We start from the raw sequence: 57,671 nt of genomic DNA on the forward strand, positions 1-57,671 counted from the left end.
GCTTTGCTTAAATACAGCGGTGGTGGCGATTGGTATGCAAATCCGACTTCGTTACCCAATCTGATTAGTTTTTGCAACGCCAATATTAATACTCGCATTAAAAACAAACCTTCAACCGTAGAACCAAGCAATCCAGATTTACTTTCGTATCCCTTTGTACACATGACCGGTCACGGAAATGTTGTTTTTAGCGATGCTGATGTAACTAACTTAAGAAATTATCTAACCGCGGGTGGTTTTCTGCATATTGATGATAATTACGGAATGGATCAATTTATTAGAAAAGAAATCAAAAAGATATTTCCGAATAATAATTTAGTTGAAATTCCTGCTAATCATCCTATTTTTCAGAAGCCTTTTCCTTTCCCGAACGGATTACCGAAAATTCACGAACACGACGGAACACGTCCGCAGGCTTTCGGAATTTTTATAGACAATAAACTCGTTTTACTTTATACTTACGAATGTGATTTGGGAGACGGTTGGGAAGATCCTGAAGTTCATAACGATCCTGCAAACGTAAGAGACAAAGCGCTAAAAATGGGCGCCAATATCATCAATTATATTTTTACCAATTAATCCATAAGTAATTAGTAATTAGCCATTCAATCAATTAAAAAAGTAACATCAACTCTTAACACTTTTCACTAATCACTATTCACTAATCACTTTTTAACGACTAAAAATGCAGCTGACTCACGAAGAAAATCAATTTGAGAGAAAAACATTTCCCATTACTTTAGTGTGCGATCATATTTACTTTCAACAAAATATTGGTTCTTTATTTAGAATTTCTGAAGCTTTCGGAGTTGAAAATATTATATTTTTCGGAAAAGATATTCCACTGACACCTCGTAAAATCAATAAAACTTCACGAAGCACACATCTTCATGTCCAGCATTCTGTAATTGAAGAATATACAGAACTTAGATCGTTTCTTCTCGATAATAACTTTGAAATTATTGCTTTAGAGATAACTTCAGATAGTAAACCTTTAAGAGAAGTTGTTGTACCAGGAAATAAAAAAATCGCCCTATTAATCGGAAGCGAGATTAACGGAATCTCAGAAGAACTTTTAAAACTTTCTCATCAAATCGTGCATATTAATATGTTTGGCAAAAACAGCAGTATGAATGTTGTTCAAGCCGCCAGTATTGCGCTTTATGAAATTACTTCTTTGTAAAAAAACTTTCAAAATCTTTTCTTCTTTACTTTTATTACAAATACACTGAAATTAGCAGCATCAAAATAAATCGATAAACTGCAAATAATCAAGACGTAATGCGTTAAAAAACAACAAAAGAAAGAAAAAACGTATTAATATTTTTAATTCGTTTTTTGTAGGAATCAATGTTTGTAAGGGATTGTAAAAATTCTCACAAAATTTTCGTTCTAATATTTTGCCTGAAAGCTATTTTGTTATAAAATTGCTGAATTATTCAACTAATCAACATTTTTATAACAAAAAACCCAAACTATTATGAAAAAAGTCATTATTACCACATTTGCCGCATTAATGCTGTTTGCTTGTCAAAATGAACAATCTGATGCTGCTAATGCAGATGCAACTGTTGCCACTAGAAGAGGATGCGCAACTCAAGAAGTTTTAGAAGAACAATTAAAAGCTGATCCTACATTAGCAATTAGAATGAATGAAATCGAAACTTTTACTGCACAGCATGCAGGAACTAATTTTACAGGCCGTTTGGTAAATGGTAAAATCGAAATTCCAGTTGTAGTAAATGTATTGTACAGAACCGCTGCTGAAAACATTTCAGACACACAAATTCAATCACAAATTGATGTCTTAAACAAAGATTTTAACGCTTTAAACTCTGATTACAATAATGTACCAGCATTATTTTCTGGCGTAAAAGCAAATATCGGAATTACATTTGTACTAGATCAGGTGATTAGAAAATCTACTAATAAAACTTCTTGGGGTACAAAAGATGCCATGAAAAAATCAAATCAAGGCGGAATTGCTCCTACTTCTCCAACTACAAAATTAAATATGTGGTCTTGTAACATTGGAGGCGGAATTTTAGGTTATGCACAATTCCCTGGAGGTTCTTCTGCAACGGATGGAGTTGTAATCGATTCTCGTTATTTCGGATTATCTGGTGCTGCAAACGCTCCATTTAATTTAGGAAGAACGGCTACACACGAAGTAGGTCACTGGATGAATTTACGTCACATTTGGGGAGATGCAACTTGCGGAAGCGATCTTGTTGCTGATACACCTACGCATAATACGGCAAACTATGGAGTTCCTGCTTATCCACATTACAGCACTTGTTCCGGAACACCTGTAGAAATGACTATGAACTACATGGATTATGTTGATGATGCAGCAATGTATATGTTTTCAACAGGTCAAAAAAGTAGAATCTCTGCTATCTTTACAACTGGAGGTGCCAGAGCTTCATTTGCACAATAATAAAGAAAAAAATCAGTCAAAGCGAGATGTTTTTCATCTCGCTTTTTTTTTGTTTACAACAATTTTAGATTGCTTTTTCCTATATTTATAGTCTAAAACTGAAATTAATGGTAACATCAAAAATTATTGCAAACGGAATTTTACGCGCACTAGCTGTCATATTAATTGTAGCAGGTGTTCTCTATTTCTTATATGAAGTTCAGACTGTAATCGTCTATTTATGCATCTCATTGATTTTATGCTTAATCGCTAACCCTTTAGTTTTATTTTTAAAAAACAAATTGAAATTCAACAATTCGTTGGCCGCTTCAACAACTATAATCTTTTTTATTTTTCTGATTGTTGGCTTTATTCTCTTGTTTGTTCCACTAATTATTTCTCAAGCCAATAATTTGGCTCTTCTAGACACCGCGCACCTACAGTCTAAATTTATAGAGACAGAAACAGATCTTGAAAAATATTTTAATGTTCAGCATATTGACTTAAACAAAATAATAAAAGATTCTAAACTCACATCACTGTTAGATTTTAGCTATTTTACAGGATTTATCAATACGATCATTAATTTTATGGCCGATATGGGAATGGGCTTAGTGTCCGTATTTTTTATCACTTTCTTTTTTATCAAAGATCAAGATATCTTTAAAGACCAAGCCAGAAGAGTGCTTCCTGATTCAAATGAAGATAAAATCCTGAATTCTATTACAAAAATAAACCACTTATTGACCCGCTATTTTATCGGTTTGCTATTGCAATTGATTGTGGTTTTTGTACTGTATTTAATTGTATTGCTCATTTTCGGAAATCAAAATGCTTTTGTAATTGCTTTTTTATGCGCAATTCTAAACATTATTCCTTATTTAGGACCAATAATCGGAACGACTTTAGCGGCAATTTTAACCATGATCAGTATGATTGGTCAAGATTTTCAATCTGAAATAGTACCAAGAACCATCTATGTTGTTATAGGTTTTTTGCTAGTGCAAGCGATTGACAACAATATTAGTCAGCCCATAATTTCATCAAAAAGCGTAAATTCGCACCCGTTAGAAATATTCTTGGTAATCTTGATCAGCGGTATCACATTTGGAATAGTAGGTATGATAATCGCAATTCCAGCATTTACGATGATAAAAGTGATTTTAAAAGAATTTTTTCCTGACAATAAAGTTGTGTCCGTATTAACAGAAAAAATTTAGCCTTGAATACTTCCATTTTGCATCCAGAAATACAGGAATTTATAATCCGAAATACTGGTGCAGATCTAACAAAATTGGCACTGCAGAAAAATCCATTTCCCGAAGTGGATTGGATTTTGATTTTGAACCAAATCGAAGCGCGAACCAAAGCCAAAGAAAAACTTCCGACTTGGTTTACTTCGGAAAATATACTTTATCCAAGTAAAATTTCAGTAGAACAAACCTCTTCAGAAAGGACTGCGGCTTACAAAGCTTCTTTAATTTCTGGAAAATCTTTAATTGATTTGACCGGCGGTTTTGGTGTTGATGATTATTATTTTTCAAAGAAATTTGAATCGATTACACATTGCGAAATTAATGAAGAATTATCCGCCATTGTATCTTACAATTTTAAGCAGTTAAAAGTTGAAAACTGTACTTTTTATGCTGGAGATTCTTCTTATTTATTAGAAGAAACCAATCAAAAATTCGATTGGATTTACATCGATCCTTCCCGAAGAAATGACAGCAAAGGCAAAGTTTTTATGCTGAAAGACTGTTTGCCAAATGTTCCCGAATTGCTTGATTTTTATTTCGAAAAATCAGACGCTATTTTAATCAAAACCGCTCCATTATTAGATATTTCAGCCGGTTTGTCAGAACTGAAAAATGTCAAATACATTCATGTGATAGCGCTCGAAAATGAAGTTAAAGAACTGCTTTTTGAGATTCACAAAGACTATTCAGATCGAATAACTTTAAAAACGGCAAACATTTTAAAAGAGAAAACAGAAACTTTTGAATTTGTTTTAGGCGAAGAAATGGCATATCCGCTTTACGATTTTCCGAAGAAATATCTTTACGAACCCAATGCTGCGATTATGAAATCTGGTGGTTTTGACGAAGTAAGCATCACTTTTCAAATTGATAAATTGCATAAACATTCCCACCTTTATACTTCTGATGATTTAATTGATTTTCCAGGAAGAAAATTTGAAATTCAAAAAGTCATTTCGTACAGCAAAAATGATATGAAAAATGAACTTGCGAATCAGCAAGCCAATATCACAACACGTAATTTTCCAGAAACAGTAGAAAACATTAGAAAAAAGTGGAAAATAAAAAATGGAGGTAATTTGTATTGTTTTTTTACAACTGATGTAAAAGATAACAAAATAGTTTTAATTTGCACCAAAATAAACTAATACAATGAAACAACTAATTACACTAACTCTCTTTTTATTGACTTTTACCGCATTTGCCCAAAAACCTTGTGAATATAGTGTCAATGTAAATGACTCAATTGGAAGCTATAAAGTAACAAATGAATACTTAATGAGCGAGAAATATTTTGGAGGAAACTTTAATTACATCTTCTTTTCATTAGCCCAAACCGACGGATTACCTACTTTAAATCTGCAAGCTATTCAAAAAAGCAAAGATTTTATTAAGGCAAATTGTTTTGATAAGAATTCAAAAATCTTTTTACAGTTAGAAAACGGAAAAATTGTAACCTTGATGCATATCGATCAAGAAAATTGCGGGACCTTAATTCGTGATGACAAAGGATTCAATAATCGCATAAACACCGGAATTTTTATGTTCATGAAAGATAATTACGAAGAACTGAAAAAGTCACCTATCTCCATTATGCGAGTTAAATACCTAACCAATACAGAAGATTACATCGTGAAAAGAGAACTTAATTCTGAATTATCAGGAAAAGTTACACATCCTAACACGTATTTCATGGAAAACATTAGATGCGTTGAGTAATTATTCGCATTTCCACTTCTGATTGGAAACTTTATCCTTTAAGCCTGTTTTTAAATTATAATGCCACCACTCGGAATCAAATGAATTAAAGCCATTTTTAATCATTGTCTTTTTTAAATAAGCCCTTTGCGAAAGAACCTCTTTTGAAAGCTGTTTAAAGTTATGGCTGGCCATAATTCCGAAAAAGTCAAAAGAAGTACCCATATCCACTTCTTTTCCTGTTATATCAACCAAAGAAATATCTACGGCTCCTCCTCGATTATGGATGGAGCCTTTTTTTGGATCTGCAACATAGATTGGATTCGACACAATTTCCCACATTTTTTTCTGAATACCTAAAGGTCTATAGCAGTCAAATATTTTAATTCTATATCCTTTCTTCAAAAAATCATTATTGGCCGCAATTAATGCTTTTACAGTCTTTAAACGAAGCATGCATTCTGCGCAATCGTAAACTTTGGTTTTTAAAAAATTATCTTCGGTTGCATATTTCATATCATAAACAAAATCATTGCTATAATCTCGAAGCTTTACGAAAGTCGTATCCGAAATTTTAGTCGCTTCAGTTGAAGTGTACACTTCATTTTGAGCTTGTAAAAAGCCTATGCCAAAAATAAAAAAAAGGAAAGTTTTTATAGAGTGATTCATTGTCCAATGATTTTAAAAATGGAAGTTAAAGAAAAAAACTTAAAAAACGATTCTTATTGCCTTTCCTTTAGAGGTGAAATTTTATGTTTTGAGTATACAATCGATCATAAATTACTTTCAAAACAAATAATATTTTTAATATCTTTATGAAAGATAGCACATTACGACTTTGTAAATGAAATTATTAATTCTAAATAACAGTTATATATGAATTGCAAAGCCATATATATTTCCGCCACCATTTTGAGTAGTTTTATCTTTTTTTCATGCAAAAAAGAAATTATAAAAAGCGTTCCTAAAACAGACTCTACTTCTATAAAAACAGAAGCCTTAAAAGCAGACAGCACTGTTTTGAATCCAAATGATTCTTTATATGGCTTGGTTGACAAAAGTGTTATTGGCACACAATTTTTAACCAAAAGCAGTCTAGCGCCAAGATTAAAAAAACTATTAGGAGCCGATTATGATCAAATGATCGCAAATTGGAATACAGAAACTCCATTTGAGAAACAAGACAACATATTACATGCTTGGGGATGCAAACAGCATGATTGCAATACGTATTCATATGATTTATATATTGATGTCAAAAACAATAAAATTAATGTCTACAAATTTGCTAAATCAGAACTAACAATCTTAAAAGAAGATAATTTTGAGATTGAACTTAAAGATAACTTTTTAAAAGACTTAAACATTAAAAAGCAAAATATAGAAACCAAAAAATAAGTTGATCAAAAAAAAAGCGGTTTTAAAAAACCGCTTTTTTTTTGATACTTTTTAGGACTATATCTCTCCAGTTACTAAAATATTCTCTTTTACTCCTTTGTTTTTCAGCATTCTAAAATGAGAGCGAATAGCATGATGAAATGGATACGAGGTATAAGGCAAACCATATTCTTCTGCATAACGTTTTATAATTGGCGTAATATAAGGATAATAGGTAGATCCTACCGCTGGGAAAAGATGATGCGCCACATGATGTGTAAATCCGCCGTAAAGGAAATTAGCCAATTTGCTTTCTGTACTAAAATCTTTGGTTACAATCATTTGATGCATAACCCAAGTATCAGAAAGATTTCCGTCTTCATCAGTACCTGGAAAATGAGCATCTTCATCAACGTGAGTTGAAACTAATGCTACAACACCAATTGCGCTACCACATAAATGCAACGATAGCCACGCAAGAAGGACCATATACCACGGCTGATTTAAAAGCATCATTGGTATAAAAAGCAGGTAAATTAAATTAATAATCTTAGCCGCAAAAAGTCTGTATACTTCTTGTCTCGGGATCTTATCTACAACCTTTTTCACATAATTATCTTTTGTGCCAAAAAAGTCTTTAAAATCTCTTATATAGAGCCAATTCAGACTATAAAGAGGATAAATAAACCACATATAAATGTGCTGATACTTGTGATAATCAAACAACGGACTGTTTGGGAATATTCTAATAATATCACTTTGTTTGATATCTACATCCCAATCTGGCACGTTTGGGTACGCATGATGCAGGCTAATGTGACGTCGCATCCAAAGCCAATGATTACTTCCGAAAAGTTCTAAAACATATAAAAACCATTCATTGTGCTTTGGCTTTTTGAATAAAGCTCCGTGTGCAGCATCATGAAAAGCATTTATAAATAAAACGATCATGGTAATACCAGACAGAATGTAAAAAAGAAATAGTAGCGGGGTCTGGTTCCCGAAAATTAAAATACAGGCGTAGAATAAAAAAAATACTGCCAGAAGTCCGAGAGACTTCACAACATTTAATACATACAAGGACGAGTTTTTTAAGACCGTTTCATTCACTTCTAAACGCATCTTTTTAAAAAAATCATCTGCTCCTGGTTTAACATAAACCGGTCGTTTTAATTTTTCCATATTTGGTTACTGCTAGAAATTGTTAACCAAATTTAATAAAAAAAAACTTAAACTCTTAGCGTTGATCCAATTAAAAATCAAGTACAGTGGAACAAAAAACCACTCCGTCAAGAGTGGTTAAATTAATGCTTGTAAAATTAAAATTGTTAGATTTTTTTTGGAAAATTCTTATTATTCCTCAAACTTTTTATCTGCCAAGCGAAGTCTAATAGTATGAATACGTCCTTCTATTTCTTCTAGATCATTCAAAATAGTCTGTCTCTCATAAACTGCTCCGGCTTCCTTAACCATATTTTGCTCATCGGGAGCAAAAAGATCATTTAAATCTACATCTGGAAAATTTTTACTCAAGCTAAGAATAAATTCAGAACCTATATTAGCTGTTCCGTGTAAATATCTTCCAATCATTGCTGGGCTAAATCCTAAAATTGCTCCAACTTCCTTCTGCTTTAATCCTTTATCTTTAAAGAATTTACTTAGTTTCTCGTGATACATCATCATAAAAATTCAAACAAAATATAGTCAAAATATATTTTTTAACATTAAAAAGAATAATAAATATAATATTATTCTTACATTTACATAAACCAACAACCAGTCGTTAATAATTAACAAATATATGTCAAAATTAATCAATAATAGCAATTTTAAAGAAGATAATTCTCACAATAAAAAAGCTTATGAATTTATAGATAAGCATTTACCTGTAACCTATGTTGATTTAACAATTGCTTGCATCATCAAGAAAGGACAGGCGGCTCCTAGCAAAGCCTTAATTCGAAACGTTAGAAATAAAACAATATTGAGAAATGATATTTTATTAGCGTTAGTGGAAGTAGCGAATGACAACAAACAAGCAATTGAAAAAATAAAACTTTTAACGTCTCAATAATTTAATTAGCGCTTATCAACCTTATAATTTCAAATCAATATGACTTCTAAAAACAGTAAAAATAAAAAGCCCTTACATCCAAAAAACGATAGTACAAAACAGGAATATGATTCTTCTGTTTATCAATTATACGGGATGACTTTAGATCAATACCTTCAAGGTCTAACTATCCATTCACAATGTTTTGATCAGTTAAAAAAAATTACTAAGTAATTTTATAAATACTTAAAAGATACCCATTCCTTCTGGCTTTATTGTGAAACCTATGCGGACCATATTGGTATGTTCTTGATAATCTATTAAACTTTCTGTATAGCCAATAAACCATTGCAGCGTTACATAATAATTTTCATTTTTATAAGGTCGCCAATTAAGCTGTGTCTGTAGAGACCCATAATTTATAAGTCCGCTTCCTTTTCGAAAAAGAACATCTGCGCTCCAACGTCCGGGTTTTATTTGATAAGTTGCACTAGCTTCTCCATAACCAACATATTGGGTTAATCCTGGATTATCATCTTTATCAACAATAGGAATCCAGCCTCTTATTCCAACAACCCATCTAGGCGAAACTTGAGATTTTAAAGAAAAAGCAATCATGTTCCATGTTCGCGAATAAATAGAATCTCTTCCATTTGATTCGTGTTCAAACGATATCGATCCATATGTTAATCTGCCTCCTTTTAAATAAAAAGGACGAACAAGTGCAACTCCTGGATTAAAATTAATTTCTGAGAAAGGTTTAGAACTTGCATAAATATCCCAAAAAGCTTTTTGAGTATACATTAAATAGGGAAAAAATCCACCCAACAAAGGTTTAGAATTTAATCTAAGCTTGAAACTGACTTGATATTTTACGTCAGCGGAGTTTCTTGTTATAGGCTCATCTAGAGGAATTCCTGTCAAAAAGTAATTATCTTTATGGACCGAAAAACTATTTTCTTTTAATAAAGAATCTGCTGCTCGAAAATTCTTCTTTTCTTCAACAATTTGAGAATTTGATTGGAACGATATTAAGATCAGGAATATTGATAAATATTTAAAATGCATTAAACGTGTAAATTTGAGGTTATTTTGATGTCATTTACACTAAGTTAAGCTATTTTGATAATTAAAAAAACAATAAAATACTCCCCTACTACAATTTTTTATATGTTTTATTTTTTCCAATGCTTTGCAAACAAGTCGTATAATTTTGCTGCATCAATATCGATTTCTGAAGCAGAATACATTAAATTCAATTTAGAATTTTGTTCGTCATAAGCCATTTTCCACATCATCTTAGAAAGACGTCCGTTATATTTATCCGCATTATCGACAGTTACAACAACCAACGTATCACCACCCAGTTTTTGCAATTCAATATCAGTCACATCTACCCATTCTACTCTTCCAAAAGCTTTAGACAATGGCGTTGTCTTTCCTGAAAAGCCATTTGAATCCATGTGAATTAGCGGAGATTTGTCTCTTACGCTCGCTAAACTTTTAAATGTAAGGAAAAGCATAATTAAAAGAATAGCACCCGAAATAACAGCTGGTTTTGTTTTAAAAATACCGTCAAAAGTTCCTATGCTGTACAAAAATAGCATTGCCAATACAATGCTGATTGTGCTAGCGTATAAAATTAAATTTCTGGTTTTCTTGGCGTTTCGGTATAAATTTATTTCTTCATTCATGGGAAGCAGTAAAAATTTTTATTTGTTATTAGAATTAAAAATGAAGAAGCAATTTACTGCAAAATATCTAAAAAACGCAAGAAACGCCCGTAAACATTGGCTTTACCAAAACATACAAAAAAAATAAAGTAAAATTTATCTAGAAGAAAACACAGTATTAATCTATTACAAATCAATTTTTTAACCAAATGGAAATTGTATAACTTCTGTCAGAAATTCAATACTTCAATAGGCCTCACTCATTTGTACCTTTATTATTATAAAATAATATTCATAATAAAAATATAGGTTATGGCAGAAATAAAAATTGAGAAAAAGAAGCCAATTTGGCCCTGGATTGTAGCAGTCCTATTAATCTCAGCACTTGTTTACTATGTCTTTTTGAGAGATGATGAAGTGCAAAACGAAAACAGAATGGAAATTGAAAACAATTCTAGTGTTGACAGCACAGCAAACTATTAAGAAACTATGGAAAATAAAGATAGAAATTTATACAGATTAGACGAGCTTTCTGACTACAAAGTCGCCTCTAACTATTCTGATGTAAGAGGTTGGAAAATCGTAGACGCAGACAACCGAACAATAGGAAAAATTGATAACCTTTGGGTAAATAAAGATATGCAGCGCGTTGTTTATCTTGACGTTAATCTAGACAAAGGATTAATTGAAGACAGTCGCAATGAAGTACATGATGCAATTGCAAATGAAAATGGAAAGGAGTTTATTTACAAAGATGGAGACAGCCACATTATTATTCCAATTGGCTCTGTCAGCATAAATAAAGACACTAAAATTGTCATGGCAAACAACATTGGTTATGATACCTTTAGAAAAACAAGCAGATACAACTGGCAAAATGATTTTGATAGGGAATACGAAAGAAGAGTATTGAATTCTTATTATCCTACCGAAGAATCGCGCCTTGCTTCTGAAAGTAATGACGATACTTTTTACAAACGAAGAGAATTTGACAATTATTAATACTTTTTATTGGTATTAAGCATAAACCTCATACAAGAAAAAAGATCAAACACTTAAGATGTTTGGTCTTTTTTTATTTGAATAGGTTTCTACAAAAGGAATAAAAAAAAACTCAATTTCGATGGCTTCTTGGCATCCCAGAAGGATTAGAACCTTCGACCGTCCCGATTGGAAATCGGGATGCGCTATCCAGCTGAGCTATTTTGTATCAGCTTTTCAATTCTTAATCTACTCTTCCACTTTTTAACTTCCAATTCTCTTAAATAAGCTTTTGATTTAGAATCAAACTTTTCAGAATAAACCACAGACCAGTCTTTTGCTTTTGAAGTAAATCCCGAATGATTTGATAAATGCTTTCGCAGTCTCTCTTCTAAACTTTCTGAAGTATGTCCAATATAATATTGATTTAATGATTTTGAATATAAAATATAAAAATAGCTCATAACGATCATATTTAACATAAAACACAAAAGCCACTCAAATTGAGTGGCTTTTTTTTTGTGATCCCAGAAGGATTCGAACCTTCGACCTACGCATTAGAAGTGCGTTGCTCTATCCAGCTGAGCTATGGAACCATTAGTTTAGAATTTCTAAGAATAGAAATCGAAACCATTTACATAAAAACAAAAAAACCACTCTAATTAGAATGGTTTTCTGTGATCGCAGAAGGATTCGAACCTTCGACCGTCCCGATTGGAAATCGGGATGCGCTATCCAGCTGAGCTATTTTGTATCAGCTTTTCAATTCTTAATCTACTCTTCCACTTTTTAACTTCCAATTCTCTTAAATAAGCTTTTGATTTAGAATCAAACTTTTCAGAATAAACCACAGACCAGTCTTTTGCTTTTGAAGTAAATCCCGAATGATTTGATAAATGCTTTCGCAGTCTCTCTTCTAAACTTTCTGAAGTATGTCCAATATAATATTGATTTAATGATTTTGAATATAAAATATAAAAATAGCTCATAACGATCATATTTAACATAAAACACAAAAGCCACTCAAATTGAGTGGCTTTTTTTTTGTGATCCCAGAAGGATTCGAACCTTCGACCTACGCATTAGAAGTGCGTTGCTCTATCCAGCTGAGCTATGGAACCATTAGTTTAGAATTTCTAAGAATAGAAATCGAAACCATTTACATAAAAACAAAAAAACCATTCTAATTAGAATGGTTTTCTGTGATCGCAGAAGGATTCGAACCTTCGACCGCCTGCTTAGAAGGCAGGTGCTCTATCCAGCTGAGCTATGCGACCATTATTTCAATTGTAGTCGGGGTGGCAGGATTCGAACCTGCGGCCTCCTGCTCCCAAAGCAGGCGCGATAACCGGGCTACGCTACACCCCGAGGCAAAATTTAAGCGGAGAGACAGGGACTCGAACCCTGGCGACGGTTACCCGTCGACAGATTAGCAATCTGCTCCATTACCGCTCTGGCACCTCTCCTTGCTCAAGGAATTGCTTCCGTTTTGCGAGTGCAAATGTATAACAACATTCCATATCTCACAAGCTTTTTTTTGAGTTTTTTTAGTTTTTTTTTATCTTTTTTCAAAACCACTTCACAATCAAACAAATAGAATTAACAAAAATTTCACCCTAAATTTAAATTCACCTCGATCAAATACAAAATTTGAAATTATTCAAATAAACAGTAAATTTGCTTACTAACTATTATTAAACAGAAAATGAACAAAAGAGTTGTTATCGTTTCTGCCGTTAGAACACCTATCGGAAGTTTCATGGGCGGGTTATCTACTGTACCTGCACCAAAATTAGGCGCTGCTGCTATAAAAGGAGCCCTTTCAAAAATTAATCTTGACCCAAAATTAGTCGATGAAGTTTTCATGGGAAATGTAATTCAGGCAGGTGTCGGACAAGCTCCAGCACGTCAGGCTGCATTATTTGCCGGATTATCAGAAGAAGTTGCTGCTACAACAGTTAACAAAGTATGTGCATCCGGAATGAAAGCCGTAATGTTTGCTGCACAAGCAATCGCATGCGGAGACGCTGAAATTGTTGTTGCGGGCGGAATGGAAAGCATGAGCTTAATTCCTCACTATGTACAAATGCGTGCTGGAAACAAATTTGGTCCAGCAACTATGTTGGACGGAATGCAGAAAGATGGTTTGACAGATGCTTACGATAACAACGCAATGGGAGTTTGCGCTGATTTATGTGCAACTGAATACAACATCAGCCGTGAAGAACAAGATGCATTTGCTATTCAATCTTACGAAAGAAGTGCAAAAGCTTGGGACGCCGGAAAATTCGACAACGAAGTTGTTCCTGTTGAAGTGCCACAAAGACGTGGAGAACCGATTATATTTTCTAAAGACGAAGAATACACTAATGTAAAATTAGATAAAATTCCTTCCTTAAGTGCCGTTTTCACTAAAGACGGAACGGTGACTGCTGCAAACGCTTCCACTATTAATGACGGAGCGGCTGCTTTAGTTTTAATGTCTGAAGAAAAAGCAAATGCATTAGGATTAAAACCTTTAGCTTACATAAAAGGATACGCAGATGCTGCTCAAGAACCAAAATGGTTTACTACAAGTCCAGCAAAAGCATTACCAAAAGCTTTACACAAAGCAGGAATCTCAATCTCAGATGTTGATTTCTTCGAATTTAACGAAGCTTTCTCTGTAGTTGGATTAGCCAATGCAAAAATATTAAATCTTGATAATGATAAAGTAAACGTAAACGGTGGCGCTGTTTCTTTAGGGCATCCTCTTGGAGCTTCAGGAGCACGTATCATTGTAACTTTACTGAATGTTTTAGAACAAAACAATGCAAAAACCGGAGCTGCTGCAATTTGCAACGGCGGTGGTGGAGCATCGGCAATTGTTATCGAAAGAGCTTAAAACAATATCACAAAAAATCAGGAGTTATAATGGTAACTCCTGATTTTTCAACTTATAAATTTCCTTAAATGTTTGGAATTTGCAATTTAGCCATAGTACCCGTTCGAGCTGAAGCCAGCGACAGAAGTGAAATTGTCACACAGCTTTTGTTTGGAGAACATATCGAAATTTTAGAACGTAAAAATCAATGGGCACGAATTAGGATTCAGTTTGATGACTATGAAGGCTGGGTAGATTCTAAGCAATATCAGGAAATTACCAAAGAGCAATTTGATCTTTTGAGTAAAGAGTCGATTATTCTAAATGCTGACTTAATTGACTACATCACGGCTCCAAATAATCTATTACTCCCTATTCCGCTCGGAGCTTCCTTATCTTTTTTAAATAATAACGAAATTAATACTTCAAACTTTGATTTTGAAGGAACCAAAACTAGCGGTATCAAACCTAAAAGCGCTTTAATCAAAACTGCTTTTATGTATTTGAATGCTCCGTATTTATGGGGCGGAAAAACTCCTTTCGGTATTGACTGTTCTGGTTTTACCCAAATGGTCTATAAATTAAACGGCTATAAAATTCATCGCGATGCTTCTCAGCAGGCACTTGAAGGAGATCCATTAAGTTTTATTGAAGAATGCGAACCAGGCGATTTGGCTTTTTTTGATAATGATGAAGGAAACATTACGCATGTCGGCATCATTATGGAGAATAATTACATCATTCACGCAAGTGGAAAAGTCCGTATTGACCGTTTAGACCATACCGGAATTTATAATCCGGAAGTAAACAAACACACCCACAAACTTCGCGTAATTAAAAAGATTATCTGATTTATTCAAAACTATAATAACTTTTTTTGTCTTGCTACTAACAAGAAACAGCAATATTGTTGTATATTTACAGTAAATTTGTTGCGTCATGAAAAATAGCACTCAAAAAATACAACCCTTCAATACAAAAAGAAGCATTCAGAATGCTTCAGGAAAAGTCATATCTATTAGAAAATCGACTCTATATTCTGGTGGAAAAGAATACAGTTGGAGCACTAAAATGGAACGCGTAGGAGTTATCAGATCTGGAATTCCATACGAATCTATTGAAGAAATTAGCAGAAGACTAAACAATCCTGTAAAATCAGTTTTAGCTATTGTTGGAATCCCACAAACAACTTATAACAAAAAGAAAAGCGAACATCTTTTACTTGACAGCAGAGATAGTGAATTAGTCATTCTAATTAATGAATTAATCGATTACGGCTTAGAGGTTTTTAATAATGAAGAAGAAAAATTCCAAAGATGGCTAAAAAAACCTAACCTTTCGATTGGAGGAAATATTCCTGAAAATATGTTAGATACCATTACTGGAATTAATGAAGTAAAATTTAGCTTAAACCGATTAGAATTTGGAAATTTAGCATAGATGATTGTATTTAGAATTGAAAGAGAAAAATATTTAAATACCACATTAACAGGAATTGGAGCATCAATGACTGAAGGCTACAGATGGAACAGCCTTAACACCCGAATTGTTTATACCGCAGATAGCCGGGCACTTGCAACCCTTGAAGTTTCAGTACATTTAGATTTAAGCGAAGATTTACCAACAGATCGCTTGTATGTAGAAATCGACATACCAGACGAAATAACAATACAAGAAGTTCTTCTAAAAGATTTACCTCCTGAATGGAATTCGAAACCACCAACGTTAATTACTCAAACAATTGGCGACGATTTTGTCTATTATAATGATGTTGCAGTTTTAAAAGTGCCAAGTGCAGTTGTTCCTGAAGAATTTAATTACTTAATTAATCCAAATCATCAGGATGCTTCAAAAATTAAAATTATTAGTCACAAAAAAATGATTTTTGATTCCAGATTAAAGCAATAATTCTTAAGCGCTCAATCGAATCGTCTTTCTAAACTCAGAAGGACTATTTCCCTTTTGTTTCTTAAAGAATTTATTAAAATGGCTTTCATCTGTAAAACCAAACTCATACGCAATTTCATTAATACGCTTATCGCTAAATTGCAAACGATGTTCAATCAGTTTCGTTTTGTAATTACTGATATATTGTTGCATCGTTTCGCTGGCATGTTTTTTAAAATAACGACCTAAATACGTATTCGAAATTCCGAAATAATCGCTGATTGATTCCGCTTTAATCTTTTCAGGATAGTAAATATTGTTCTGAATATATTGCAGAATATCCATTGCTTTGGCTTCCGTATTTATCGTCACTTGCTCAGGCAGATATTTCGCAATATTTCTTGCCACAATAATAATCAAGGTATTAACTAATTGCTGAATCAATTCCTGATTGTAAACATCTTTATCCTGATGTTCACGGCAAATAGCTTCAATCATCACTTTCACCAAACATTTGTCAGGATCATTTTTAAGAATACAACCCGGCTGATGATTGGCATTTTGAAGAATATATTCCAAACGCTGAATATTCTCATTCTGCAAACTCGAATTTTTCAAATAAATATCATTAAATCTCAAAAAGAAAAATTTCGTTTCGGTTTCAATCGTAAAATTATGACAATCTTCAGGCGTCAATAAAAACAAATGCCCAGGATCGTACTCAAAAATATTCTTATTAATACATTGTCTTCCTGTCCCTTCCAGAATATAAACCAATTCGAAAAAATTATGGCGATCTCCCACATCCGGATATTCATTCAGCGTTTCAAAAGAAACCGTAAAAGGCTCATATAAGTTTTCTTTTTTCATAATCACATTTATTTGAAGATGCAAATGTACCTAAAAAAGACAAATATATACCAAATAAGAATCATAAAAACAGTATAATTTTGCCTCATCAATTTTAAACGAAAAAAATCAACATCATGGAATATAGAAAATTAGGCAACTCAGAATTGGAATTATCAACTATCACGTACGGCGCTTTTGCCATTGGGGGAACCATGTGGGGCGGAACAGAAAAGAAAGATTCAATTGACTCGATTCACGCATCAATCGACCACGGCGTGACGACAATTGACACTGCTCCTTTTTACGGATTTGGTTTAAGCGAAGAAATGATCGGAGAAGCAATTAAAAGTCAAGATCGTTCTAAAGTTCAGTTATTGACTAAATTTGGTTTAGTTTGGGACGGAAGCAATAACGGAAAAGGCGATTATTTTTTTGACGCCGATGACAATGGTAAAAAAGTTCCGATTTATAAATATTCATCAAAAGCAAACGTAATAAAAGAAGTTGAAGAAAGCTTAAAACGTCTTCAAACGGATTATATCGATTTATTGCAAATTCACTGGCCAGACATTACAACACCAATTTCTGAAACTATGGAAGCGGTTGAAACGCTAATTCAGCAAGGAAAAATCCGAGCTTTTGGAGTAAGCAATTACAATGTAGCACAAATTCAGGAAGCGCAAAAAAAAGTTCAAATAGCCTCAAATCAAGTAGCTTACAGCATGCTGAATCGTTCAATAGAAACAGATTTAATTCCGTATACCGTAAAAGAAAACATCGGAATTATTGCTTACAGTCCGATGGAAAGAGGTTTATTGACTGGAAAATATTTCACAGACAGCAAATTAAAAGAAAACGACCACAGAAATGGTTATTTCGGAAAATTCGATTTGCAACAAGTTAAAACCTTAATCGAAGAATTGAGTTCATTAGCACATTCAAAACACGTTTCTATTTCACAATTGGTTCTTCGCTGGACCACTTTACAAAAAGGAATTGCAATTGTTTTAGCTGGAGCCAGAAACGCAGAGCAAGCGATTTCAAATGCCAAAACTATGGATTTCGATTTATCAGCTTCAGAATTAGAGTTTATTAATCAGGCGATTGCTAAAATAAAATAGATATTTAAACACATAGAAACATAGTTTTTCGTTGTCGTTAAAGGCATTTTACTTGCATAATCTACACAATCTTATCATTTCGACGAAGGAGAAATCACACTAGTAATTCTACATAGATTGGCGACAAACGTTATGGAGACCCGCGTGTGATTTCTCCTTCGTCGAAATGACAAACCCTGAGAATCTATGTGTTAGAAACTAGTTTCTTTCAACTTCCTTCTCAAAAAGAAAAATCTATGTTTATATGTGTTAAAACAAAATCTTAAAAAGTATAATAATTTGGGTGTGTTCGCCGCGGCGAACCGGGCTATCCGTTGCAATCTTTTATGTCTCGTTAAGAAACGAGACACAAAAGGATTTCCACTCCTATCCCTCACACATCCGTTTTCATAAGAACAATTAAAAATGAAAAAGATATTTATAATAAACGGCGGACAAAAATTCGCACATTCAGGAGGACAATTCAATAAAACCGTTCAGGATTGGACCGTTGAATTTCTTTCAAAAAACAACGATTACGAAATCAAAACAACTCATGTAGAAGACGAAATCGATCTTCAAAAAGAAGTAGAAAAATTCGTTTGGGCAGATTTAATTATCTATCACACACCAGTTTGGTGGTTTCAAATTCCGAATCTTTTCAAAAAATATATCGATGATGTTTTCACACAAGGACACAACAACGGAATTTACAAAAGCGACGGAAGAAGCCGTGTAAATCCAGACATCAATTACGGAACTGGCGGACTTTTGCACGGACGTAAATACATGCTTACTACAAGCTGGAATGCACCTGCGACCGCTTTTACACTTCCAGGAGAATTCTTCGAAGAAACTTCTGTTGATGATGGACCAATGTTTGGTTTCCACAAAATGAACAAATTCACCGGAATGGAACGTGTAAACGGATTTCATTTCCATGATGTAGAAAAAGGTGCTACACCAGAAAATATAGTTATCTTTAAAGAGAATTACACGAAACATTTAGAGCAAACTTTTAAAAACTTATAATTATGATCTCAATTACCGCAATTTTAAAAAGCAAACCAGAGCATTTAATTGAAGTTCAAAACATGCTGACACATCTAGTAACCGAAACTAGAAAAGAAGCTGCTTGTATTCGTTATGATTTACACACTTCAGAAAATGTTTTTATTCTTTGGGAAGAATGGAAAGATCAAGTTGGTTTAGATTTACACAACAGCCAATCTTATCTTCAAGATTTCATCAAAAAAACTGAAACATTGGTTGCAACTCCAATTCAGGTTTACAAGACAGCTCAAGTATTATAATCTCTTCCTGCAAGGTTTTCAAAACCTTGTAGGTATAACTTTAAACCTTCTTCAAAAAACCTATAAGGTTTTGAAAACCTTGCAGGATCGAAATTGTTACAGATATAACTTAATTATTCAAAATAATTATTCAGAAAAAAGCTAAATTGCCTCTCATTCAGAAACATAAAATCTTATGAGTCAATATCATCTTGCCGAAATTAATATTGCCAAAATGAAAGGAGTCGACATCAACGACCCCATAATGAAAGAATTTGTGGACAATATAGCTACCGTAAACACTTTAGCTGAAGAAAGCGAAGGTTTTGTCTGGCGATTAAAAGACGAAACTGACAGTTACAATGCCACAAGCCTGAATCCGTATAATGATGAGCAGATTATCATAAACGTTTCCGTTTGGGAAAGTATCGAAACCCTCGAACATTATATGTACAAAACTTTTCACAGCGAATTTTTGAGACGCCGAAAAGAATGGTTTCAAAAATTCGGAAAAGCACATACCGCAATGTGGTGGATTCCAAAAGGACAAATTCCAACCATGGAAGAAGCAGTAGCAAAATTAGACTACCTTCAAAAAAACGGACCTTCAGAATTAGTTTTCGACCTTCGAAACAAATATCCGATGCCTGTTAATATATAGTTTTCATAGCCACGAATTCACAAATTAATTCAATGCTTTACGCATAGATTATAAAAAATAAAATTCGTGAATTCGTGGCTATATAAAAACTACTTAATTCCGCCAAAAGCTCCGAAACACATGTTTTTATGCAAGATTTCGACTTTTGAGAAACCCACTTTTTTCATCAAATCCAATTGGTAATTCATAGACCTTGGAGAATCTTCTTTTTCGATATAATCTAAAACTTTCTGGCGGTACTCACTCCCTCCTATTCCTTCCAAATAATCTCCATAACGTTGCCACGTATATTCATTCAACAAATCAGTGTCTTGTGTAATTAAGTCCGAAATCATGAAACAACCTCCAGGTTTTAATAATTTGAATAATTTGGTGAAAGTCGTTTCCCAATCCTTATCGTCACGCAAATGATGCAAAACCGCACCCGCCAAAATAATATCAAAACTTTCTTCCTCTAAAGCTACTTCACGAATATCACCTTGTTTTATTTCCACTTTCCCGCTTGTTGCTGCCGAAACTCTTTCAAAAGCACGATCCAACATGGGCAAACTCAAATCGACCAAAGTGCAATTTAAATTCGGCACCTTAGACAACATCATTAAAGTATAATTTCCAGCTCCACAACCCACATCCAAAACATTTGTTGCATTTGGTACAATTCGTTTTGAAGCTTCCGTTATTAATTCTAAAGAAATAGTAGCATCTATTGTGGCCACCTGCCCCGTTTCTAAGTTTGAAAATCGTTCGACATCATTGTCAAATCGTTCTTTGATTTCTTCAATAGTTGATTTTTTCATGGTCTTTGTTTTTTGATTTTTTAATCTCTCGCAGATCAAGCAGATTGAGCGAATCTTTTTGCTATTATATGATCGGTTATTACTATGATTAAGATGATTTATCTAAAATTAATAATCTGCCTTATCTGCAAAATCTGCGAGAGAAATATTTTTACCAAAACTATCTCTTTCATAAATACTTTAAAAATACTATTTTTATCAATTAACAATACTTTAAAAGTATCATGGAATTACGTCACCTAAAATATTTTTTAGCTGTAGCCGAAGAACTGAATTTCACCAAAGCCTCTGAAAAACTCTTTATATCCCAACCTCCATTAAGCCGACAAATAGCAGAATTGGAGGAAGAACTTCAGGCAAAACTTTTTATTCGAAACAATAAAAAAGTTGAATTGACCGAAGCTGGAAAATATTTTAAAGAAGAAGTAACGGCAATTTTCCAGAATCTGGAACACATTTCTGTCAAAACAAAAAAAATAGCTGAAAATGTTTCGGGCGAATTCAGAATCGCTTACATCAGTTCAATTTATTCGGCTGTTATTTCCGATTTAATAAAACATCTGAAGACACAGTTTCCGTATGTGAATTTTAAACTTTTTGAAATTTCAACCACCAAACAAATCGATGCTTTAGAACAAGGAAAAATCGAAATGGGAATTATTAGATCGCCTATTCATTCGCCCAAAATAAAATCGCATTTATGGTTTAAAGATGGATTTTCATTGGTTTATAATAAAAATGCATTTCACATAGAATCAGAAAATGATATTTTAAAACTGAAAGACGAAACCTTTGTTTTCTTTAATAAGGATTACGCACCGCATTACCATGAAGTTTTATTAGAACTTTGTGCTTTTTATGGCTTTACGCCGAAGATTATTCATGAAGCCAATAACATCAACTCAATCGTACAATTAGTCAAAAACGGATTGGGAATTTCGATTGTTCCATCCAATATTGCAAAGAATAATCAGGATTCAGAAATTGGTTTTATCGAATTGAAAAAGGTTAATTTATATACGAATGTTTCCTTGATTACTTCAAAAGACGATCATTCTGAAATCACGCAATCAGCTGTTGCCTTTTTGTTGCCACAAAGGCGCTAAGGCACCAAGTTTTTATTTTTTAATCTCGCAAAGTCGCTGAGACGCAAAGTTTATTTTGCCACAGATTTAAAGATTTAAAGGATTTGTTTCACGCAGATTTTATTAGATTTAAGCAGATCAGGCAGATTATTTAAAATAAAAATCTGTAAAATCTGCAAAAATCAGCAAAATCTGCGTGAAACAAAAAAATCATCTTTAATCTCTTAATCTGTGGCCATAACAAAAAAACGTTACAATTTAGTACAGAAATCCACATTAGAAAAAGAGAACTTTTAAATACCTTAGCAAACTATAATTTCATTCCACAAAAAATCAATAAAAATGGCTGAACAATCTTCAATTCAGTGTCCAAACTGCGGAACTCCTATCGATGTCAATGATGTTTTGAAACATCAATTGGAAGATAGCATCCGTAAAGAATTTCAACAAAAAGCAAACATTCAAAACCGTGAATTAGAGCTTAAAAACGAGCAATTGGAAAAAGCCAAATCCGAGTTTGAAGCAAAGAAAAAACAGGAAAACGAACTTTTTGCTGAACGTTTGGAGCGCGAAAAAAAGACAGCTGAGAAAGAAATTTCAGAAAAGCTGAAAGCAAAACTGGAAGAAGAAAACAAAGATCGTTTGTTATTAATGGAAAAAGAACTCTCTGAAAAATCGGAAAAAATCAGAGAATTAAATAAAATGCAAGGTGAAATCGCCAAATTACAGCGCGAGAAACTGGAAATAAAAGAAGCAATCCAAGCCGAAGCCGAAAAGCAGTTAAACGTGCAATTGAATTTGGAACGCGAAAAAATCAGAAAACAGGAAGACGATAAAAACGAATTGAAATTCAAAGAACTTCAGAAACAGCTTGAAGAACAAAAAAAGCTGACTGAAGAAATGAAACGCAAGCAAGAACAAGGTTCGATGCAATTACAAGGTGAAGTAATGGAATTAGCAATTGAAGAATGGTTGGCTAACAACTTCCCTCTTGACAGCATTGACGAAATTAAAAAAGGTGCTAACGGTGCCGACTGTCTTCAAGTGGTAAACACGAGAGAACATCAAAATTGCGGTTCTATTTATTACGAAAGTAAGAGAACAAAAGCGTTTCAACCTTCTTGGATTGAGAAATTCAAAAACGATATTAGAACCAAAAGAGCCAATATTGGAGTTTTAGTTACTGAAGTAATGCCTTCTGGAATGGACCGAATGGGAATGCGCGACGGAATCTGGATTTGCACGTATGAAGAATTTAAAGGTTTAAGTGCCGTTTTGCGTCAGTCTCTAATTCAAATTAATCAGGCCGTTCAAGCGCAGGAAAATAAAGGTGATAAAATGTCGATGTTATACGATTTCTTAACGAGCAATGAATTCCGCTTGCAGATTGAAGGAATTGTAGAAGGTTTCACTCAAATGCAAAGTGATTTAGATTCTGAAAAACGAGCCATGCAGAGAATCTGGAAACAAAGAGAAAAACAAATTGAAAAAGTAGTTCATAATACTTTAGGAATGTATGGTTCTATTCGCGGTATTGCCGGAAATGCGGTTCAAAGCGTAAGAGCATTGGAATTGGATTTTATTGAAGAAGAACTAGAAAATGATGAAGAGCCAAAAGAGTTGTTTGAATAATAAAAACAATTCCTTTAGTTTAACGAATTCCACACAATATTGTCATTTCGACGAAGGAGAAATCTCCGCAAGAAACTCTACAAAGATTGGCAACATTCTGCACGGAGCTACTTACGGAGATTTCTCCTTCGTCGAAATGACAAAACTACGCGAAAAGCTCTCGCAGATTTTGCAGATAAAGCAGAAAAAAATCCTTTTAATCTGTTAAATCTGTGGCAGAAATAAATCCGCACAATCTGCAATCCCGATAGCTATCGGGAGCGGAAACAAAAATCAAGGTCAATCGACCTTCTTAAAAACAGCCAATTTTCCGGAAGGATTCGACAAAGTCAATTGATTATTTCCAATAGAATACCTGGTAGTAGACTGCAAAGCTTTTGTAAATTCATTTTCTTTATTTCCAGAAGGACAAGCCATAAGCGTTGAAAGCACTTTTGTAAACCTTAGAAGATCTTTTTCAAAAAAGATTTGTCCGCTGATTGCATTACACCCGCCATAACCTGAGAATCTATTTTCTGCCGAATTAATCTCAATTCTCGGAAACTCTTTCTGAAAATCAGTTGCAAAAACTTTATAGCCATTCAATTCTTCCAAAACCCAAATATCATGAAGACGATAATCGGTTAGATATTTTCCGCATCCGCTTAATTTCTTTGTTTCTAATTCTGAATTATTTTTTATTTCGACTTTTACGCTATATGGTGAAATTGCTCCAGACATAGAGTCCTGACAATCCAATTGCTGAATCGTAATGGTTGCCGTAGTGGTTTCATTACTTGCTTGATACATTTTCACATTAGCGTCCATTGCTCTAATAGCATCAACGGCAGGAAAAATGATTTTTTCTTTCCCTGGTATTAATGAGGTAAAAACGATTTCCTCATTCCCTATTTTGATTCCCCAAAACGGTTCGTTTCCTGTTCCTTTAAAATAATATTTTAAATCTTCTTCTGTAGAACTTGATGTGGTTGTTCCGCCAGATTCTTTGTTTGCTGTCGTCTTACAGCCTATCATTACAATTGATAATAACAATATTGAAAGTATTTTTTTCATGAGATTTCAGTTTAAAAAAGTGTTCTTTAAAAAAAACACCTGTAAAAGTCTTATGAATTTACGACATTTTTTTGAAACGCTTATTTAGAATCTTTTCAAATTTAAAATAACTAAGTAGATATAAAATCATTCTAAACCCGCACTACGTATAAGATTAAGACAAAATACGTAGTCACCAAAACATATCTACTACTTAAAAAATATTTGTATTACGTATTTTTATAAGTATAAATACTTATATTTGCGTAGTAATACTTAATTAAAGAAATCATGATTAGAGTAATAGTAGTTGGAAACGGCATGGTTGGTTATAAATTTTGCGAAAAGTTTGTTGCAAAATCAGGACAAGAAAAGTATCAAATCACAGTATTTGGAGAAGAGCCAAGACGCGCTTACGACCGCGTTCACTTAAGCGAGTACTTTGGAGGAAAAACGGCAGACGATCTATCACTGTCAACAACTGAATGGTACGAGCAAAACAATATTATTCTAAACACATCTGAGTTAATTACAGATATTAATCGTGATGTAAAAACAATACATACGCACTTAGGCAAAACACATACGTACGACTACTTAGTTTTAGCCACAGGTTCTTCAGCTTTTGTTCCACCTATTGAAGGTGTAGAAAAAGAAGGTGTTTTTGTATACAGAACCATCGAAGATCTAGATGCAATTATGGCTTACGCCAAAAAAATAAAACAAAAAGGTGCCACTGAAGCTGCTGTTTTAGGAGGTGGTCTTTTAGGATTAGAAGCAGCAAAAGCAGTTCGCGATTTAGGATTGAATCCGCATGTGGTGGAATTTGCTCCACGTTTGATGCCAAGACAATTGGATCAAGGCGCGAGCGATATGCTTCAATCAAAAATAGAAGAATTAAACATCGGAATTCATCTAAACAAAGCAACACAATATATTGACGGAAAAGAAAGCATAACAGGAATGATGTTTGCAAACGAGGAATTGTTAAAAGTAGACATGTTGGTTATATCTGCCGGAATTAAACCTCGCGACGAACTGGCTAGAGTTTCTGGACTTGAAGTTGGAGTAAGAGGCGGAATTGTGGTAAACAATCAAATGCGAACATCAGACCCTTCTATTTTTGCAATTGGTGAAGCAGCACTTTACAATCAAAACATTTACGGACTTGTTGCGCCAGGTTACGAAATGGCCGATGTTGCCGCGGAACAAATCTTAAATGGTGACAAAACCATGAGAGAAACCATCGATATGTCAACACAATTGAAATTAATTGGTGTTGAAGTTGCGAGTTTTGGTGATCCTTTTATTGAAAATAATGACGTAACCGCTATTATTTATGAAAATAAATTAAGTGGCGTTTACAAAAGAATCAACGTTACAAAAGATTCAAAAAAGCTTTTGGGCGGGATTTTAGTTGGAGATTCAAGCGATTATGGTGCACTTTTCCAGATCTACATTAACGAAATGGCGTTGCCTAAAAATCCAGAAGATTTGATTTTAGGTTCACGCGACGGTTCTGAAGGTTCGTCTTTAGGAAGCGTAATGGATTTGCCAGATACAGCAGTAATCTGTTCTTGCGAAAATGTAACTAAAGGTTCTATCTGTTGCAAAATTTTAGATGAATCTTGCTCAACACTTTCAGATGTTGTAAAAGCAACAAAAGCTACTTCTGGTTGTGGAGGCTGTAAACCAATGGTTTCTGACTTGGTAAAAGCAACTCAAAAATCTTTAGGAAAAGAAGTAAAAGAAGTAATCTGCGAACATTTCAGCTACACTCGTCAAGAGTTATTCGATTTGGTAAAAATCAATAAATACGAGAATTTCTACGATGTTCTAGATCATCACGGAAAAGGCGACGGATGCGAAGTGTGCAAACCTGTTGTTGCTTCCATTTTCTCAAGTATTTATAATGACACAGCTAACAAACACGTAACGACCCAAGATACAAACGATAGATTTTTAGCAAACATTCAACGAAACGGAACGTATTCTGTTGTTCCGAGAGTTGCTGGAGGTGAAATCACTGCCGAAAAACTAATCGTTATTGGTGAAGTAGCTAAACAATTTGATTTGTATACTAAAATCACTGGAGCACAAAGAGTTGATTTATTTGGAGCGCATTTAAGCGACTTGCCAAAAATCTGGAAAATCTTAATCGAAAATGGTTTTGAAAGCGGTCACGCCTACGGAAAATCGCTTCGTGCTGTAAAAAGCTGTGTTGGAAATGCTTGGTGCCGTTACGGAATGGACGACAGCGCCGGATTTGCCATCGAACTAGAAAACAGATACAAAGGAATTCGTTCTCCACATAAATTAAAAGGTGGTGTTTCTGCCTGCATTCGTGAATGCGCCGAAGCACGCGGAAAAGATTTCGGATTAATCGCTGTGGAAGGCGGATGGAATTTATACATCTGCGGAAACGGTGGAGCAAATCCAAAACACGCGGTTTTATTGGCAGAGAAAATCGACAAAGAAACGGTAATCAAATATATGGATCGTTTCTTAATGTATTACATCAGAACAGCTGGTCCGCTGATTAGAACATCAACTTGGTTAGAAAAACTAGAAGGTGGTTTAGACTATTTAAAACAAGTAATTATCGAAGATAGCTTAGGAATCTGCGAAACCTTAGAAGCTGAAATGCAAACTATGGTAAACACATTCGAATGCGAATGGAAACAAGTTTTAGAAAAACCAAGATTAATGAAGCGTTTCAACCACTTTGTAAACTCGGATGAAAAAGACGACAACATCGCTTTTGTTCCAATGAGAGATCAAAAAATGCCAAAAGCTTGGTCATAAACATTAAAAAATAAACACATAGAGACATAGATTTTGCAACTTAAAAAGGCAATGTTTCTCCAAAACAGAGATAATTTTCTTTTGACAATTCTTTTTTCAAACTATTAAGTCTATGTCTCTATGTGTTTAAAAAATAATAAGCTCCAAAAAAAAAAGAAAAAAAAATCATTAAACGTTTGCTGTCCTTCTTACCCTCTTTTTTACTGCGCCATCATAACTCTCATGATTGTAAAAAGAGGGCTAAGAAACAGGAACAAAAAACTCAATCAAAATGGAAGAAATCTTAAATCAATACGAAACAGTTCACGCAAGCGACGCAACAATTTGGTTCAAAGCTGGTAAAGTAGAAGATTTTCCAACCAACCGAGGCGGATGCATCAAATACAAAAACAAACAAATTGCAATTTTCAATTTTGCACGACGTAATGCATGGTACGCTTGCCAAAATGCCTGTCCGCACAAAATGGAAATGGTGCTTTCGAGAGGAATGACAGGTTCTGCAGATGATATTCCGAAAATCGCTTGCCCAATGCATAAAAAAACTTTTTCTCTTGTTGATGGTTCAAACCTAAACGGCGAAGAATACAGAATTGCAACTTATCCCGTTAAGATTGTCGAAGACGAAGTGTTTGTTGGGTTTGTTGACTAAGACTTTTTTAAGATGTAAAGAAGAAAGAAGCAAGAGGCAAGATTTGAAAAGCTTTGTATGATCTTTCTTCTTGCTTCTTTCATCTCACTTTCGACTTTTGACTTTCGACTTTCCCACTTAATTCCGTATCTTTGAAATCTATTACCTACCAAAAAAATGAATACACCTTTTCAAAAAGCAAGTGAATGGATTGATGCTGAAAACGCTCAGGATCCGAATATCGAGTTAGACCAAAACACCGAATATCCGAAAGAATTATTGTATTCAAACAGGATGTACGAAAAACTGATGCAGTTTGAACCAAATGCTTCAGAAGAAGTTCAGATTGCTTCAAAAGCACAGCACATCTGCCGTTGGAAAGTGGCTCGCGAATCTTATCCAATGGATCGTGTGGGTTATTTAAAATGGAGAGAAGAACTGAAAAAATTCCACGCAAAAACAACTGCTGAAATATTAGAAAAAGCAGGATACGACCAAACTTTCATTGATCGTGTTTCTTTTTTAATTGAAAAAAAATTACTTAAAAAAGATGCTGAAACGCAATTACTAGAAGATGTAATTTGTTTAGTGTTTTTAGAATACTACTTGGAACCTTTCGTTGAAAAACACGATGAAGAAAAGCTGAAAAACATCATCAAGAAAACTTGGGATAAAATGTCGGACAAAGGACATCAGGAGGCTTTAAAAATCAACTATTCTGAAGAAAACTTAAACCTAATAAAAGCTTCTTTAGGATTGTAAAAAGATATGAAAAAGGACAATCAAGAAGCAGAAAAAATCACTTTCAAAAATTTACGACGACTGTATTTTTTTGCGCTTCTTACTATTGCCTTAACCATAATTATCAGTCAGTTTCTGGTTCAATACAACTTAAATCAACAATTAAGCGATTCTAAGATTATCAATTTTTCTGGAAAGCAAAGAATGTTAAGCCAGAAAATTGTCAAAGAAGTACTGATTTTACATTACGTTTCTGATTCGGCTACAGCCAAAAAAACTTCGCACTTAAAAGAAGTTTTAGCACTTTGGAAGAAAAACCAAAATGCATTAGAAAACGGAAACGATAGTTTAGCTTTCCCAAAAGAAAAAAGCGAAACGCTAAACAAATTATATCTTGAAATCAATCCGATTTTCAATAAAATTGCACAAACTACCGATTCTTTTTTACTGAACTTACAAGAGAAAAAATCAGTTTCTGAAAATCAAAAACTGGTTCAAATTATTTTAGAAAACGAAGGAATCTTTCTTTCTAAAATGAATCAAATTGTAACCCAATACGATCTTGAAGCGCACGAAAAAGTAACCGAACAACGCCGAATCGAATATTGGATTTTCGGTTTTACATTGCTGGTTCTGCTTCTAGAATTCTTCTTCATTTTCAAACCAACCAACAAGAAAATCGAAAGGTTAATTGCCCAACTTTTATCTTCAGAAAAGAAAGCTTTAAAACTCGCATACGACACCGAAATCATTTCCGAAATCAAAGAAAACTCAGTAAAAGAATTGAAATCGCTCAATTATGCGATGGAAAATACTTTATTATATTGCCGAATTTCACCAGACGGTTCGATTATTCATATTGGAGAAAAATTCGCAAAACTTTTAAATTATACTAAGTTTTCATCTAACAAAAAATTCTCTGAAGTTTTAACCGAGGACGAAAAAGAACAAGTCAATTTTGACCGCTTAATTTTTGAAAAACAAAGAAGCGGTTGGCAGGGCGAAATGAAAATTGTAAACAAAGACGAAAAAGAAATCTGGCTCGATTTGTCGATGGTTCCCGTAATGATCAAAAAAGACGAACTGGAACTTTTGATTGTTTGTTTCAACATCACCGAACGTAAAAAAGCACAACGCGAAGTCGAACGTTTGAACCTTGAAAACACAACCGAAAAAATCAACCAGCAGAAGATTATTTCAAGCAAAATCGTTGAAAATCAGGAAAACGAACAAAACCGAATCGCTAAAGAAATTCACGACGGAATTGGTCAAATGCTTACAGGTTTAAAATTCAGTTTAGAAAGTATCAATCTCGATGACAGAGAAAAATCGGAACAGAAAATTGAGTATTTAAAGAAGCTTTCTCTCGACATTATAAAAGGTGTGAGAACGGCAACTTTCAACTTAATGCCTCCCGAATTAAGCGATCACGGAATCGTTTCATCGCTTTCAAAACTTACCCAAGAACTTTCTAAATTAACTGGAAAAGAAATACTGTTTTACAATAAAACTGATTTTGATAGACGCTTGGATTCTTTAATCGAAATCAATATCTATCGACTTACTCAAGAAGCGATCAATAACGCTATCAAATACGCCGAGTCGTCTCATATTATTGTGCAACTTTCACACAGCGATACGCTTTTAAGCATCATCGTAGACGACAACGGAAAAGGTTTCGATGTCAATTCTGTCCATAAAAAACGCAACAGCGAATCTGGAATGGGACTTTTATTTATGAAAGAAAGAATCCAGTACATTAACGGTCGTGTTTTCCTTAATTCAATTCCTGGTGAAGGGACTAGGATAACTTTTAATATTCCGATACTTAAGTAGGAAATTCCATTTTTTTAAAATCCCAAATTCCAATTACGGATTCTTTTGTCATCCTGAGAAACGAAGGATTACACTAGTAACTCCGCCATCTAAATGGACAATCTTTGTAGAATCCCGCGTGCGATCCTTCGTTTCTCAGGATGACAAACTGAAAGTGAAAAACTTTGTCAAAGTTGCACGCAAAAACTCACCACAATCTTGTCATCTCGACGAAGGAGAGATCGCACTAGAAACTCCGCAATCTAAATCGCCAATCTTTGTAGTGCTACTCGTGAAGATCTCTCCTTTCAGTCTAGATGACAAATTGGACGGTAAAAACTTTGTCAAAGTTTGAAACTTTGACAAAGTCAAACGCGAAAACTAACCACAATCTTGTCATTTCGACGAAGGAGAAATCTTCGCAAGAAACTCCGCAATCTAAATCGACAATCTTTGTAGAGCTACTCGTGGAGATCTCTCCTTCGTCGAGATGACAAACTAGACGATAAAAACTTTGACAAAATTGCACACATCAGTATTTGGAATTTGGAATTTTCAACATTAGAAATTTTAATATTGGAATTTAAAATAAAAAAAAGTACGTATATTAGCGTCTTCTTTATAGATGAATATACGTAAAAATCTAGAATCTAAATTAAGTAAACTATGAGTAATATCATTCGTGTAGTATTGGCAGATGACCATGTTTTTGTTAGAGACGGAATCAAATCTTTGCTGGAAAACGAAGCAAACATTGAGGTTGTGGGAGAAGCTATTGATGGTGCAGATGCACTTGAAGTCGTGGCAGAAACCAAACCCGACTTACTTATAGTAGATATTCGCATGCCCAACTTAACGGGTATCGAGGTAGTAGAAAAACTTAGAAGCGAGAATAACAACGTAAAAATTATCATGCTTTCAATGCATGAATCAGAAGAGTATGTTTTGAAATCTATAAAAGCTGGAGCTGACGGGTATTTACTAAAAGGTTCAAGCAAAGAAGAATTCTTAAAAGCATTGCACAGTGTTTCTGCTGGAGGAAAATATTTCAGCGGTGATATCTCTTCTATTTTAATTGGACAATTAACCAATTCCACTTCATCATTAGAACCTAAACAAACCTTAGGAGAAGAAATGATGATTACCAAAAGAGAAAAAGAAATCTTGACACTTTTATTATCTGGAAAAGGAAACAAAGAAATCGCCGAAGCTTTAGATATTAGCAAGCGTACTGCCGAAGTACACCGTTTCAATCTAATGAAAAAATTGAAAGTAAAAAACCTAATGGAACTTTCTAATAAAGCGGCAGAGTATTCTTTAATCTAAAAAAATACGTATAAATACGTAATTATTTTTCAAAAACTGCGTTTTGGCAGGTTTTAACTAAGTTATAGTACTTAATTTTACATAAAAATAATAAGTACTATGAAAAATACAAACTCACTATCGCAATCACACAAAATTTTATTTTTGAACACATTGGCATTTACAGTGTGTTTTGCTTGCTGGACATTAAATGGGGTTTTAGTAACCTTTTTAGTTGATAATGGAATTTTCCATTGGGATGTTATCCAAGTAGGATGGCTTTTGGGAATTCCGATTTTAACTGGATCTATAATGCGTCTCCCAATCGGAATCTTGACGGATAAATTTGGCGGAAAATATGTTTTTTCTCTTTTATTATTGCTTTGTTCAATTCCGCTCTTCCTTCTTCCCTATGCTGACAGTTTCTCCATGTTTGCTTTATTAAGCTTTTTATTTGGAATGGTTGGAACCAGTTTTGCTGTCGGAATTGGCTATACTTCTATCTGGTATCCAAAAGAATGGCAAGGGCGCGCACTGGGAATCTTCGGGATGGGAAATGCTGGTGCAGCAATTACAACGTTTTTAGCTCCTTCTCTTTTAAATCACTTTTCAATTGATGATCCGCAAAATGGATGGAAAATTCTACCTGTTATTTATGCTATTTCATTAGTAGTGATTGGTGTTGCATTTTTAATTTTCGCTCAAAACAAAAAAATAGAAAGCAGTGGTAAATCTGTTTCGCAAATGCTTACGCCTCTAAAATCACAAAGAGTTTGGCGTTTTGGAGCTTACTATTTCTTAGTTTTCGGATGCTTTGTGGCTTACTCTCAATGGTTATTGCCAAACTTTATGAACGTATACCAAACGAGTTTAGTTATGGGCGGTTTATTTGCAACAATGTTCAGCTTGCCTTCTGGCGTAATTAGAGCTTTCGGAGGTTATTTATCTGATAAATTCGGAGCGAGAAAAGTAATGTATTGGGTTTTGGGTTCTTCAGTAATTTTGAGCGCCTTATTATCAATTCCAAAAATGGAAATCACGACTTCTGGACCTGGAATTTTGGCTGCCAAAAAAGGTGTTGTAAACGAAATCAGTGATAAAACAGTAAAAGTTGGCGATAAAGAATATCCAATCGCTCAAAAAACAGCTAATACATCTACATCGGAAAGTGCTATTTTCCCAACTACTTCAAGCTGGCAGGATGTTGTCGTATCGCACAACCAAAGCGTGGCTAAAAAAGAACTGATTGCAAAAGGCGTAACGGTTATTAAGTTTGATGCCAATATGTGGGTATTCTTGGTTTTAGTTATTCTAATAGGAATTTCTTGGGGAATCGGAAAAGCGGCTGTCTACAAACATATTCCAGAATATTTCCCAAATGAAGTTGGTGTTGTAGGCGGAATGGTTGGAATGATTGGCGGTTTAGGCGGATTCTTCGGCCCAATTATCTTCGGATATTTACTAACAGCGACTGGAATTTGGTCAAGTTCATGGATTTTCATTTTAATCTTTTCAACTGTCTGCTTAGTTTGGATGCATTACACTATCACACAACTATCTAAGAAAAAAGAAGTTAAAGTAAGTAAAGCAAAATTAGAACCTGCGTATTAGACTTAGATTAAAAAAAAATTAGAAATATGATTCTAATCATAATCTACGACGGTATTTTCTTATAAATTTACTTTCGATAAAAACCCTATAATTTTATGAAAAACCTAAAACTAATTTTAATACTTATCGTAGGATTAAGTTTCGAAATCCAAGCACAAGAATTAGATGTAAACCTCCAAATTCGACCACGTTTTGAATATAGAAACGGTTTCAAACAACCGCTTCCTTATGGTCAAGAAGGTACATCACAAATTTCACAGCGTTCTCGTTTGGGCATTAATTATAAACAAGAAGATTTAATCGTAAAACTGACTTTACAAAATACAAGAACATGGGGAGATGTGCCCACTACAACTACTGCCGATAAAAACGGAGTAGCAGTTTTTGAGGCATGGGCACAATATAATTTCACTGAAAAATGGAGTGCCAGAATGGGACGCCAAGTGCTTTCTTATGATAATCAGCGTATTCTTGGAGAATTAGATTGGGCACAACAAGGACAAAGCCATGACGCGTTAACAGTTTCTTTTCATGATGAAACTCAAAAATTAGATTTTGGAGGCGCATATAACTCCAATGCGGAGAATCTTGTTCAAACTCCTTATACTGTGGCCAACATGTACAAAACCTTACAATATGCTTGGTACCACAACCAATTCAATGGAAAATTAGGCGCAAGCTTTCTACTATTGAACACCGGTTATGAATATGCTAACGCAGATGCAAAACTCTTAGTCGATTACAAACAGACTTTTGGTCCATATCTGACTTATAAAACAGGCAAATTAGATACAAGTTTTTGGGTGTATGGCCAAACAGGAAAAAGTACTGATTTAAAAGTAAGCGCCTGGAACGCAGCTGCCAATCTAGGCTACAATATAACAGAAGCTTTTAAAGCAGGTTTAGGTTACGAATTTTTATCTGGAAAATCTTCAAATGACGGAAGCAGTGTAATTAAATCTTTCAATCCGCTATTTGGAACCAACCACGGATTTAACGGTTATATGGATTATTTCTATGTTGGAAATTACACCAACAGTTTTGGTTTGCAGGATGCCTTTATCAAATTAAACTACAATGTAAACAAATGGCAATTTGCTTTGATGCCACATATTTTTTTAACCGCTGCTGATGTTGTGACACCCGTAAATGAAAAATTAGATTCGTATTTAGGAACTGAGATCGATGCCACTTTTGGTTATAATTTCAAGAAAAACATAACCGTAACTGGTGGTTATTCTCAAATGTTTGGATCTAAAACAATGGAATTTGTTAAAGGCGGAGATACAAGCCATACGAACAATTGGGCTTGGTTAATGATTTCTGTAGATCCGAAAATTTTTAGCTGGAAAAAATAAATTTTACATAAAATCAACTACTATATTTTACCCTTTTCCTATTTCGGAAAAGGGTATTCTTTTTTTAACATACAAAAATGTATTATATGTTTTAATTATTTATATTTGAATCGATTATGAACCCCCAATTCTATCCTAATGAAACCATTTTTAAAATTATCCCTGTTGACCTTTTTGGTTAGCCAAACGGGTATTGCCCAAAAATTTAACAATGCTTTAATTTCGCAAAACTCAGAAATTAATTTTGCTAAAACACAAAAAAGAGGCATCAAGAAAAACAACATTGTCTACTATGTTGAAAATGATTTACAAACCATTTCTGCTTACAAAAGGAAAAAATTGAAATGGCAAACCAATGTTATTTCGGTGTGCGGAGAGCCTCAAAAAGGAACTCCTGAAATTAGATATGTTGGCTACAATACAGACAAACTTCTTATCGTAATGGGAAAACACCATTTTGCAGAAATTGATATTAATTACGGCACTACTAGACTTGTTGGCTAATATTATAAAAGCTTTACTAAAATCACCTATTATAACGTACCCTTTTTCAGTTTTGGAAAAGGGTATTTTGTTTTTAAAGCGTATATTTGATAGCACTTTTTCAATTTTATTGTTAAATGAAACCGATAATCAAATTTTTCATCTTAGCATTATTCTCAACTCAAGTTAATTTTGGTCAAACAATTGATCCAAAACTAATTTCAAAAGATTCAGAAATAAATTTGATTACAACATCCAAAAGAGGAATTGAAAAAAATAACGTCATTTACTTTGTTGAAGAGGATCTGCAAACCATTTCGGCATATAAAAACAACAAATTATTGTGGCAGACTAATGTTATAACTGTTTGCGGAAAACCAAAAGTTGGTGAATCAAAAATCAGATATTTTAAGTATAAACCTGAAAAGCTGTTTGTGATTATGGGAAAACATAATTATGCAGAAGTAGCTTTAATTGATGGAAAAACAGCTTTTACTGGTGCAGATTAATAAAATTCAAATCTTTTCCTAAACTTCAGCTAATGAAAATCATCGCATGGAATTGCAATATGGCATTTAGAAAAAAAGCGCAATATATTCAAGCTTTCAGTCCTGATATTGCCGTAATTTCTGAATGCGAAAGTCCTGAAAAACTCAAATTTCCGGACGAGACAAAATTACCTAATGATATTCTTTGGTACGGTAATAATCCTCATAAAGGACTTGGTGTTTTTTCGTACGGCGATTATCGATTTCAGCTTTTAGATTGCCATAATCCTGATTTTAAAAATATACTTCCAATTGCCGTAACTGACGGAAAAGTTGACTTTACCCTATTTGCTATTTGGGCAAATAATCCTGCAGATAAAGACGGCGCTTATGTAACTCAAATTTGGAAAGCGATTAATTATTATGAGGATTTAATACAAGAAACCAAAACCATTTTAATTGGAGATTTCAACAGCAATACCATTTGGGACAAACCGCGAAGAGAAGGAAATCATACAACAGTAGTAAATAAATTGGCCGAAAAGAAAATCTTCAGCACGTATCATAAATACTTCAATCAAATTCAAGGCAAGGAAAAACATCCAACTTTATATCTTTATAAACGCGAAAGCAAACCATATCATATAGATTATTGTTTTGCTTCAAATGATTTTATCGAGGCGTTAGAACATGTCGAAATTGGAAGTTATCAAGATTGGACGATGTATAGCGATCATAAACCTTTAATTATTAAATTCAATATATAAACCAAATGAACAACACCTGGATCCAAAGATGGGACGACCGTTACAAAAGTGAAGAATTTGCATACGGCGAAGAACCAAACAATTACTTAAAAGAACAGATTGAAAAACTAGAAATCGGAACCATTCTCTTCCCTGCTGAGGGCGAAGGGCGAAATGCCATTTTTGCAGCAAAATTAGGCTGGGAAGTTTCGGCTTTTGATATTAGCGAAGAAGGCAGAAACAAAGCGCTTCTTTTAGCAAAAAACAATGATGTTTCAATCGATTATCAAGTTGGCGAATTGGAAACTTTAGATTTTCAAGAAAACCAATTTGATGCAATTGCTTTAATTTATGCACATTTTCCAGCTGCGATTAAATCTGAAATTCATAAACAGCTAGACAAACTTTTACGAAAAAACGGCATTATAATTTTTGAAGCTTTCAGCAAAAAACATTTGGAATACGTAACCAAAAACGAAAAAGTTGGCGGACCAAAAGATATTGAATCTTTATTTTCTATTGAAGAAATAAAAGCCGATTTCCCTAATTATGAAATCATCGAACTGGAAGAAAAAGAAATCGAACTCAGCGAAGGTTTATTTCATAACGGAACTGGTTCTGTAATTCGATTTGTGGGAAGGAAAAAATAAAATACGAAGTAGAGACGCACAAATGAGCGTCTCTACAAAAAACCTTTGCATCTTAGCAACTTAGTATCTTAGAACCTCAAAAATACTTATGTTCCATAATTTCAGATCGAAGCGTTGAAACCTCCAAAATCCCCACACGCTTCCCTTCTGTTTTAATCAAAGCTTCTTTTTTAAGGCTTGACAAAATACGGATCGCCTGTTCTTCAGTAGTTCCTGCAAAATCGGCAATTTCCTTTCGCGAAAGCTCAATATCAATTAAACCATTCGTTTGCCCGAATTTGCGGTGAATATAAAGTAAAAGATCAATTACGCGTTCACGAACATTCATGTGTGCAATCTTTCGGATATTATTTTCGCTTTTGTTCAATTCTTCGGCGTAAAACAACATCAGAGCATATGTAAATTGAGGAACATGCATTAAAATTTCCTGCATGGTTTCGTTGCTGAAATTACACAATACAGTATCTTCCAACGCATAAGCCCCAATTAGATAACGTTTGCTCGTTCCGAAACCGCGAAAACCAATAATATCCCCATTCGTAGTCAAACGAACAATTTGTTCACGACCATTAATTCCAGTTTTTACCGTTTTGGCTTTTCCCTTGCAAATAAAATAAAGTCCTTGCAGAGGCGCGCCTTCCGTAATAAACTGATCCGATTTTTTGCAGATTACATTCTGTTTTTTAGATATATAATGAGTCATCTGCTCCAAATGCAGGTGTTTCTTAATGAAACAATTCTCATTGGGACAGGAATAACATAATGTTTGTTCTTCTTTCATGAGTTCTGATTTTTAGCAGATTAAAAACTAATTTATTGTTCCTCATTTATTTTCATCAAAAATAAAAAAATAAATTCAAAAATTAAGTATTAATACGTAAAAATACTTATTTTTGCATAAGTACTTTTCTAAAGTAAGACCATTCAATAAAAGTAGTACCTCTAAATAGAAGACGAAATGCAAACTACGAAGATCAAAACTACCTGTTCCTACTGCGGCGTTGGCTGCGGGATAATCGTGACCAACGATGCCAAAAATGGCGTAATGGTAGAAGGCGACAAAGATCATCCTGTAAACAAAGGAATGTTGTGTTCTAAAGGAATGAACCTGCATTACGTAGTAAACGATACTTCAGACCGAATTTTATATCCAGAAATGCGAGGTAGCAAAAACTATCCGCTAGAACGCGTAAGTTGGGATACTGCTTTGGATCGTGCGGCAGCTGTTTTTTCTTCCATCATTAAAAAACATGGACCAGACAGTGTTGGATTTTACATTTCTGGACAATGTTTGACCGAGGAATATTACTTAGTAAACAAACTGGTAAAAGGCTTTCTGAAAACAAATAATATCGACACCAACTCAAGACTTTGTATGAGTTCTGCTGTTGTCGGCTATAAAAAAACTTTCGGAGAAGATTCTGTTCCAATTGCTTATGACGATATTGAATTTGCAGACACTTTCTTAATTACGGGAGCAAATCCAGCTTGGTGCCACCCTATTCTTTTTAGAAGATTAGAAAAACACAAAGAGATAAATCCGAAAACAAAAATCATTTGCATCGATCCAAGACGAACAGATACTGCTGCTTTCGCGGATTTGCATTTGCAGATTATTCCAGGTTCTGATATTATTTTGTACCATGCAATTGCCAAACGAATTATCGAAAAAGGTTATGTAGATCATGATTTCGTTAAAAATCACGCAGAAAATTTCAAACAATACAAAGACTTAGTTTTAGGAACTTCGCTTGAAAAAGCATCTAAACTTTGCGGTATTTCGGTAAACGATATCAAACTTGCCGCTGATATTATCGGAAAAGCAAAAGGATTTATTTCGCTTTGGGCAATGGGATTGAATCAAAGTGCTGTTGGCGTGGATAAAAATACAGCTTTATTGAATTTGTCATTGTTGACTGGTCAAGTAGGAAAACCAGGTTCGGGACCATTTTCATTAACGGGTCAGCCGAATGCAATGGGCGGACGCGAAGTTGGCGGTATGGCTACACTTTTGGCCGCGCACAAAGACATCGCCAATCCAACGCATCGTAAAGAAGTTGCCGACTTTTGGGGAGTCGACGAAATTTCAGACAAACCGGGTTTAACAGCAACAGAAATGTTTGAAGCTTTAGAATCTGGAAAAATGAAAGCCGTTTGGATTATTTGCACCAATCCGTTAGTGAGTTTACCCGATTCTAGAAGAGCCGAAAAAGCGCTTCAAAATGCCAAATTCGTAGTCGTTCAAGATATTTCGCATAATGCCGATACAGCCAAATTTGCCGACTTATTATTGCCTGCAGCGGGTTGGTTGGAAAAAGAAGGAACGATGACCAATTCAGAACGTCGTATTTCTTATCTGCCAAAAGGAATCAACGCGCCTGGCGAAGCACTACCAGATATTGAAATCTTGATTCGTTTTGCTAAAAAAATGAATTTCAACGGATTCAATTTCAATAGTGCCGAAGAAGTTTACAAAGAACATTGCGCACTTACCAAAAACACTAATATTGATATTTCATTTCTAAATTATAACCGTTTAAAATCGGAAGGAACTTTTCAATGGCCAGTTCCAGATTATAATCATCCCGGGACTCCAAGATTGTTTACTGATAAAAAATTCTATACCCCTTCTGGAAAAGCGATTTTCAATCTGCCGGTTTCTATCGAAAATACATCGGTACAGCCAAATGATGAATTCCCTTTTATTTTAACGACGGGACGAATTCGCGATCAATGGCATACGATGACCAAAACCGGAAAAGTATCGCGATTGTTAACGCATATTCCGAGTCCTGTATTGGAAATAAATCCGATTGATGCTTACAAAAACGATATTAAAAACGGTGATATTGTTACGGTTACGAGTAAAAATGGAGAAGTTAGAGTAAAGGCAAAAGTCACTGATTCTATCAAAGAGAAAGTCGTTTTCTTGCCAATGCATTGGGGAAAACAGCTTGAAAATGATTTGAATAGAACCAATAATTTAACGAATACAGTTGTCGATCCAGTTTCAAAAGAACCTGATTTTAAATTCACAACCGTTTCGATTAAAAAATACGTAAAACCATTTCAAAAAATTGCTATTATTGGAGCTGGAGCAGCTTCATTTCGATTCATACAAAACTATCGCGAGTTTAACACAACCGATGAAATTATTGTTTTTTCGAATGAAATAAATCCGTTTTACAACCGTGTTTTGCTTCCTGAATACATGACGGGAGAGTTCAGCTGGGAACAGCTTTTAAAAGTAAAAGATGGCGAAGCTTTCAGCAAACTGAAAATTACAATGAAAGCTGGAGTTGCGATTGAGAAATTAGATCCAAAACAAAAAACAATTATAGACAGTCAAGGCGAAATTCATACTTTCGATTCGTTGATTATGGCTACTGGAAGTCGCCCTTTCGTTCCAGAAAATGCACAGCTTCATCTTCCAGGACGTTTTACCGTGAGAAAAAAAGAAGATGCCGATCGTTTGAAAAAACATTTGGACAGCACCAATCTTCCGCCTGAAGAACAACATGTTGTTATTATTGGTGGTGGTTTATTAGGATTGGAATTGGCAGCTGCTCTAAAACATAAAAAAGTAAAAACTACAATTGTTCAAAGAGCTTCGCGATTGATGGAACGTCAACTGGATCGAATTTCAAGCAAATTATTGGCCGAAGAAGTACAGCTTCGTGATATTCAAATTTATTTTGATAATGAGGTGAGTACGGTTTTCGAAACTGATAATCCAAATGAAATTGAAATTGCTTTAAAAAGCGGTAAAATCATTACAGCAAACGCGATTGTATATACAATTGGAACTATTCCGAATATTGAAATTGCCCGTGAAAGCGGACTTTCATGCGGACGAGGCGTTAAAGTAAATCAGTATTTGCAAACTTCAAATCCGGATATTTTTGCCATTGGAGAAATAGCCGAATTTAATAATAAACTTTTTGGAATCACTTCTGCTGCCGAAGAACAAGCAGATATCCTAGCCAACTTTTTAGCCGGTGATATCAGCAGCTATTACAAGGGTTCTATTTTAATGAACATTCTAAAATTAGAAGACATTAATTTGTGCAGCATTGGTGATATCGAAATTCCAGAAAATGATGATTCGTACGAAGAAATTGTTTTTGCCGATTTGAAAAAACGCTATTACAAAAAGTGCATCGTAAAGGACGATCTCTTGGTCGGCGCCATTTTAATGGGCGATAAAAACGAGTTTGCCGAATTCAAAACGATGATTGAAAGTAAAATCGAATTATCAGACAAACGAAATACTCTTTTAAGAGGAAGTTCGAATGCAAAACCTGTCTTAGGAAAACTGGTTTGTTCGTGCAGTCAAGTTGGAGCTGGAAACATCGAAGATACCATCAAAAGCGGTGTAAACGATTTTACCGAATTATGTAAAAACACAGGCGCAGGTTTAGGCTGCGGAAGCTGTAAAACCGAAGTAAAAGAGATATTGGCGAAGTGTAAATAGTTTCTTTTTGTTTCAAGTTTCACGTTTCAAGTTGTTGGAACGTAAAACTTGAAACGAAGAAAACCTGAAACCTGAAACAAATAAGACTATGGAACTAACAAGATTAATAGTAAAAGGAGGCGTTATTTCGCCAGGAGAATTACGAGAAGTGGTAAATATTGCTTTAGAAGAAGGCTTAGATTCTATTTCGTTTGGTTCGAGACAGGATATTATTTTTCCGAAAGGATTTAAATCTTTGGATAAAACTACTTTAGGAAAACATCATTTTGTTTATCCAGATCAGAAAAGCGGCAATAATATTGTTTCTTCTTATGTTTCGACCGATATTTTCAGAAATACAAACTGGCTTACCGGAAACCGTTTTTTATATGTTTTGGAAGAATTTAAAGAACAACCAAAACTAAAAGTCAACATAACCGATCCAAAACAGCAATTGGTTCCTTTGTTTACAGGACATTTGAATTTTATTGCTTCAGAGCACGAAGATTATTGGTATTTATACATTCGTCTTCCAAAATGGGAAAAAATAGAAGTTTATCCTGTTTTGATTTACAGCTGGGATTTGGCTAAAATTTATTACGAAATCGAAAAAATTTCCGAAGAAGATTCAGTTGATGTTGAAATGCTTTTCACTTTAGTGAGCGAAGCTTTAGACACCAATAATAGAACTATTGACAAACCATTGAATATTCCGTTTTATCCATTTCCATATTACGAAGGAATGAACCGAATGGGAATCGACCAATATTGGTTGGGATTGTATTGGAGAAACAATTTATACGATCTGGATTTCTTAAAAGAAATGTGTGATTTGTGTTTTGAATGCAAAATCGGAAAAATCTGTATTACGCCTTGGAAATCTTTCATTATAAAAGGAATTCCAAAGGACAGAAAATTGGAATGGGAAAAATTCTTAGGCAAAAGAGGAATCAACGTTCGTCACTCTTTACTAGAATTAAACTGGCATTTACCAGTTGCAATGGAATGGGCTTTGAATCTGAAGACTTTTTTAGTTCGAACATTAGACCAATTCGATATTAGTACTTACGGATTGAATTTCGGAATTTCAGAATACAACCGCGACGGACATTATTTTACTTCGATTGTCATCGAAAAAAATGAACTTCCTGCAGCTTTAGAATCCATTAAAATTAGAGATACCTACAATGTTTTATTTGCAAAGAATTTCGACCCTAATACGCGCGAATACATCGTTCATTCACAAGATATTGACAAACTGGAACTTCCAAATATTCTAATCGAATTAAGTCGAAAATATTTCAATGAACTCGGGAATTCGACTTCAGAAACAGCCGAAAACCCGCAGAAAAAAGAAAAACCTCAATTGGACATTTATCAATGTCAAGAATGCCTAACGCTTTATAATTCTGAATACGGTGATGAAAGTCAAGGAATTCCAAAAGGCATTTTATTTACAGATTTAGGCGAAGATTATTGCTGTTCGTTATGTGAAGCACCGAAAAGCAATTTTAGAATACTGGAAGCGATTGAAAATTAATGAGTTCTGAAAAAGCATCGTAATTTGTATTCAAAAATTGCGTATATTTAGCTTAACTAAGAATTTACATTAAAGCATCCTACTTCAAGAGCTTTAAAGCCGCTTGGTTAACATCTATTTATTCAATAAAAAATACAGTTATGATAAAACGAAATCCAAGTACTCCTGCTGTAGATAATACTGATATTCCAGCAGAAACTGCTGTAGAAACTACTACAGAAGTGCAACCAGAAACTAAAACAACGATTAAAAGAACTACAAGAACGGCTGCAAAAGCACCTGCTACAAAGGCACCAGCAGCAAAAACAACAACCACAAGAACAACTGCTGCAAAAGCACCAGCTGCAGCTGTAAAACCAGCGGCAAAAACGCCCGTAAGAGCAGCGACATCTAAAACGACTCCAAGAGCAACAGTAAAAAAAGCGGCAACAACTCCCACAAAAACAGAACCGATTGTTTCTGAAATTGTAGAGATTAAAACGGATGATGTTTCAGAAAACAAGCCCGTTGTCACTGTTGAAAAAATTGGCAAAGAAAAAAACGATATAAAATCTAAGCTAAAAGCAAAACTGAAAGCCAAAAAAGAGAAAGAAAAGAAAAGAGAAAAAGCAATAAAAGCAGTTATCAAAAAATTAGAAAAAGCCAAAAAAGATAAACTAAAAGCTGCTGCGAAGAAAAAAGAAAAAGCGAAAAAGGCAAAAGATAAAGCCAAAGCTAAAAAAGTTGCAGCAAAGAAAGCTGTAGCATCGAAAAAAGCTAAAGCGAAGGCTAAAAAGAAAAAATAATTTGAAGAAAGGTTTAACGTAAAGTTGAGCCTTTTTTTGTTGTCATTGCGAGGAACGAATCAATGACAAACGTTATGGTTACTTATCTTTGTCAAAGTTTAAAACTTTGACAAAGATTCTCATAAAAAGAATCTATCCCCCAATCGCAATCATACTGCGATTATCAAAATGTTTAGCTGGATCATCCATTTCAGAAACGCTTGCCATTCCAGCTCTTACCTTTTTCTTATTTTGAATTGATTGTGCAATCAAATCAGTGATCGATTCTCCATTTCTAAAAGCCGTCAATAAATCGGTTTCTGAATTGGAAAAAAGGCAGTTTTTTATTTTTCCGTCAGCCGTCAAGCGGATGCGGTTGCAGCTGTCACAAAACGGATTCGTAATCGAGCTGATGATTCCGAAATCGCCTTGGAAATCTTTTATTTTATAATTTCTTGAAGTAAAGTTTTTTTCGTCTTCCAGTTTTTCAATTTCATCAGATGAAAATTCAGTTTCAACCAAAGATAAAATTTCTTTTTGCGAAACCATTTTACTTCTATCCCACTCATTCCCTGCAAAAGGCATAAATTCTATAAAGCGAACAGAAATGGGCAGAAATTGAGTCAGTTTTACAAAATCGACAATTTCGTTCTCATTAAATCCCTTCATCAAAACCACGTTTACTTTCACTTGAAAATCATTATTCAAAAGCAAATGCAAATTATCAATTACCTTCTCAAACTGATTTCTAAGTGTTATTGTATGAAATTTTGAAGAAACCAAAGTATCTAAACTTAAATTGATCTTTTTGACTTTAAATTGCTTTAAAACCTCAATATGGCGGTCGATCAAAATTCCGTTTGTCGTAATGGAAAGTGAAATCTTTAATTCTGATAATTTAGAAACAATTTCTGGAAAATCTTTTCGAAGCAAAGGTTCTCCACCCGTTAATCGTATTTTGTCAACACCATTTTTTACGAAAGTTTCGGCAATGGCATAAATCTCTTCAGCCGTCATTAAACTGGCTTTTGGAGATAAAGCGATTCCATCCGCCGGCATGCAATACGTACAACGCAGGTTGCATTTTTCCAGCAGCGAAATGCGCAAATAATTATGTTTGCGCCCAAAACCATCCGTTAAAATAGTGCTAGAGGCTGTCATGATTTTTACCTTTTAAAATATGAAAAACGTGCAACACGTGCGGAAAAACAGCATCCATGGATTCTCTTACTCCGTTTGTTGAACCAGGTAATGCTAAAACTAATGTTTTACCTAAGGTTCCCGCAACACTTCTAGAAAGCATTGCATAAGGCATTCTTTGCTGACCATAATTGCGAATGGCTTCTTCTATTCCCGGAATTCTGCTTTCTAACAAAGGCTCCAAAGCTTCTGGCGTAACATCTCTAGGAGATAATCCTGTTCCTCCTGTAAAAATTACCAGCTGGTTTTCTTTAGCGAAAGCTTTCGTTTTTTCCTGAATAATATCTAATTCGTCTGGAATGATTTCGTAATGCGAAGTTTCAACTCCGTATGAATCTAATTTTTCTACAATTGTTTTTCCAGAACGATCTTCTTTATCACCTGCAAAAATCGAATCAGAACAAACGAAAACTGCAGCTTTAATTACATTCGGAAATCTATTTTTGAAAGAAGATTTTCCGCCTTCTTTATTGATTAATTTGATTGTTGAAATCTCGATTTCTTTATCAATCGGTTTTAGCATATCGTACATCGTCAATGCCACGATTGAAGCGCCGTGCATCGCCTCCACCTCAACTCCAGTTTTATAGACCGTTTTTACTTTGAAAATAATATGAATATCTAACCCTTCAATATTATATTCAACAGCAGTATATTCAATAGGAAGCGGATGACAATCTGGAATAGATAAATGGGTGTTTTTTACCGCAAATAATCCAGCAGTTTTTGCCATTTCCAATACGTTTCCTTTTGGCACTAAATTGTTCACAATCGCATCAATTGTTTCTTGTTTGCTGACTTTTACAATTGCGGTTGCAGTTGCTACTCTTAAAGTGCTTATTTTATGCGTAATATCTACCATTATAATTTCTTAGGTATTTTGTTTCCAAGTGAAGGTATCGTTTTCAAACATTTCTTTTCCAAAAATTGGCACATCGGTTTTGATCCAATTTACGATCGCTTCGGTCGCTTCATAAACTTGTTTGCGACGTGTTGCCGAAACAAAAACAAACAAACAGATTTCGCCAGCTTTTACAACGCCCAAACTATGGTAAATATGCATGCAAGTCAAATCGAATTTAGCGAAAGCTTTTTCACGAATCGCATACAAAGCCTCATTTGCCATATCTTTATAAGCCGAATAATCGATTGCTACGACCGTATTGTCATGAATCACATCGGCGCGAACTTGTCCTAAGAAAATATTGTGCGCTCCAATTGTGTGTTTGGATTGGTGTTTCGCGATCGATTCTGCTATAAATTCAGGAGAAATCGGTCCTTCTACAAATACATTTTTACTCATTTTTTATTTTTTTTCGCCACAGATTCGCAAATTATTTCTCTCGCAGATTTTGCAGATTAAGCTGATTTTTTGATTTCAAATTTTAATAATCTGCTCAATCTGCAAAATCTGCGGGAAACAAAATCTTTTAATCCTTTAAATCTGTGGCTATATCTTTTCTTCTTTTAATAATAGTTTCATTGCTAAAGCACCGCCAACAATACTTTTCACATTTTGAAATTGATTTTTCTGAAGCAATTCAACAGCTAATTTACTTCTAATTCCGGATTGACAGAAAACGTAAATAACTTGATTTTTATTCAGTTTTTTAATTTCATTTTCTAAATTCATTAACGGAATCTGAATGCTATTTTTCAATTTTACTTTTGGCAACTCATCTTCATTTCTAACATCTAAAAACAAAACTTCATCATTTTCAATTTCATCTAAAATCAAATCAAATTTTATTTCTTCTATTTGATTTTCATTTGCATTATATTTTCGATCAAAATCTTCTTTTGTCAACTTCAAATTTGAAGCTTTCTCGAAATCATATTTCTGCTGTTCGTTTTTCAAAATATTATAAACCAATATTTTTCCGCTTAAAACTTCTCCAATTCCGAGAATCATTTTAATGACTTCGTTTGCTTGAAACATGCCGATAATTCCTACCGAAACGCCAATGACGCCAGCATCTTCACAATTTGCGGCATTCGAATTTTCAACGGGATACAAACATCGGTAAGTTGGGCTATTTTGATAATTGAAAACGGAAACTTGTCCTTGAAATCTAAAAATAGATCCGTAAACCATTGGTTTATTTGTCACAACACAAGCATCATTTATCAAATATTTTATTGAAATGTTATCTGTTGCATCAACAATAATATCATATTTTTCAAATAGCGAAATGGCATTTTTTCCAGATAATTTCTCCGAAAAAGCAGTGACTGTTATTTCTGGATTCAAATCTGAAATCAACAATTTTGCTTCTTCTGTTTTTGATTTTCCAACTGCCGAAGTTTTGTAAATAACCTGTCGATGGAGGTTCGAAACATCAATAACATCATCATCCACAACTCCGATTTCACCAACTCCAGCACCTGCCAAATAAGGCAAAATTGACGCACCTAAACCTCCTGCTCCAATTACCAAAACTTTTGATTTTGTTAATTTTTGCTGGCCTTCTGCTCCTATTTCAGGAAGAATGGTTTGTCTATTATATCGAGTTGATTCTTTCATTATCTGTTAATTAACCTCCTGCAAAAGGTGGTAATAAGGCCACAATATCAGCGGTCTGCAAAGTGTAATCTGAAGCTTTTGAAACTATTTTTTGATTTACAGCAACACTGAAAGTCAGTGATTCAAACTCATATTTTTCGTTTAAATTCTGCAATAATTGTTGCAATGAAACTTCTTCCGAAAAAGATAATTTTTCGAATTCGCATTTCGTCTTTTCAGCAACAGCTCCAAAATATTTAACTTCAATCATTCTTATAAATTTAAATTCTGAAAAATGAATTCATCATCAAAATGTTCTTGAAAATACTCCGTCAATTTTGATGTATTTTTCACCACTTCTCCTATCACAATAATGGCCGGTGATGAAATATTCTTTTCGGATACCAATTTAGTAATTGTGTTTATAGTTCCAATCACTTTTTGTTCTGAATTTTTAGTTCCGTTTTGAATAATGGCAATTGGCAAATCGTCATTTCTATTTTCTTGATAGATTGAAATGATTTCGTCCAATTTATGCATTCCCATCAAAATAACTACAGTTGCGGCCGATTTTGATGCCAAATGAATATCTTTTGACAATTCGTGATTAGAAGTTGTTCCTGTAATAACCCAAAAACTTTCCGCAATTTTACGCTGTGTCAGACTAATTCCTGCCGAAGCCGGAACTCCTAAAGCAGACGAAATTCCCGGAACAACAGCCGTTTCTAAACCAAATTTCACAGCATAATCTATTTCTTCACTACCTCTTCCAAAAACAAAAGAATCTCCGCCTTTCAATCGAACCACATGACCGTAACGATTTGCCATAGAAACAATCAAATCATTAATCTGATCTTGCGTGTAAGCATGGCAGCCCAAACGTTTTCCAACAAAAACAATTTCAGCATTTGATGCATATTCTAATAATTCTTCATTTACCAAAGCATCGTACAAAACCACATCGGCACTTTGTAAAGCTTTAATTGCTTTTAATGTAATCAACTCAACGTCACCAGGACCTGCGCCTACAATCGTTAATTTTGGTGTTTTAAAACTTTGCATAATCTTCTAAGTTAAATTGATATTCAGATCGTTTAATTCGTCGGCCGAATTAATGTTGGTTAAAGGAAAGTTTTCACTTTCTTCAATATTGATGATTTGGTGCGGAATATTGGCAAACAAATTCATCATTTTCAAATCGTCGTTATCAATTGCGCCTTTGATAACAGGCAATATTTTTTTAGAATAAATTCCGATTAACGGATGCAATCTGCTTTCAGAAGCAAAAACTGTAATTTCGGCTTCTGTATTATGTTTTGAAATTAATTCTTGCAATAATTCGGTTGAAATCAACGGAATATCACAACTTAAAATCAAATTAAATTCGGTTTCAGAATGTGATAATGCCGTATAAATTCCGCCTAACGGACCTTTTTCCGGAATCAAATCTGGAATTTTTTCATATTCCAAATAATCGTATTCTTTAGATCCTGTAATTAATTTTATATTAGTTGTAATAGGCAAAATCGCCTGAATTATATGTTCAATAAACGGTTTTTCCTGAAACAAGACCAAGCCTTTTTCTGACTGCATTCTGGAGCTTTTTCCTCCGCAAAGAATAAATACTGAGATTTTCATTGTTCTTTTTGTTTCAGGTTTAACGTTTCAAGTTTTGCTCGCTGTGCGTTCCAATAGGCGAAACTTTTTTATCTTCAATCAAGCTATATGCTTTTATTTATACAGCGCTCTTCATTCTTTATCTAAAAATTCTCTCTTCTTGCCTCTTTCTTCTATCCTTTCAAAGGAAAATTAATCTATAGGCAGAATCGTTACCGACGCGCCTTTTTTTATACTTTCAACATCGTGCGGCACGATCACTAATCCATTTGCTATAGCAAAAGTATTCAGCATCGCAGAACTTTGTCCGTCTAGAATTTCAACACTGGTTTCATTGTATAACGCTTTTAAGAAAAGTGTTTTGCCAGTTGTATTGGTTATCTCTTTATCTAATTTGCGGACAATTTTTGGCAGATGCGTATCTGAAAATCCCATTTTGTTTTTGACTGCTGGATATACGTAGATATAAAAATTAGTCAAAGAAGATGCTGGGTTTCCAGGAAGCGCAAATACCAGAGTATCTTTTTTAGCGCCAAAAAACATAGGTTTTCCCGGTTTCTGATTGATTTTATAAAAAAGTTCTTCTACGCCATTTTTCACTAATGCTTCTTTTACAAAATCATAATCTCCAACTGAAATTCCTCCAGAAATCAATACAATATCATTCTTTTTTAAAATTGACTGCAATGCTTTTTTAGTCGCTTTTAAATTATCTTTTACAGTATGAACTTTAATTTTAGTAATTCCAATTGTTTGTAAGGCAGCTTGCAGCATTACCGAATTGCTTTCGTAAATTTTTCCCTTTGGAAGTTTTTTACCCGGTTTTACCAATTCATTTCCAGTGACTAAAATGGCAACTTTTGGCTTCTTATAAACCATAATTTCAGTAATTCCTAAACAAGCTAAAAAACCAATTGCAGCTGGCGTAATCAATGTATTAGCATCAAAAACAACATCCTCTGCATTAATCTGTTCTCCTTTACTTCTAACATTGGCAAAAGTTTCGGGCATTTTGGCAATCAAGATAGAATCTCCATTTACCATTACATGCTCTTGCATTACCACAGTATCTGCATTTTTAGGAACGTAAGCACCTGTAAAAATACGTATAGCTTCGTTTTCTTTTAGTTTTATATTCTTATGATCTCCCGCTTGAGAAATTCCGACCACATCAAATTGATGTCTTATCGAACGAGTAAAAGCGTAACCATCCATTGCAGATTGTCGAAACGGTGGCATTGAAATTGGCGAATAGATCGTTTCTGCTAAAATATACCCCAGCGCTTTGTCTACCGAAATTTTCTGAGTTGACAAAACCGAACTATTTGCGGCAACAATTTCTAAAGCTTCTTTTACTTCTATCATTTTTGAGAATTATAAAACTAAGTAAAAATACTTAATACAAATATAAGTATTTATCCTTAGATTGATTAAAAATTTTAAATTTTCTTTTAGTATCTATAAAATTACTCTAATTTATTCAAAATCAAGTTTAAAATTTCGATATAGATTTCATAAAAAAATGGAGTTAATGTTCTTTCTACGCTTTTTTTATTCCTAACCAAGTCACTCAAAGTCATTTTCAAAGAATATTAAACATTAAAATAAGTGTAAAATACTACATTTTTTACTCATTTTAGGAATTTATTTTAACAATTGTTTGAAATTGAAATCTCTTATCAAGTCTTTTAAAATAAGGCAACAACAAGCGACACTTTATTTATACCTTCTTCTTAAATGTACATTTTTCAAAAAAAAGTCAACAAACTTTTGGTTTTTATTATATAAAATTTAACTTTGTCTATAGGATTAGTAGAGTTTAAAATAATATTTCAAACCATAAAAACTAGTATTGTGAAAACAACAGAAAGCACATCGCGTTACATTCTTCCTAAAAAATACACTTATAGCACTATTTGTTATATGTGTATCTGTTTTTAATCATCTATCCTACTTATCTGCTTTCAAAAAATTATTTGAGCAGGTAATACAAAATCACCCACCAAAAATAGTTACTGAATTATAACCAAAAATCTTTCCGATGCATTCATTTGCATTGGGACAGATTCTTGAAATCTTATCTATTATTCAACAAATTAAATAACTAACAACTAAAAAAAATAAAATGAAAACAATGCAAAGCTGTTGCTGTAAATAAAAAAAGCCATTTCTGCGGCAACAGAAATGGCAAGGCTTAAAGAACATTTATCACTAAATCAAAACACTTTTAGAGTGCTGTATAAACAGTGCTCAGGGCGTCTTGTTAATTACTTAAAACCAACACAAAGAAATGAAAAAAAAGTTAAACATACACATAGTGCTGTTTCTACTCTTGATAACGGCAGGAATACAAGCCCAGAATACCACCCCGCTTATTCAATCTAAACTAGACGGAACTGTTGTAGATGACATTACAAATCAACCCATTATAGGTGCTTCTATTACTATTAAAGGAACAACTCACGGTGTTGTGACAGATGCTGAAGGAAAATTTTATTTCCAGACAGGACAGAAATTTCCTTATACTTTAATAGTAAGTTATATTGGATATAAAAAACTGGAAGTAATAGTTGAGAAAAATCCAGTTATTATTCACCTTAAAGAAGAACGCCAAGAACTAGACGAATTGGTTGTTGTTGGTTACGGAACTCAAAAGAGAAAGGACATTACTGGATCTGTAGCTTCAGTTCCGAAAGCTAATTTATCTCAAGTGACTTCTTCTGCTGATAATTTATTAAGAGGCGCTGTAGCAGGCGTTGTAGTGACGCAAAGTTCTGGTCGTCCTGGTGCTTCTTCAAGTGTCCGAATCCGCGGAGGAAACTCTATTACCGCTGGTAACGAACCGCTTTATGTTGTTGACGGAATCTTAATTTACAATGACAACAGTAATAGTGGCGCTGGGGTAACGTATGCAGGTGCAACTGTAAACGTTCTTTCAACCATTAATCCTGCTGATATAGAATCTATGGAAGTTTTGAAAGATGCCTCTGCAACGGCGATTTACGGTTCTCGCGGGGCGAATGGAGTTGTAATTATTACGACTAAAAAAGGAACTAAAGGACAGGATAATATTTCATACCAAGGTTATTTCGGATTTCAGAATATCTCAAAAAAGTTGAGATTAATGAATGCTAACGAATGGGCAAGTTTAAGAAACGACGTTCAGGCAAGCATTGGCCAAGCTCCTTCTTTTTCTCCTGAACAGATAGAAGCTTTAAAAACTTCCGGAAATTACGATTGGCAATCAGCGGCTTTTGTAACTGCCGCACCTGTTCAAAATCACAATTTATCTTTTTCTGGTGGCGACGAAAAATCGAGATATGCAGTTTCAGCTGGATATTTTGATCAAGACGGAATTGTTATCGGATCTGATTTTAAACGTATTTCGCTTCGTGCTAATTATGAGAGAAATTATTCTCAGAAATTCAAGTTTGGCGTAAATGCCAATTATACTAATTCCATTTCAAATGGTGTAGGCACAAATGGCGGTGCGGGAGCTGGAAGAAACCCGAATCCTCTAGTTAGTGTCGTTTTGACAGCTCCAGTAGTGCCAATTAAAAATGCAGACGGAAGCTATAATGTAACCAACAATCCTTATGCAACTTCTGTAAATGGCTATGTTCCGAATCCGATTAATGATTTGGATAATACTACTAACGAAACCAAATTAAACAGAATTTTAACCAGTTTATTTGGCGAGTATAAATTCAATAAGGAGTTAACCGCAAAAGTGGCCGTAAGCGGTGACGTTTTAAATACAAAACAAAATTATTACGCGCCTTCAAATACTACGACAGGTGCAGGGACTAAAGGATTGGCTTCTATTGGAGAAAGATCGGTTAGTTCTGTTTTAAATGAAAACACACTTACATACAACACCAATTTTGGTCAAGATCATAAATTCACAGCGTTAGGAGGTTATACGCTTCAATATACAAAAGGTGAGGTGGTCAATGCAGGAGCGCAAACTTTTGTAAATGATGCTAACACTTACAATGCTATTCAAGATGGTGTGCCAGTAAAACCATACAGCGATGCTTACGAAAGCGTATTAAAATCTTGGCTGGCGAGAGTAAACTATTCTTATAAAGGAAAATACAATTTCACCTTATCAGGTCGTGCAGATGGTTCTTCAAGATTTGGTGCAGAATCGCTTTGGGGCTACTTCCCTTCTGCTGGATTTTCTTGGAATATTACGGATGAAGAATTTGCCAATAATATCAAAGGCGTAACGGAGGCTAAACTGAGAATTACAGCAGGAACAACAGGAAATCAAGAAATTGGAAACTATCTTCCACTAGCTTCAATGGGTTCAGTAAATTATTCTTTTGGAGGAACTTTATACACAGGGCTTGCTCCTACCCGATTGGCAAATCCAGATTTGAAATGGGAAAAAACAAATCAATACAATGTCGGATTGGATCTATCCCTTTTGGATCGAAAAATCAATTTTGTTTTTGATGTGTATTACAAAAAGACAAAAGATTTACTAATCAACGTTCCAGTGCCTTTGAGTTCTGGTTATGCGACAGTTCTTCAAAACATTGGAGGAGTTGAAAACAAAGGTCTTGAAATTGGTTTAACAACTGAAAATATAAAAACAGAAAACTTCGCTTGGAATTCGAATCTTGTATTTTCTCTAAACCGAAACAAAGTTACTGAGATTGGAAATGGCGTAAACGAGTTTTTCCCTGTAGTGCCAAACGGATCTCTATTACAGCAACAGCCTGTTATCGTCAAAGTAGGGTTGCCTTTAGGAACTTTCTGGGGATACAAAACCAACGGAATTTTCCAAACTCAAGAAGAAGTAAATACACAACCAAAAATCAATAGTTTGGCCAACACAAAAGTGGGCGATAGAAAATATGTCGATACAAACGGAGACGGTGTAATTACAGCTTTGGACAAAGGAAATTTAGGCACTTCTCAACCAAAATTCGTTGGGAGTTTCAGCAATACCGTTTCGTACAATGATTTTGATTTGAATTTCTCTTTTCAAGGCGCCTACGGCGGAAAAATCTTCAATGCTTTAAATCAACAATTAGAAATTTCTACACTTGGAACTAATGCCGCAGCAACCTTAAACGATCGCTGGACACCAACAAATCCGAGTAACGAAATTCCGAGAGCTTCTAGTTCTCCACTTGGAATTGTTTCAGAACGCTATGTAGAAGATGCTTCTTTCCTACGATTGAAACTAATCACTTTAGGATACACTTTACCAAAAAGCACTTCTAAAAAACTGGGCGTAAAAAGTGTCAAAATATACGTCTCTGCAGAAAATTTAATTACATGGACTAAATACACTGGTTATGATCCAGAGGTAAGTTCATACGAACAAAACAACTTATACCCAGGAATTGACTTTGGTTCTTATCCAAACTCCAAAACATTCATCTCGGGCTTGAACGTAAACTTCTAAGTAAAAAATATCAAAATGAAAAAGACAATCATAACATTCCTTTTAAGTGCTAGCCTTTTGGCATCGTGCACAGACCTTGAGGTAACACCTACCTCTTTTGTAACCGAAGACAACTATTTTGTCACTCAAGATGATGCGGTTGCAAGTGTAACTGCTGTCTATGCTTCTTTAAGCCTTGATCCGGGCGAGCAGAGTTTGTTCGGCAGAAACCTTTATTTCTTAACCGACATGGCTTCAGACTACGCGGCAGCGGGAGTTTCTGCCACCAATCCGCAGGTTCGAGCTTTAAGCAGTTTAACACATGATGCCACTTCAGATCGTGTCCAAGTAGCTTGGAGACAAATTTATGCGGGAATTAATAGAGCTAATGTTTCTATTGATAATATTCCCAAAGTATCAGGTTCTGAAATCATCAAAACAAGATTAATTAATGAAGCTAAATTTATTAGAGGTCTGTTGTATTTTCAAGCAGTTCGTCTTTGGGGAGGTGTTCCGATTGTTTTGCACGAATCAAAATCAATCAATTTAGGAGATTTAAAAACCAATCGTTCTACAGTTGACGAAGTTTACAGTCAAATCGTTAAAGATTTAACGGATGCAGAAGCTTTGCCAAAAACCTATACCGCAGCAGATGCTGGACGTGCAACTTCTGGCGCTGCAAAAGCAATTCTAGCGAAAGTATATCTAACTCGAAAAGATTGGCCAAATGCCATTTCAAAATCAAGAGAAGTTATTGAAGGTGGTTATGGATATGCTTTATTTGAAGATTTTCAGGATATTTTCACTAAAACAAAAAAGAACGGAAAAGAACATATTTTTTCTGTTCAGTTTGAACCAAATCAAGCAGGAAATGGTTCTAGCGGAAGTACTTTCCAGGCGACAGCTTTTACAGGATTTACAGCAACTGAACCAGCAGATATTATTTCAGACGTTGCTTTGTTTTACGACATCTATGCAGCGGGAGACAAAAGAAGAGATGTTAGTTATGCCAAGCAATTACTAAACCCAGCAACAGGAACACTTTATACTTTTCCAAAACCCATCTTCAAAAAATATTTGGATCTAAGCAATTTGGCGACTCCTGCAAACGTAGCAATCAACTTCCCTGTTATTCGTTATGCCGATATCCTTTTGTCTTTAGCGGAAGCAATAAATGAACAAGGTAGTCCAACAGCAGAAGCTTATGAATTAATCAATCAAGTACGTAGAAGAGCTTTCGGCAAAGCGATTACAACGCCAGATGCAACTGTTGATTTAGTTGGATTGAATCAAACTTCTTTTAGAGCAGCCATTCAAGAAGAACGTAAAAAAGAATTTGTACAAGAAGGACAAAGATGGTTTGACTTGGTAAGATGGGGAACATTGGTTAGTGAAGTGAAAAAAGTAACGGCTAAAAACTCGGTTTCAGAAAGAAATAACCTTTACCCGATTCCGCAAAGTGAAAGAAATATCAATCCAGATGGCTTACCGCAAAATCCTGGATATTAATCAAGAACCATATAACTACAAAAACTATAAAAAATGAAAAATTTTAAGAATAGCATTCCCGTTAAAAGCCCGAAAAAAGGACTTTTGATTACCGCTTTCCTAATTGCCCAATTAGGTATAGCACAGGAAAAAACAGAATTTAAAGGGACAATAGGAAAAACTTTAGCAGATTCTAAAGAATATTGGCCAGATCCGGTTACCGCTCCAAAAGGTGCTCCCAATGTCGTTTGGATTTTATTGGACGATGTTGGTTTTGGAGCTTCAAGTACCTTTGGAGGTTTAATTAATACGCCGACTTTTGATAATCTGGCTAGCAATGGACTTCGTTACACGAACTTTCACACCACAGCGATTTGCGCTCCTACTCGTGCTGCTTTATTGACGGGAAGAAACTCAGGAAGAGTTCACGTTAGCGGATTTTCTCATACCATTCTCTCTGCAGGTTTTCCTGGTTGGGACGGAAGAATTCCTGCCGATAAAGGAACCATCGCAGAGATTTTACGCGACAACGGCTACAACACATTTGCAGTTGGAAAATACGGCGTAACACCAGACGAAGAAGCTTCAGATGCAGGTCCGTTTGACCGATGGCCAACTGGAAAAGGTTTCGATCATTTCTACGGGTTCTTAGGTTCTCAAACGGATCAATACAATCCTGATTTGGTAGAAGATCAAGTTCACATTAAACCTGACGGACGTCACTTAAATGAATTAATTACAGATAAAGCCATCAGTTATATTCAGAAACAGCAAAAAGCGGCGCCAGGAAAACCATTCTTCTTGTATTATGCTCCTGGAGCCGTTCATGCACCTCATCAAGTAGCTGAAAAATGGGTTGAACCCTACAAAGGAAAATTTGATGAAGGTTGGGATGTTTACCGAGAAAAAGTATTGGCCAACCAAAAGAAATTGGGAATATTTCCTCAAAATGCGGTATTGCCAGAACGCAATGCTTTAATCACTGAATGGAAAAAACTAACCCCAGACCAAAAGAAAGTGTATGCAAGATTTATGGAAGTTTACGCTGGATTCTTAACCTATACAGATTATGAAATTGGAAGAGTTGTAAACTATTTGAAAGAAAGCGGACAACTTGACAATACGCTAATCTTTGTTGCTATTGGAGATAACGGAGCTAGTAAAGAAGGAACTTTACAAGGAACTATCAATCAAAGTTTGTTTTCTCAAGGAAAAACAGACGAAGAGAATTTCCAAAGTAATTTAAACAACATCGGAGAAATCGGAACGGCAAAAGGTTTAAACACAAATTATCCTTTAGGTTGGGCTCAAGCAACAAATGCTCCTTTCAAAAACTGGAAACAAGATGCACAATCTGAAGGTGGAACTCGTAATCCGCTAATCGTATTTTATCCAAACGGAATTAAAGATAAAGGAG

56 protein-coding genes and 5 tRNA genes (2 of these 61 running past the window's edge) are annotated in these 57,671 nt (G+C 34.4%); 37 read left to right on the forward strand and 24 right to left on the reverse strand.

Going from position 1 to position 57,671, the window contains the following annotated elements; translation table 11 throughout:
* From ABTV69_RS20720 to ABTV69_RS20745, 6 genes are all read left to right on the forward strand, one after another.
* Positions 1 to 579, forward strand: the 3' portion of a protein-coding gene (locus ABTV69_RS20720) for a DUF4159 domain-containing protein (RefSeq protein WP_433832212.1). Its footprint begins 60 nt before the window's first position; 579 of the gene's 639 nt are visible here — the last part of the coding sequence; the start codon falls outside the window, past its left edge; its stop codon occupies positions 577 to 579.
* Between the two features lie 106 nt (positions 580 to 685).
* Positions 686 to 1,183: a TrmH family RNA methyltransferase gene (locus ABTV69_RS20725; RefSeq protein ID WP_433832214.1), complete on the forward strand. Its 498-nt coding sequence runs from the start codon at positions 686 to 688 to the stop codon at positions 1,181 to 1,183.
* 297 nt (positions 1,184 to 1,480) lie between these two features.
* A complete protein-coding gene (locus ABTV69_RS20730; protein ID WP_433832216.1) occupies positions 1,481 to 2,440 on the forward strand; it encodes a zinc metalloprotease in 960 nt (319 codons plus the stop codon).
* A 107-nt stretch (positions 2,441 to 2,547) separates the two neighbouring features.
* Positions 2,548 to 3,639, forward strand: coding sequence for an AI-2E family transporter (locus ABTV69_RS20735; RefSeq protein WP_433832218.1), 1,092 nt, complete (start codon positions 2,548 to 2,550; stop codon positions 3,637 to 3,639).
* A gap of 2 nt (positions 3,640 to 3,641) precedes the next feature.
* The gene (locus ABTV69_RS20740; protein WP_433832220.1) at positions 3,642 to 4,823 is read left to right on the forward strand and encodes a THUMP-like domain-containing protein; all 1,182 of its coding nucleotides are present in this window, start codon (positions 3,642 to 3,644) and stop codon (positions 4,821 to 4,823) included.
* A 4-nt stretch (positions 4,824 to 4,827) separates the two neighbouring features.
* Positions 4,828 to 5,394 carry a hypothetical protein gene (locus tag ABTV69_RS20745; protein WP_433832222.1) on the forward strand — a complete coding sequence of 189 codons (567 nt, stop codon included), beginning with the start codon at positions 4,828 to 4,830 and terminating at the stop codon, positions 5,392 to 5,394.
* Here the strand turns inward: ABTV69_RS20745 and ABTV69_RS20750 are convergent, their stop codons facing one another.
* Positions 5,395 to 6,042, reverse strand: coding sequence for a M15 family metallopeptidase (locus ABTV69_RS20750; RefSeq protein ID WP_433832224.1), 648 nt, complete (start codon positions 6,040 to 6,042; stop codon positions 5,395 to 5,397).
* Positions 6,043 to 6,249: 207 nt separating this feature from the next.
* On the opposite strand from ABTV69_RS20750, the gene ABTV69_RS20755 reads away from it, so the two are divergent.
* Positions 6,250 to 6,771 (forward strand): hypothetical protein, encoded by a 522-nt coding sequence (locus ABTV69_RS20755; RefSeq protein ID WP_433832226.1) that lies wholly within the window; start codon positions 6,250 to 6,252, stop codon positions 6,769 to 6,771.
* 57 nt (positions 6,772 to 6,828) lie between these two features.
* Here ABTV69_RS20755 and ABTV69_RS20760 read toward each other — a convergent pair whose 3' ends face one another.
* Together ABTV69_RS20760 and ABTV69_RS20765 are read right to left on the reverse strand one after the other, a co-directional pair.
* Positions 6,829 to 7,932 carry a fatty acid desaturase family protein gene (locus ABTV69_RS20760; RefSeq protein WP_433832228.1) on the reverse strand — a complete coding sequence of 368 codons (1,104 nt, stop codon included), beginning with the start codon at positions 7,930 to 7,932 and terminating at the stop codon, positions 6,829 to 6,831.
* A gap of 171 nt (positions 7,933 to 8,103) precedes the next feature.
* Entirely contained in the window at positions 8,104 to 8,433 is a 330-nt protein-coding gene (locus ABTV69_RS20765) for a helix-turn-helix domain-containing protein (protein ID WP_433832230.1), read from the reverse strand.
* 118 nt (positions 8,434 to 8,551) lie between these two features.
* Here ABTV69_RS20765 and ABTV69_RS20770 point away from each other — a divergent pair, with 118 nt between their 5' ends.
* Positions 8,552 to 8,824, forward strand: a complete 273-nt coding sequence (locus ABTV69_RS20770) for a hypothetical protein (RefSeq protein WP_433832232.1) — start codon at positions 8,552 to 8,554, stop codon at positions 8,822 to 8,824.
* 225 nt (positions 8,825 to 9,049) lie between these two features.
* Here the strand turns inward: ABTV69_RS20770 and ABTV69_RS20775 are convergent, their stop codons facing one another.
* Together ABTV69_RS20775 and ABTV69_RS20780 are read right to left on the reverse strand one after the other, a co-directional pair.
* Positions 9,050 to 9,871 (reverse strand): phospholipase A, encoded by an 822-nt coding sequence (locus ABTV69_RS20775; RefSeq protein ID WP_433832234.1) that lies wholly within the window; start codon positions 9,869 to 9,871, stop codon positions 9,050 to 9,052.
* Between the two features lie 107 nt (positions 9,872 to 9,978).
* Positions 9,979 to 10,497: an STM3941 family protein gene (locus ABTV69_RS20780; RefSeq protein WP_433832236.1), complete on the reverse strand. Its 519-nt coding sequence runs from the start codon at positions 10,495 to 10,497 to the stop codon at positions 9,979 to 9,981.
* 291 nt (positions 10,498 to 10,788) lie between these two features.
* Here ABTV69_RS20780 and ABTV69_RS20785 point away from each other — a divergent pair, with 291 nt between their 5' ends.
* Together ABTV69_RS20785 and ABTV69_RS20790 are read left to right on the forward strand one after the other, a co-directional pair.
* Entirely contained in the window at positions 10,789 to 10,959 is a 171-nt protein-coding gene (locus ABTV69_RS20785) for a hypothetical protein (protein ID WP_433832238.1), read from the forward strand.
* A gap of 6 nt (positions 10,960 to 10,965) precedes the next feature.
* On the forward strand, positions 10,966 to 11,478 hold the full coding sequence (locus ABTV69_RS20790) for a PRC-barrel domain-containing protein (RefSeq protein ID WP_202003876.1): 513 nt from the start codon (positions 10,966 to 10,968) through the stop codon (positions 11,476 to 11,478).
* 185 nt (positions 11,479 to 11,663) lie between these two features.
* Here ABTV69_RS20790 and ABTV69_RS20795 read toward each other — a convergent pair whose 3' ends face one another.
* The 7 genes from ABTV69_RS20795 to ABTV69_RS20825 all read right to left on the reverse strand — a co-directional run bounded on the left by ABTV69_RS20795 (position 11,664) and on the right by ABTV69_RS20825 (position 12,923).
* On the reverse strand, positions 11,664 to 11,921 hold the full coding sequence (locus tag ABTV69_RS20795; protein ID WP_433832240.1) for a GIY-YIG nuclease family protein: 258 nt from the start codon (positions 11,919 to 11,921) through the stop codon (positions 11,664 to 11,666).
* A gap of 58 nt (positions 11,922 to 11,979) precedes the next feature.
* A tRNA-Arg gene (locus tag ABTV69_RS20800) sits at positions 11,980 to 12,053 on the reverse strand.
* Between the two features lie 135 nt (positions 12,054 to 12,188).
* Entirely contained in the window at positions 12,189 to 12,446 is a 258-nt protein-coding gene (locus ABTV69_RS20805; protein WP_433832240.1) for a GIY-YIG nuclease family protein, read from the reverse strand.
* 58 nt (positions 12,447 to 12,504) lie between these two features.
* Positions 12,505 to 12,578, reverse strand: a tRNA-Arg gene (locus ABTV69_RS20810).
* Positions 12,579 to 12,660: 82 nt separating this feature from the next.
* Positions 12,661 to 12,734 (reverse strand) — tRNA-Arg (locus tag ABTV69_RS20815).
* Between the two features lie 16 nt (positions 12,735 to 12,750).
* Positions 12,751 to 12,825: transfer RNA gene (locus ABTV69_RS20820), tRNA-Pro, on the reverse strand.
* A 14-nt stretch (positions 12,826 to 12,839) separates the two neighbouring features.
* Positions 12,840 to 12,923: transfer RNA gene (locus ABTV69_RS20825), tRNA-Ser, on the reverse strand.
* A 239-nt stretch (positions 12,924 to 13,162) separates the two neighbouring features.
* Between ABTV69_RS20825 and ABTV69_RS20830 the strand changes: the two genes are divergently transcribed.
* The 4 genes from ABTV69_RS20830 to ABTV69_RS20845 all read left to right on the forward strand — a co-directional run bounded on the left by ABTV69_RS20830 (position 13,163) and on the right by ABTV69_RS20845 (position 16,228).
* A complete protein-coding gene (locus tag ABTV69_RS20830) occupies positions 13,163 to 14,341 on the forward strand; it encodes an acetyl-CoA C-acyltransferase (protein WP_433832242.1) in 1,179 nt (392 codons plus the stop codon).
* Positions 14,342 to 14,409: 68 nt separating this feature from the next.
* Positions 14,410 to 15,171: an NlpC/P60 family protein gene (locus ABTV69_RS20835; protein WP_433832244.1), complete on the forward strand. Its 762-nt coding sequence runs from the start codon at positions 14,410 to 14,412 to the stop codon at positions 15,169 to 15,171.
* Between the two features lie 88 nt (positions 15,172 to 15,259).
* Complete coding sequence (parS, locus tag ABTV69_RS20840; protein WP_433832246.1) at positions 15,260 to 15,760, forward strand: type II RES/Xre toxin-antitoxin system antitoxin; 501 nt, start codon at positions 15,260 to 15,262, stop codon at positions 15,758 to 15,760.
* Entirely contained in the window at positions 15,761 to 16,228 is a 468-nt protein-coding gene (locus ABTV69_RS20845) for an RES family NAD+ phosphorylase (RefSeq protein ID WP_433832248.1), read from the forward strand.
* Between the two features lie 3 nt (positions 16,229 to 16,231).
* Here the strand turns inward: ABTV69_RS20845 and ABTV69_RS20850 are convergent, their stop codons facing one another.
* Entirely contained in the window at positions 16,232 to 17,077 is an 846-nt protein-coding gene (locus ABTV69_RS20850; RefSeq protein WP_290965816.1) for an AraC family transcriptional regulator, read from the reverse strand.
* A gap of 116 nt (positions 17,078 to 17,193) precedes the next feature.
* On the opposite strand from ABTV69_RS20850, the gene ABTV69_RS20855 reads away from it, so the two are divergent.
* The 4 genes from ABTV69_RS20855 (at position 17,194) to ABTV69_RS20870 (ending at position 20,112) form a co-directional block, all read left to right on the forward strand.
* Entirely contained in the window at positions 17,194 to 18,180 is a 987-nt protein-coding gene (locus tag ABTV69_RS20855) for an aldo/keto reductase (RefSeq protein WP_433832251.1), read from the forward strand.
* A 405-nt stretch (positions 18,181 to 18,585) separates the two neighbouring features.
* Positions 18,586 to 19,191 (forward strand): NAD(P)H-dependent oxidoreductase, encoded by a 606-nt coding sequence (locus ABTV69_RS20860; RefSeq protein ID WP_433832253.1) that lies wholly within the window; start codon positions 18,586 to 18,588, stop codon positions 19,189 to 19,191.
* A gap of 2 nt (positions 19,192 to 19,193) precedes the next feature.
* Entirely contained in the window at positions 19,194 to 19,472 is a 279-nt protein-coding gene (locus tag ABTV69_RS20865; protein WP_433832255.1) for a putative quinol monooxygenase, read from the forward strand.
* Positions 19,473 to 19,647: 175 nt separating this feature from the next.
* On the forward strand, positions 19,648 to 20,112 hold the full coding sequence (locus ABTV69_RS20870; protein WP_433832257.1) for a DUF3291 domain-containing protein: 465 nt from the start codon (positions 19,648 to 19,650) through the stop codon (positions 20,110 to 20,112).
* Positions 20,113 to 20,201: 89 nt separating this feature from the next.
* Here ABTV69_RS20870 and ABTV69_RS20875 read toward each other — a convergent pair whose 3' ends face one another.
* Complete coding sequence (locus tag ABTV69_RS20875; RefSeq protein WP_433832259.1) at positions 20,202 to 20,909, reverse strand: class I SAM-dependent methyltransferase; 708 nt, start codon at positions 20,907 to 20,909, stop codon at positions 20,202 to 20,204.
* A 224-nt stretch (positions 20,910 to 21,133) separates the two neighbouring features.
* On the opposite strand from ABTV69_RS20875, the gene ABTV69_RS20880 reads away from it, so the two are divergent.
* Both ABTV69_RS20880 and ABTV69_RS20885 read left to right on the forward strand, forming a co-directional pair.
* Entirely contained in the window at positions 21,134 to 22,015 is an 882-nt protein-coding gene (locus tag ABTV69_RS20880; protein WP_433832261.1) for a LysR family transcriptional regulator, read from the forward strand.
* Between the two features lie 321 nt (positions 22,016 to 22,336).
* A complete protein-coding gene (locus tag ABTV69_RS20885; RefSeq protein WP_433832263.1) occupies positions 22,337 to 23,626 on the forward strand; it encodes a DUF2130 domain-containing protein in 1,290 nt (429 codons plus the stop codon).
* A 279-nt stretch (positions 23,627 to 23,905) separates the two neighbouring features.
* Here ABTV69_RS20885 and ABTV69_RS20890 read toward each other — a convergent pair whose 3' ends face one another.
* Positions 23,906 to 24,679: an META domain-containing protein gene (locus tag ABTV69_RS20890; RefSeq protein WP_433832265.1), complete on the reverse strand. Its 774-nt coding sequence runs from the start codon at positions 24,677 to 24,679 to the stop codon at positions 23,906 to 23,908.
* Positions 24,680 to 24,949: 270 nt separating this feature from the next.
* Between ABTV69_RS20890 and nirB the strand changes: the two genes are divergently transcribed.
* From nirB to ABTV69_RS20945, 11 genes are all read left to right on the forward strand, one after another.
* Positions 24,950 to 27,463, forward strand: a complete 2,514-nt coding sequence (gene nirB / locus ABTV69_RS20895; RefSeq protein ID WP_433832267.1) for a nitrite reductase large subunit NirB — start codon at positions 24,950 to 24,952, stop codon at positions 27,461 to 27,463.
* Positions 27,464 to 27,734: 271 nt separating this feature from the next.
* The gene (gene nirD, locus ABTV69_RS20900; protein ID WP_433832269.1) at positions 27,735 to 28,112 is read left to right on the forward strand and encodes a nitrite reductase small subunit NirD; all 378 of its coding nucleotides are present in this window, start codon (positions 27,735 to 27,737) and stop codon (positions 28,110 to 28,112) included.
* Positions 28,113 to 28,268: 156 nt separating this feature from the next.
* Entirely contained in the window at positions 28,269 to 28,853 is a 585-nt protein-coding gene (locus tag ABTV69_RS20905; RefSeq protein ID WP_433832271.1) for a DUF4202 domain-containing protein, read from the forward strand.
* Between the two features lie 6 nt (positions 28,854 to 28,859).
* Complete coding sequence (locus ABTV69_RS20910) at positions 28,860 to 30,668, forward strand: ATP-binding protein (protein WP_433832273.1); 1,809 nt, start codon at positions 28,860 to 28,862, stop codon at positions 30,666 to 30,668.
* 645 nt (positions 30,669 to 31,313) lie between these two features.
* Positions 31,314 to 31,973, forward strand: coding sequence for a response regulator (locus tag ABTV69_RS20915; protein ID WP_433832275.1), 660 nt, complete (start codon positions 31,314 to 31,316; stop codon positions 31,971 to 31,973).
* Positions 31,974 to 32,072: 99 nt separating this feature from the next.
* On the forward strand, positions 32,073 to 33,563 hold the full coding sequence (locus ABTV69_RS20920; RefSeq protein WP_433832277.1) for an MFS transporter: 1,491 nt from the start codon (positions 32,073 to 32,075) through the stop codon (positions 33,561 to 33,563).
* Positions 33,564 to 33,658: 95 nt separating this feature from the next.
* Positions 33,659 to 34,921 (forward strand): alginate export family protein, encoded by a 1,263-nt coding sequence (locus tag ABTV69_RS20925; protein WP_433832279.1) that lies wholly within the window; start codon positions 33,659 to 33,661, stop codon positions 34,919 to 34,921.
* 138 nt (positions 34,922 to 35,059) lie between these two features.
* A complete protein-coding gene (locus ABTV69_RS20930) occupies positions 35,060 to 35,425 on the forward strand; it encodes a hypothetical protein (RefSeq protein WP_433832281.1) in 366 nt (121 codons plus the stop codon).
* A gap of 116 nt (positions 35,426 to 35,541) precedes the next feature.
* Positions 35,542 to 35,913: a hypothetical protein gene (locus ABTV69_RS20935; protein ID WP_433832283.1), complete on the forward strand. Its 372-nt coding sequence runs from the start codon at positions 35,542 to 35,544 to the stop codon at positions 35,911 to 35,913.
* 32 nt (positions 35,914 to 35,945) lie between these two features.
* The gene (locus tag ABTV69_RS20940) at positions 35,946 to 36,659 is read left to right on the forward strand and encodes an endonuclease/exonuclease/phosphatase family protein (RefSeq protein WP_433832285.1); all 714 of its coding nucleotides are present in this window, start codon (positions 35,946 to 35,948) and stop codon (positions 36,657 to 36,659) included.
* Between the two features lie 5 nt (positions 36,660 to 36,664).
* Positions 36,665 to 37,288, forward strand: a complete 624-nt coding sequence (locus ABTV69_RS20945) for a class I SAM-dependent methyltransferase (RefSeq protein ID WP_433832287.1) — start codon at positions 36,665 to 36,667, stop codon at positions 37,286 to 37,288.
* 76 nt (positions 37,289 to 37,364) lie between these two features.
* Here the strand turns inward: ABTV69_RS20945 and ABTV69_RS20950 are convergent, their stop codons facing one another.
* The gene (locus ABTV69_RS20950; RefSeq protein ID WP_433832289.1) at positions 37,365 to 38,069 is read right to left on the reverse strand and encodes a Crp/Fnr family transcriptional regulator; all 705 of its coding nucleotides are present in this window, start codon (positions 38,067 to 38,069) and stop codon (positions 37,365 to 37,367) included.
* A gap of 177 nt (positions 38,070 to 38,246) precedes the next feature.
* Between ABTV69_RS20950 and ABTV69_RS20955 the strand changes: the two genes are divergently transcribed.
* From ABTV69_RS20955 to ABTV69_RS20965, 3 genes are all read left to right on the forward strand, one after another.
* Entirely contained in the window at positions 38,247 to 41,762 is a 3,516-nt protein-coding gene (locus ABTV69_RS20955; RefSeq protein WP_433832290.1) for a molybdopterin-dependent oxidoreductase, read from the forward strand.
* A gap of 88 nt (positions 41,763 to 41,850) precedes the next feature.
* The gene (locus ABTV69_RS20960; RefSeq protein WP_433832291.1) at positions 41,851 to 43,281 is read left to right on the forward strand and encodes a rubredoxin; all 1,431 of its coding nucleotides are present in this window, start codon (positions 41,851 to 41,853) and stop codon (positions 43,279 to 43,281) included.
* Positions 43,282 to 43,421: 140 nt separating this feature from the next.
* On the forward strand, positions 43,422 to 44,066 hold the full coding sequence (locus ABTV69_RS20965) for a hypothetical protein (protein ID WP_433832293.1): 645 nt from the start codon (positions 43,422 to 43,424) through the stop codon (positions 44,064 to 44,066).
* Between the two features lie 132 nt (positions 44,067 to 44,198).
* On the opposite strand, the gene moaA is transcribed toward ABTV69_RS20965, so the two are convergent.
* The 8 genes from moaA to ABTV69_RS21005 all read right to left on the reverse strand — a co-directional run bounded on the left by moaA (position 44,199) and on the right by ABTV69_RS21005 (position 50,730).
* Positions 44,199 to 45,206 carry a GTP 3',8-cyclase MoaA gene (gene moaA, locus ABTV69_RS20970; RefSeq protein ID WP_433832295.1) on the reverse strand — a complete coding sequence of 336 codons (1,008 nt, stop codon included), beginning with the start codon at positions 45,204 to 45,206 and terminating at the stop codon, positions 44,199 to 44,201.
* Positions 45,193 to 46,107 (reverse strand): bifunctional molybdenum cofactor biosynthesis protein MoaC/MoaB, encoded by a 915-nt coding sequence (moaCB, locus tag ABTV69_RS20975; RefSeq protein ID WP_433832297.1) that lies wholly within the window; start codon positions 46,105 to 46,107, stop codon positions 45,193 to 45,195. Before moaCB ends, moaA begins: the two co-directional genes overlap by 14 nt.
* A 9-nt stretch (positions 46,108 to 46,116) precedes the next feature.
* Positions 46,117 to 46,548: a molybdenum cofactor biosynthesis protein MoaE gene (locus ABTV69_RS20980; protein ID WP_066034044.1), complete on the reverse strand. Its 432-nt coding sequence runs from the start codon at positions 46,546 to 46,548 to the stop codon at positions 46,117 to 46,119.
* A 147-nt stretch (positions 46,549 to 46,695) separates the two neighbouring features.
* On the reverse strand, positions 46,696 to 47,769 hold the full coding sequence (gene moeB, locus ABTV69_RS20985) for a molybdopterin-synthase adenylyltransferase MoeB (RefSeq protein WP_433832299.1): 1,074 nt from the start codon (positions 47,767 to 47,769) through the stop codon (positions 46,696 to 46,698).
* A gap of 10 nt (positions 47,770 to 47,779) precedes the next feature.
* Complete coding sequence (locus ABTV69_RS20990; protein WP_433832301.1) at positions 47,780 to 48,019, reverse strand: MoaD/ThiS family protein; 240 nt, start codon at positions 48,017 to 48,019, stop codon at positions 47,780 to 47,782.
* 2 nt (positions 48,020 to 48,021) lie between these two features.
* Entirely contained in the window at positions 48,022 to 48,810 is a 789-nt protein-coding gene (gene cobA, locus ABTV69_RS20995) for a uroporphyrinogen-III C-methyltransferase (RefSeq protein WP_433832303.1), read from the reverse strand.
* A gap of 6 nt (positions 48,811 to 48,816) precedes the next feature.
* Positions 48,817 to 49,386: a molybdenum cofactor guanylyltransferase gene (locus tag ABTV69_RS21000; protein ID WP_433832305.1), complete on the reverse strand. Its 570-nt coding sequence runs from the start codon at positions 49,384 to 49,386 to the stop codon at positions 48,817 to 48,819.
* Positions 49,387 to 49,557: 171 nt separating this feature from the next.
* Positions 49,558 to 50,730, reverse strand: a complete 1,173-nt coding sequence (locus tag ABTV69_RS21005; protein ID WP_433832307.1) for a molybdopterin molybdotransferase MoeA — start codon at positions 50,728 to 50,730, stop codon at positions 49,558 to 49,560.
* A gap of 925 nt (positions 50,731 to 51,655) precedes the next feature.
* Here ABTV69_RS21005 and ABTV69_RS21010 point away from each other — a divergent pair.
* The 3 genes in view from ABTV69_RS21010 to ABTV69_RS21020 are tightly spaced (at most 33 nt apart) and all read left to right on the forward strand, a layout consistent with a single transcriptional unit that may run on beyond the window.
* Entirely contained in the window at positions 51,656 to 54,787 is a 3,132-nt protein-coding gene (locus ABTV69_RS21010; RefSeq protein ID WP_433832309.1) for a SusC/RagA family TonB-linked outer membrane protein, read from the forward strand.
* 15 nt (positions 54,788 to 54,802) lie between these two features.
* Positions 54,803 to 56,275 (forward strand): RagB/SusD family nutrient uptake outer membrane protein, encoded by a 1,473-nt coding sequence (locus tag ABTV69_RS21015; protein WP_433832312.1) that lies wholly within the window; start codon positions 54,803 to 54,805, stop codon positions 56,273 to 56,275.
* A 33-nt stretch (positions 56,276 to 56,308) separates the two neighbouring features.
* Positions 56,309 to 57,671, forward strand: partial view of an arylsulfatase gene (locus tag ABTV69_RS21020; RefSeq protein WP_433832314.1) — the 5' portion only. It continues 554 nt past the right edge of the window; the window shows 1,363 of its 1,917 coding nt (coding positions 1-1,363); its start codon is at positions 56,309 to 56,311; the stop codon falls past the right edge of the window.

It is taken from the genome of Flavobacterium anhuiense (assembly GCF_050990855.1).
In the GTDB taxonomy this organism is placed as follows: domain Bacteria; phylum Bacteroidota; class Bacteroidia; order Flavobacteriales; family Flavobacteriaceae; genus Flavobacterium; species Flavobacterium anhuiense_C.

Excerpts from the sequence above, each read along its gene's own strand:
- ABTV69_RS20865 (WP_433832255.1), top strand. The coding sequence starts at position 19,194 with ATGATCTCAATTACCGCAATTTTAAAAAGCAAACCAGAGCATTTAATT.
- ABTV69_RS20735 (WP_433832218.1), top strand. The coding sequence starts at position 2,548 with ATGGTAACATCAAAAATTATTGCAAACGGAATTTTACGCGCACTAGCT.
- ABTV69_RS20750 (WP_433832224.1), bottom strand. The coding sequence starts at position 6,042 with ATGAATCACTCTATAAAAACTTTCCTTTTTTTTATTTTTGGCATAGGC.
- ABTV69_RS21005 (WP_433832307.1), bottom strand. The coding sequence starts at position 50,730 with ATGATAGAAGTAAAAGAAGCTTTAGAAATTGTTGCCGCAAATAGTTCG.
- ABTV69_RS20850 (WP_290965816.1), bottom strand. The coding sequence starts at position 17,077 with ATGAAAAAAGAAAACTTATATGAGCCTTTTACGGTTTCTTTTGAAACG.
- ABTV69_RS20790 (WP_202003876.1), top strand. The coding sequence starts at position 10,966 with ATGGAAAATAAAGATAGAAATTTATACAGATTAGACGAGCTTTCTGAC.
- ABTV69_RS20875 (WP_433832259.1), bottom strand. The coding sequence starts at position 20,909 with ATGAAAAAATCAACTATTGAAGAAATCAAAGAACGATTTGACAATGAT.
- ABTV69_RS20870 (WP_433832257.1), top strand. The coding sequence starts at position 19,648 with ATGAGTCAATATCATCTTGCCGAAATTAATATTGCCAAAATGAAAGGA.
- ABTV69_RS20930 (WP_433832281.1), top strand. The coding sequence starts at position 35,060 with ATGAAACCATTTTTAAAATTATCCCTGTTGACCTTTTTGGTTAGCCAA.
- ABTV69_RS20925 (WP_433832279.1), top strand. The coding sequence starts at position 33,659 with ATGAAAAACCTAAAACTAATTTTAATACTTATCGTAGGATTAAGTTTC.
- ABTV69_RS20785 (WP_433832238.1), top strand. The coding sequence starts at position 10,789 with ATGGCAGAAATAAAAATTGAGAAAAAGAAGCCAATTTGGCCCTGGATT.
- nirB (WP_433832267.1), top strand. The coding sequence starts at position 24,950 with ATGATTAGAGTAATAGTAGTTGGAAACGGCATGGTTGGTTATAAATTT.
- ABTV69_RS20935 (WP_433832283.1), top strand. The coding sequence starts at position 35,542 with ATGAAACCGATAATCAAATTTTTCATCTTAGCATTATTCTCAACTCAA.
- ABTV69_RS20945 (WP_433832287.1), top strand. The coding sequence starts at position 36,665 with ATGAACAACACCTGGATCCAAAGATGGGACGACCGTTACAAAAGTGAA.
- cobA (WP_433832303.1), bottom strand. The coding sequence starts at position 48,810 with ATGCAAAGTTTTAAAACACCAAAATTAACGATTGTAGGCGCAGGTCCT.
- ABTV69_RS20915 (WP_433832275.1), top strand. The coding sequence starts at position 31,314 with ATGAGTAATATCATTCGTGTAGTATTGGCAGATGACCATGTTTTTGTT.
- ABTV69_RS20940 (WP_433832285.1), top strand. The coding sequence starts at position 35,946 with ATGAAAATCATCGCATGGAATTGCAATATGGCATTTAGAAAAAAAGCG.
- ABTV69_RS20910 (WP_433832273.1), top strand. The coding sequence starts at position 28,860 with ATGAAAAAGGACAATCAAGAAGCAGAAAAAATCACTTTCAAAAATTTA.
- moeB (WP_433832299.1), bottom strand. The coding sequence starts at position 47,769 with ATGAAAGAATCAACTCGATATAATAGACAAACCATTCTTCCTGAAATA.
- ABTV69_RS20745 (WP_433832222.1), top strand. The coding sequence starts at position 4,828 with ATGAAACAACTAATTACACTAACTCTCTTTTTATTGACTTTTACCGCA.
- nirD (WP_433832269.1), top strand. The coding sequence starts at position 27,735 with ATGGAAGAAATCTTAAATCAATACGAAACAGTTCACGCAAGCGACGCA.
- ABTV69_RS20835 (WP_433832244.1), top strand. The coding sequence starts at position 14,410 with ATGTTTGGAATTTGCAATTTAGCCATAGTACCCGTTCGAGCTGAAGCC.
- ABTV69_RS20770 (WP_433832232.1), top strand. The coding sequence starts at position 8,552 with ATGTCAAAATTAATCAATAATAGCAATTTTAAAGAAGATAATTCTCAC.
- ABTV69_RS20765 (WP_433832230.1), bottom strand. The coding sequence starts at position 8,433 with ATGATGATGTATCACGAGAAACTAAGTAAATTCTTTAAAGATAAAGGA.
- ABTV69_RS20885 (WP_433832263.1), top strand. The coding sequence starts at position 22,337 with ATGGCTGAACAATCTTCAATTCAGTGTCCAAACTGCGGAACTCCTATC.
- ABTV69_RS20955 (WP_433832290.1), top strand. The coding sequence starts at position 38,247 with ATGCAAACTACGAAGATCAAAACTACCTGTTCCTACTGCGGCGTTGGC.
- ABTV69_RS20920 (WP_433832277.1), top strand. The coding sequence starts at position 32,073 with ATGAAAAATACAAACTCACTATCGCAATCACACAAAATTTTATTTTTG.
- ABTV69_RS20805 (WP_433832240.1), bottom strand. The coding sequence starts at position 12,446 with ATGAGCTATTTTTATATTTTATATTCAAAATCATTAAATCAATATTAT.
- ABTV69_RS21010 (WP_433832309.1), top strand. The coding sequence starts at position 51,656 with ATGAAAAAAAAGTTAAACATACACATAGTGCTGTTTCTACTCTTGATA.
- ABTV69_RS20880 (WP_433832261.1), top strand. The coding sequence starts at position 21,134 with ATGGAATTACGTCACCTAAAATATTTTTTAGCTGTAGCCGAAGAACTG.
- ABTV69_RS20890 (WP_433832265.1), bottom strand. The coding sequence starts at position 24,679 with ATGAAAAAAATACTTTCAATATTGTTATTATCAATTGTAATGATAGGC.
- ABTV69_RS20775 (WP_433832234.1), bottom strand. The coding sequence starts at position 9,871 with ATGCATTTTAAATATTTATCAATATTCCTGATCTTAATATCGTTCCAA.
- moaA (WP_433832295.1), bottom strand. The coding sequence starts at position 45,206 with ATGACAGCCTCTAGCACTATTTTAACGGATGGTTTTGGGCGCAAACAT.
- ABTV69_RS20950 (WP_433832289.1), bottom strand. The coding sequence starts at position 38,069 with ATGAAAGAAGAACAAACATTATGTTATTCCTGTCCCAATGAGAATTGT.
- ABTV69_RS20780 (WP_433832236.1), bottom strand. The coding sequence starts at position 10,497 with ATGAATGAAGAAATAAATTTATACCGAAACGCCAAGAAAACCAGAAAT.
- ABTV69_RS20830 (WP_433832242.1), top strand. The coding sequence starts at position 13,163 with ATGAACAAAAGAGTTGTTATCGTTTCTGCCGTTAGAACACCTATCGGA.
- ABTV69_RS20855 (WP_433832251.1), top strand. The coding sequence starts at position 17,194 with ATGGAATATAGAAAATTAGGCAACTCAGAATTGGAATTATCAACTATC.
- ABTV69_RS20730 (WP_433832216.1), top strand. The coding sequence starts at position 1,481 with ATGAAAAAAGTCATTATTACCACATTTGCCGCATTAATGCTGTTTGCT.
- ABTV69_RS20755 (WP_433832226.1), top strand. The coding sequence starts at position 6,250 with ATGAATTGCAAAGCCATATATATTTCCGCCACCATTTTGAGTAGTTTT.
- ABTV69_RS20990 (WP_433832301.1), bottom strand. The coding sequence starts at position 48,019 with ATGATTGAAGTTAAATATTTTGGAGCTGTTGCTGAAAAGACGAAATGC.
- ABTV69_RS20795 (WP_433832240.1), bottom strand. The coding sequence starts at position 11,921 with ATGAGCTATTTTTATATTTTATATTCAAAATCATTAAATCAATATTAT.
- ABTV69_RS20980 (WP_066034044.1), bottom strand. The coding sequence starts at position 46,548 with ATGAGTAAAAATGTATTTGTAGAAGGACCGATTTCTCCTGAATTTATA.
- parS (WP_433832246.1), top strand. The coding sequence starts at position 15,260 with ATGAAAAATAGCACTCAAAAAATACAACCCTTCAATACAAAAAGAAGC.
- ABTV69_RS20960 (WP_433832291.1), top strand. The coding sequence starts at position 41,851 with ATGGAACTAACAAGATTAATAGTAAAAGGAGGCGTTATTTCGCCAGGA.
- ABTV69_RS20860 (WP_433832253.1), top strand. The coding sequence starts at position 18,586 with ATGAAAAAGATATTTATAATAAACGGCGGACAAAAATTCGCACATTCA.
- ABTV69_RS21015 (WP_433832312.1), top strand. The coding sequence starts at position 54,803 with ATGAAAAAGACAATCATAACATTCCTTTTAAGTGCTAGCCTTTTGGCA.
- ABTV69_RS20965 (WP_433832293.1), top strand. The coding sequence starts at position 43,422 with ATGATAAAACGAAATCCAAGTACTCCTGCTGTAGATAATACTGATATT.
- moaCB (WP_433832297.1), bottom strand. The coding sequence starts at position 46,107 with ATGGTAGATATTACGCATAAAATAAGCACTTTAAGAGTAGCAACTGCA.
- ABTV69_RS20725 (WP_433832214.1), top strand. The coding sequence starts at position 686 with ATGCAGCTGACTCACGAAGAAAATCAATTTGAGAGAAAAACATTTCCC.
- ABTV69_RS20760 (WP_433832228.1), bottom strand. The coding sequence starts at position 7,932 with ATGGAAAAATTAAAACGACCGGTTTATGTTAAACCAGGAGCAGATGAT.
- ABTV69_RS21000 (WP_433832305.1), bottom strand. The coding sequence starts at position 49,386 with ATGAAAATCTCAGTATTTATTCTTTGCGGAGGAAAAAGCTCCAGAATG.
- ABTV69_RS20905 (WP_433832271.1), top strand. The coding sequence starts at position 28,269 with ATGAATACACCTTTTCAAAAAGCAAGTGAATGGATTGATGCTGAAAAC.
- ABTV69_RS20845 (WP_433832248.1), top strand. The coding sequence starts at position 15,761 with ATGATTGTATTTAGAATTGAAAGAGAAAAATATTTAAATACCACATTA.